The organism is Blautia sp. HCP28S3_G10 (assembly GCF_052065235.1).
In the GTDB taxonomy this organism is placed as follows: domain Bacteria; phylum Bacillota; class Clostridia; order Lachnospirales; family Lachnospiraceae; genus Blautia_A.
This window is the reverse complement of record NZ_JBQHUL010000018.1, coordinates 1-57,671: the sequence shown is the minus strand read 5'-3', so window position 1 is coordinate 57,671 and position 57,671 is coordinate 1. Positions and strand designations below refer to the sequence as shown.

52 protein-coding genes, 3 pseudogenes and 1 other annotated feature (1 of these 56 running past the window's edge) are annotated in these 57,671 nt (G+C 41.1%); of the genes and pseudogenes, 48 read left to right on the top strand and 7 right to left on the bottom strand.

What is annotated here, in order from left to right; translation table 11 throughout:
• A protein-coding gene (locus tag ACTNB8_RS09065; protein WP_441054012.1) for a LysR family transcriptional regulator crosses the window boundary here: on the bottom strand, positions 1-809 show its 5' portion. It extends 61 nt beyond the left edge of the window; the window shows 809 of its 870 coding nt (coding positions 1-809); the start codon lies at positions 807-809; its stop codon lies off the left edge, out of view.
• Between the two features lie 187 nt (positions 810-996).
• Between ACTNB8_RS09065 and ACTNB8_RS09060 the strand changes: the two genes are divergently transcribed.
• The 41 genes from ACTNB8_RS09060 (at position 997) to asrC (ending at position 49,083) form a co-directional block, all read left to right on the top strand.
• Positions 997-4,755, top strand: a complete 3,759-nt coding sequence (locus ACTNB8_RS09060) for a phosphoribosylformylglycinamidine synthase (protein WP_441054010.1) — start codon at positions 997-999, stop codon at positions 4,753-4,755.
• 415 nt (positions 4,756-5,170) lie between these two features.
• Positions 5,171-7,132, top strand: coding sequence for a threonine--tRNA ligase (gene thrS, locus ACTNB8_RS09055; protein WP_441054008.1), 1,962 nt, complete (start codon positions 5,171-5,173; stop codon positions 7,130-7,132).
• Positions 7,133-7,256: 124 nt separating this feature from the next.
• Positions 7,257-8,108 (top strand): sigma-E processing peptidase SpoIIGA, encoded by an 852-nt coding sequence (locus ACTNB8_RS09050; RefSeq protein ID WP_441054006.1) that lies wholly within the window; start codon positions 7,257-7,259, stop codon positions 8,106-8,108.
• A 12-nt stretch (positions 8,109-8,120) separates the two neighbouring features.
• Entirely contained in the window at positions 8,121-8,849 is a 729-nt protein-coding gene (sigE, locus tag ACTNB8_RS09045) for an RNA polymerase sporulation sigma factor SigE (RefSeq protein WP_441054004.1), read from the top strand.
• 73 nt (positions 8,850-8,922) lie between these two features.
• On the top strand, positions 8,923-9,651 hold the full coding sequence (locus ACTNB8_RS09040; RefSeq protein WP_441054002.1) for an N-acetylmuramoyl-L-alanine amidase: 729 nt from the start codon (positions 8,923-8,925) through the stop codon (positions 9,649-9,651).
• A 143-nt stretch (positions 9,652-9,794) separates the two neighbouring features.
• Complete coding sequence (locus tag ACTNB8_RS09035; RefSeq protein ID WP_441054000.1) at positions 9,795-11,783, top strand: hypothetical protein; 1,989 nt, start codon at positions 9,795-9,797, stop codon at positions 11,781-11,783.
• Positions 11,770-14,022 (top strand): DUF2298 domain-containing protein, encoded by a 2,253-nt coding sequence (locus ACTNB8_RS09030; RefSeq protein WP_441053998.1) that lies wholly within the window; start codon positions 11,770-11,772, stop codon positions 14,020-14,022. The genes ACTNB8_RS09035 and ACTNB8_RS09030 overlap by 14 nt, the downstream gene beginning before the upstream one ends.
• Entirely contained in the window at positions 14,019-14,228 is a 210-nt protein-coding gene (locus ACTNB8_RS09025; protein ID WP_441053996.1) for a hypothetical protein, read from the top strand. The genes ACTNB8_RS09030 and ACTNB8_RS09025 overlap by 4 nt, the downstream gene beginning before the upstream one ends.
• Positions 14,229-14,264: 36 nt before the next feature.
• A complete protein-coding gene (locus ACTNB8_RS09020) occupies positions 14,265-14,438 on the top strand; it encodes a hypothetical protein (protein ID WP_441053994.1) in 174 nt (57 codons plus the stop codon).
• A gap of 95 nt (positions 14,439-14,533) precedes the next feature.
• Positions 14,534-15,115, top strand: a complete 582-nt coding sequence (locus ACTNB8_RS09015; RefSeq protein WP_441053992.1) for an HD domain-containing protein — start codon at positions 14,534-14,536, stop codon at positions 15,113-15,115.
• 31 nt (positions 15,116-15,146) lie between these two features.
• On the top strand, positions 15,147-16,196 hold the full coding sequence (locus tag ACTNB8_RS09010; RefSeq protein ID WP_441053990.1) for an L-threonylcarbamoyladenylate synthase: 1,050 nt from the start codon (positions 15,147-15,149) through the stop codon (positions 16,194-16,196).
• Positions 16,197-16,222: 26 nt separating this feature from the next.
• The gene (gene rpiB, locus ACTNB8_RS09005) at positions 16,223-16,684 is read left to right on the top strand and encodes a ribose 5-phosphate isomerase B (protein WP_441053988.1); all 462 of its coding nucleotides are present in this window, start codon (positions 16,223-16,225) and stop codon (positions 16,682-16,684) included.
• A 75-nt stretch (positions 16,685-16,759) separates the two neighbouring features.
• A complete protein-coding gene (locus ACTNB8_RS09000) occupies positions 16,760-17,254 on the top strand; it encodes a deoxycytidylate deaminase (RefSeq protein WP_441053986.1) in 495 nt (164 codons plus the stop codon).
• Between the two features lie 13 nt (positions 17,255-17,267).
• Positions 17,268-19,358 carry an LTA synthase family protein gene (locus tag ACTNB8_RS08995; RefSeq protein WP_441053984.1) on the top strand — a complete coding sequence of 697 codons (2,091 nt, stop codon included), beginning with the start codon at positions 17,268-17,270 and terminating at the stop codon, positions 19,356-19,358.
• An 89-nt stretch (positions 19,359-19,447) separates the two neighbouring features.
• Positions 19,448-19,657 (top strand) — a binding site (T-box leader).
• A 110-nt stretch (positions 19,658-19,767) separates the two neighbouring features.
• The gene (gene proS, locus ACTNB8_RS08990; protein ID WP_441053982.1) at positions 19,768-21,201 is read left to right on the top strand and encodes a proline--tRNA ligase; all 1,434 of its coding nucleotides are present in this window, start codon (positions 19,768-19,770) and stop codon (positions 21,199-21,201) included.
• A 1-nt stretch (position 21,202) separates the two neighbouring features.
• Positions 21,203-22,522 (top strand): CCA tRNA nucleotidyltransferase, encoded by a 1,320-nt coding sequence (locus tag ACTNB8_RS08985; RefSeq protein WP_441053980.1) that lies wholly within the window; start codon positions 21,203-21,205, stop codon positions 22,520-22,522.
• 82 nt (positions 22,523-22,604) lie between these two features.
• Positions 22,605-23,588, top strand: a complete 984-nt coding sequence (locus ACTNB8_RS08980; RefSeq protein ID WP_441053978.1) for a CotS family spore coat protein — start codon at positions 22,605-22,607, stop codon at positions 23,586-23,588.
• A 99-nt stretch (positions 23,589-23,687) separates the two neighbouring features.
• Positions 23,688-25,421 (top strand): phospho-sugar mutase, encoded by a 1,734-nt coding sequence (locus ACTNB8_RS08975; RefSeq protein WP_441053977.1) that lies wholly within the window; start codon positions 23,688-23,690, stop codon positions 25,419-25,421.
• 13 nt (positions 25,422-25,434) lie between these two features.
• On the top strand, positions 25,435-25,842 hold the full coding sequence (locus ACTNB8_RS08970) for a MazG nucleotide pyrophosphohydrolase domain-containing protein (RefSeq protein ID WP_441053975.1): 408 nt from the start codon (positions 25,435-25,437) through the stop codon (positions 25,840-25,842).
• Between the two features lie 119 nt (positions 25,843-25,961).
• Positions 25,962-26,237, top strand: coding sequence for an HU family DNA-binding protein (locus ACTNB8_RS08965; protein WP_441053973.1), 276 nt, complete (start codon positions 25,962-25,964; stop codon positions 26,235-26,237).
• A gap of 93 nt (positions 26,238-26,330) precedes the next feature.
• Positions 26,331-26,570 carry an RNA-binding S4 domain-containing protein gene (locus ACTNB8_RS08960; protein ID WP_296157172.1) on the top strand — a complete coding sequence of 80 codons (240 nt, stop codon included), beginning with the start codon at positions 26,331-26,333 and terminating at the stop codon, positions 26,568-26,570.
• 62 nt (positions 26,571-26,632) lie between these two features.
• The gene (gene yabP, locus ACTNB8_RS08955; protein ID WP_441053971.1) at positions 26,633-26,914 is read left to right on the top strand and encodes a sporulation protein YabP; all 282 of its coding nucleotides are present in this window, start codon (positions 26,633-26,635) and stop codon (positions 26,912-26,914) included.
• A 1-nt stretch (position 26,915) separates the two neighbouring features.
• A complete protein-coding gene (gene yabQ / locus ACTNB8_RS08950; protein WP_441053969.1) occupies positions 26,916-27,332 on the top strand; it encodes a spore cortex biosynthesis protein YabQ in 417 nt (138 codons plus the stop codon).
• Positions 27,304-27,618: an FtsB family cell division protein gene (locus ACTNB8_RS08945; protein WP_441053967.1), complete on the top strand. Its 315-nt coding sequence runs from the start codon at positions 27,304-27,306 to the stop codon at positions 27,616-27,618. Before yabQ ends, ACTNB8_RS08945 begins: the two co-directional genes overlap by 29 nt.
• Positions 27,619-27,726: 108 nt before the next feature.
• Entirely contained in the window at positions 27,727-29,220 is a 1,494-nt protein-coding gene (locus ACTNB8_RS08940; protein ID WP_441053965.1) for a SpoIIE family protein phosphatase, read from the top strand.
• A 37-nt stretch (positions 29,221-29,257) separates the two neighbouring features.
• Positions 29,258-30,670, top strand: coding sequence for a tRNA lysidine(34) synthetase TilS (tilS, locus tag ACTNB8_RS08935; RefSeq protein ID WP_441053963.1), 1,413 nt, complete (start codon positions 29,258-29,260; stop codon positions 30,668-30,670).
• The gene (hpt, locus tag ACTNB8_RS08930) at positions 30,663-31,193 is read left to right on the top strand and encodes a hypoxanthine phosphoribosyltransferase (RefSeq protein WP_441054034.1); all 531 of its coding nucleotides are present in this window, start codon (positions 30,663-30,665) and stop codon (positions 31,191-31,193) included. The genes tilS and hpt overlap by 8 nt, the downstream gene beginning before the upstream one ends.
• A gap of 63 nt (positions 31,194-31,256) precedes the next feature.
• Positions 31,257-33,038 (top strand): ATP-dependent zinc metalloprotease FtsH, encoded by a 1,782-nt coding sequence (gene ftsH / locus ACTNB8_RS08925; protein WP_441054032.1) that lies wholly within the window; start codon positions 31,257-31,259, stop codon positions 33,036-33,038.
• A 347-nt stretch (positions 33,039-33,385) separates the two neighbouring features.
• The gene (locus ACTNB8_RS08920; RefSeq protein ID WP_441053961.1) at positions 33,386-35,503 is read left to right on the top strand and encodes a glycoside hydrolase family 13 protein; all 2,118 of its coding nucleotides are present in this window, start codon (positions 33,386-33,388) and stop codon (positions 35,501-35,503) included.
• A 1-nt stretch (position 35,504) separates the two neighbouring features.
• Complete coding sequence (locus ACTNB8_RS08915; RefSeq protein ID WP_441053959.1) at positions 35,505-36,437, top strand: AEC family transporter; 933 nt, start codon at positions 35,505-35,507, stop codon at positions 36,435-36,437.
• 168 nt (positions 36,438-36,605) lie between these two features.
• Positions 36,606-37,910, top strand: a complete 1,305-nt coding sequence (locus ACTNB8_RS08910) for a glycerophosphodiester phosphodiesterase family protein (protein WP_441053957.1) — start codon at positions 36,606-36,608, stop codon at positions 37,908-37,910.
• Between the two features lie 28 nt (positions 37,911-37,938).
• Positions 37,939-38,460, top strand: a complete 522-nt coding sequence (locus ACTNB8_RS08905; protein ID WP_441053955.1) for a cysteine hydrolase family protein — start codon at positions 37,939-37,941, stop codon at positions 38,458-38,460.
• 410 nt (positions 38,461-38,870) lie between these two features.
• Positions 38,871-39,398 (top strand): flavodoxin family protein, encoded by a 528-nt coding sequence (locus tag ACTNB8_RS08900; protein ID WP_441053953.1) that lies wholly within the window; start codon positions 38,871-38,873, stop codon positions 39,396-39,398.
• Positions 39,399-39,429: 31 nt separating this feature from the next.
• Positions 39,430-40,125, top strand: a complete 696-nt coding sequence (locus ACTNB8_RS08895) for a metallophosphoesterase (RefSeq protein WP_441053951.1) — start codon at positions 39,430-39,432, stop codon at positions 40,123-40,125.
• A gap of 73 nt (positions 40,126-40,198) precedes the next feature.
• On the top strand, positions 40,199-41,224 hold the full coding sequence (locus tag ACTNB8_RS08890; RefSeq protein WP_441053949.1) for a transglutaminase domain-containing protein: 1,026 nt from the start codon (positions 40,199-40,201) through the stop codon (positions 41,222-41,224).
• 406 nt (positions 41,225-41,630) lie between these two features.
• Complete coding sequence (locus ACTNB8_RS08885) at positions 41,631-44,252, top strand: cation-translocating P-type ATPase (protein ID WP_441053947.1); 2,622 nt, start codon at positions 41,631-41,633, stop codon at positions 44,250-44,252.
• Positions 44,252-45,436 (top strand): AI-2E family transporter, encoded by a 1,185-nt coding sequence (locus tag ACTNB8_RS08880; RefSeq protein WP_441053945.1) that lies wholly within the window; start codon positions 44,252-44,254, stop codon positions 45,434-45,436. Before ACTNB8_RS08885 ends, ACTNB8_RS08880 begins: the two co-directional genes overlap by 1 nt.
• A 169-nt stretch (positions 45,437-45,605) precedes the next feature.
• Complete coding sequence (locus ACTNB8_RS08875) at positions 45,606-46,295, top strand: Crp/Fnr family transcriptional regulator (RefSeq protein WP_441053943.1); 690 nt, start codon at positions 45,606-45,608, stop codon at positions 46,293-46,295.
• 20 nt (positions 46,296-46,315) lie between these two features.
• Positions 46,316-47,314, top strand: coding sequence for an anaerobic sulfite reductase subunit AsrA (asrA, locus tag ACTNB8_RS08870; RefSeq protein WP_441053941.1), 999 nt, complete (start codon positions 46,316-46,318; stop codon positions 47,312-47,314).
• 1 nt (position 47,315) lies between these two features.
• Positions 47,316-48,104, top strand: coding sequence for an anaerobic sulfite reductase subunit AsrB (gene asrB, locus ACTNB8_RS08865; RefSeq protein WP_441053940.1), 789 nt, complete (start codon positions 47,316-47,318; stop codon positions 48,102-48,104).
• A gap of 13 nt (positions 48,105-48,117) precedes the next feature.
• A complete protein-coding gene (gene asrC, locus ACTNB8_RS08860; protein WP_441053938.1) occupies positions 48,118-49,083 on the top strand; it encodes a sulfite reductase subunit C in 966 nt (321 codons plus the stop codon).
• 18 nt (positions 49,084-49,101) lie between these two features.
• On the opposite strand, the pseudogene ACTNB8_RS08855 reads toward asrC, so the two are convergent.
• From ACTNB8_RS08855 to ACTNB8_RS08845, 3 genes and pseudogenes are all read right to left on the bottom strand, one after another.
• A pseudogene (locus ACTNB8_RS08855) lies at positions 49,102-49,263 on the bottom strand (hypothetical protein); the annotation flags it as partial.
• The gene (locus tag ACTNB8_RS08850) at positions 49,230-49,364 is read right to left on the bottom strand and encodes a hypothetical protein (protein ID WP_441053936.1); all 135 of its coding nucleotides are present in this window, start codon (positions 49,362-49,364) and stop codon (positions 49,230-49,232) included. The pseudogene ACTNB8_RS08855 and the gene ACTNB8_RS08850, both read right to left, overlap by 34 nt.
• 43 nt (positions 49,365-49,407) lie before the next feature.
• Positions 49,408-49,812, bottom strand: a pseudogene (locus ACTNB8_RS08845) (ATP-binding protein); the annotation flags it as partial.
• Positions 49,813-49,908: 96 nt separating this feature from the next.
• On the opposite strand from ACTNB8_RS08845, the gene ACTNB8_RS08840 reads away from it, so the two are divergent.
• From ACTNB8_RS08840 to ACTNB8_RS08830, 3 genes are read left to right on the top strand one after another with little or no spacing between them, the layout of a single operon-like run.
• The gene (locus ACTNB8_RS08840; protein ID WP_441053934.1) at positions 49,909-50,193 is read left to right on the top strand and encodes a cyclic nucleotide-binding domain-containing protein; all 285 of its coding nucleotides are present in this window, start codon (positions 49,909-49,911) and stop codon (positions 50,191-50,193) included.
• A gap of 8 nt (positions 50,194-50,201) precedes the next feature.
• Entirely contained in the window at positions 50,202-50,600 is a 399-nt protein-coding gene (locus ACTNB8_RS08835; protein ID WP_441053932.1) for a Crp/Fnr family transcriptional regulator, read from the top strand.
• Between the two features lie 41 nt (positions 50,601-50,641).
• Complete coding sequence (locus tag ACTNB8_RS08830) at positions 50,642-51,073, top strand: flavodoxin family protein (protein ID WP_441053930.1); 432 nt, start codon at positions 50,642-50,644, stop codon at positions 51,071-51,073.
• Between the two features lie 244 nt (positions 51,074-51,317).
• Here the strand turns inward: ACTNB8_RS08830 and ACTNB8_RS08825 are convergent, their stop codons facing one another.
• The 3 genes from ACTNB8_RS08825 to ACTNB8_RS08815 form a co-directional block, all read right to left on the bottom strand.
• Entirely contained in the window at positions 51,318-52,544 is a 1,227-nt protein-coding gene (locus tag ACTNB8_RS08825) for a hypothetical protein (RefSeq protein ID WP_441053928.1), read from the bottom strand.
• 88 nt (positions 52,545-52,632) lie between these two features.
• Positions 52,633-53,346 (bottom strand): response regulator transcription factor, encoded by a 714-nt coding sequence (locus ACTNB8_RS08820; protein ID WP_441053926.1) that lies wholly within the window; start codon positions 53,344-53,346, stop codon positions 52,633-52,635.
• Between the two features lie 4 nt (positions 53,347-53,350).
• Complete coding sequence (locus tag ACTNB8_RS08815; protein ID WP_441053924.1) at positions 53,351-54,634, bottom strand: sensor histidine kinase; 1,284 nt, start codon at positions 54,632-54,634, stop codon at positions 53,351-53,353.
• A 395-nt stretch (positions 54,635-55,029) separates the two neighbouring features.
• Between ACTNB8_RS08815 and ACTNB8_RS08810 the strand changes: the two genes are divergently transcribed.
• The 4 genes and pseudogenes from ACTNB8_RS08810 to ACTNB8_RS08795 all read left to right on the top strand — a co-directional run.
• Positions 55,030-55,908: a LysR family transcriptional regulator gene (locus ACTNB8_RS08810; protein ID WP_441053922.1), complete on the top strand. Its 879-nt coding sequence runs from the start codon at positions 55,030-55,032 to the stop codon at positions 55,906-55,908.
• A 125-nt stretch (positions 55,909-56,033) separates the two neighbouring features.
• The gene (locus ACTNB8_RS08805; RefSeq protein WP_441053920.1) at positions 56,034-56,504 is read left to right on the top strand and encodes a flavodoxin; all 471 of its coding nucleotides are present in this window, start codon (positions 56,034-56,036) and stop codon (positions 56,502-56,504) included.
• A 28-nt stretch (positions 56,505-56,532) separates the two neighbouring features.
• Positions 56,533-57,300 (top strand): carboxymuconolactone decarboxylase family protein, encoded by a 768-nt coding sequence (locus tag ACTNB8_RS08800; RefSeq protein WP_441053918.1) that lies wholly within the window; start codon positions 56,533-56,535, stop codon positions 57,298-57,300.
• A 57-nt stretch (positions 57,301-57,357) separates the two neighbouring features.
• Positions 57,358-57,561 (top strand): annotated as a pseudogene (locus tag ACTNB8_RS08795) (alpha/beta hydrolase); the annotation flags it as partial.
• Positions 57,562-57,671 lie beyond the last annotated feature (110 nt).

Below are 57,671 nucleotides of genomic sequence, written 5' to 3'. Positions count from 1 at the left end.
AGAATAAGTCGGCGGGGCGGCAGAGGCGAAGCAAGCTCTATTGGGACAAGGCTGTTGTGAGAGCGCAGCATGTAATCTGGAATGCAGGCAACACCAAGGCCGATACCGGCCAGATCCATAAGGAGATCATTACTGTTCAGTTCAACTTCCGGCAGCAGTTTCAGTCCGTCTGTTGCGAATACATGATGCAGATATTCACTTGTAGTAGATTTGGAAGAAAGCATGAGAAGAGGAAAGTCCAGGAGTTCTTTCAGCTGAAATACTTTCCCGCTTACCGGGAAACTTCCTGGATCAGCAGCAAAAATATCATGAAATTCTTTCAGCGGCTGTACTTTCATATGACTTCCAATTCGGGAATTGGGTGAATTGCAGACTACAAGATCAACCTGTCCTTTTTCAAGAAGTTCCACACAGCCGATGGAAGTGCTGTTGGTGATCTTGATTCTCACATCCGGATATTTCTGGTGGTATTTCTGAAAATATTCAATAAGAAAATAGCGGCAGATCGTGTCACTGGCGCCAATACGGAGCTGACCTTTCAGCATGGTATCGCCGGAAAGGAGAGATTCTCCTTCATTCAACATTTCAAGAGCCGGTTTTACATGCTGAAGAAGAAGCTCGCCTTCAGGTGTGAGAAGAACTTTCTTGGTGCTGCGGATAAAAAGCGTGTGGTTCAGGCGCTTTTCCAGGGCTTTGACAGACTGGCTCACTGCAGACTGAGAAATGAATAATTGTCGTGATGCCTCGGAAAAACTTAAGGTTGTGGCAACGTAATAAAAAACCTTGTACAGTTCAAGACTGATGTCCATAGAAACCTCCTGATTATTAATAAGAGTAATTAATAAAAAATATAAGATATATTAATTTTACTAATGATATTTCCTATGATACTATAAAAACGATAATGAAACAAGTGTTACTGTACAATCCGTTCACAGTTACACAAGTAACAGATAAAAGAATACATTCAAAATACTGGAAAGGAGTTTGTTTTTTATGAGTAACGTAAGACGCGTTTATGTAGAAAAGAAACCAGCCTATGCCGTACAGGCAAAAGAGTTAAAGCATGAGATCAGCAGTTATCTGGGAATCAAAGATGTAACAGGAGTCAGAGTGCTGATTCGCTACGATGTGGAAAATATTTCTGATGAAGTTTTTGAAAAAGCATGCAAAACCGTATTTGCTGAACCGCCAGTAGATGATCTTTATCTGGAGAAATTTGATGCTGCAGAAGGTTTACATATCTTTTCTGTAGAATATCTGCCGGGACAGTTTGATCAGAGAGCTGATTCAGCTGTTCAGTGCGTACAGTTCCTTGACGGGGATGCACAGCCGATCATTCGCTCTGCAACAACTTATGTAATCGAGGGCAAAATCGCAGATGAAGAATTTGAAGCCATCAAACACCACTGCATCAACCCTGTAGATTCCAGAGAAACAGGTCTTGAAAAACCGGAAACACTGGTAACTGTATTCCCGGAACCGGAAGATGTAAAGATCTTTGACGGATTTAAAGATATGGCAGAAGCAGATCTTAAGAATCTTTATGAGTCTCTGAATCTTGCCATGACATTTAAAGATTTTTTGCATATTCAGAAATATTTTAAGAATGAAGAAAAACGTGATCCTTCCATGACAGAAATTCGTGTACTGGATACGTACTGGTCAGATCACTGCCGTCATACTACTTTCTCTACAGAACTTACAGATGTGAAGTTTGATGAGGGTGATTATAAAGAACCAATTGTAAATACATATAAGAAATACCTCGCTGACAGAGAAGTTATTTATAAAGGACGTGACGATAAATTTGTTTGCCTGATGGATCTTGCCCTGATGGCAATGAAGAAGCTGAAAGCTGAAGGCAAACTTGCTGACCAGGAAGAATCCGATGAGATCAATGCCTGCAGTATTGTAGTACCTGTTGATGTAGATGGTAAGGAAGAAGAGTGGCTCATCAACTTTAAGAATGAGACTCATAACCATCCTACAGAAATTGAACCATTTGGTGGTGCAGCTACCTGTCTTGGAGGTGCAATACGTGACCCGCTTTCAGGACGTACTTATGTATATCAGGCAATGCGTGTAACAGGTGCGGCAGATCCGACTGTTTCTGTAAAAGAAACTCTGAAAGGCAAGCTTCCGCAGAAAAAACTGGTAAGAAGTGCTGCTCATGGATACAGTTCCTATGGAAACCAGATTGGTCTTGCTACCGGTTATGTAAAAGAAGTTTATCATCCGGATTATGTTGCCAAACGTATGGAGATCGGAGCTGTTATGGGCGCTGCCCCAAGACGTGCAGTTATCCGTGAAAACTCAGATCCGGGAGATATCATTATTCTTCTTGGAGGACGTACAGGTCGTGACGGTATCGGCGGTGCTACAGGTTCTTCAAAGGTTCACACGGAGGCTTCCATCGAAGTCTGCGGTGCAGAAGTCCAGAAAGGTAATGCACCGACAGAACGTAAGATCCAGCGTATGTTCAGACGTGAGGAAGTCAGCCACATCATTAAGAAATGTAACGATTTTGGTGCAGGCGGTGTATCTGTTGCAATCGGCGAACTGGCAGATGGACTTCGCGTAGATCTTGATAAAGTTCCCAAAAAATATGCAGGTCTTGACGGAACAGAAATTGCTATTTCCGAATCGCAGGAACGTATGGCTGTTGTTGTAGATCCGAAAGATGTGGATACTTTCCTTGGATATGCAAATGAAGAAAATCTGGAAGCTATTCCTGTAGCTGTTGTCACAGAGGAACCACGCCTTGTGCTCAGCTGGAGAGGCAAAGAAATTGTAAATATCTCCAGAGCATTCCTGGATACAAACGGTGCACATCAGGAGACAGCTGTTGAAGTGGAAATTCCGAATAAAGAAGGAAATCTTTTTGAAGAACGTCCTGATGTAACAGATGTAAAGGCAAAATGGATGGAAACACTTGCTGACCTGAATGTATGCTCACAGAAAGGTCTTGTGGAAATGTTCGATGGTTCTATCGGGGCGGGAAGTGTATTCATGCCTTACGGCGGTCAGTATCAGCTGACTGAAACACAGAGCATGGTCGCAAAAGTTCCGGTACAGAACGGAAAAACTGATACAGTGACTATGATGAGTTATGGATTTGATCCGTATCTTTCTTCCTGGAGTCCATATCACGGAGCAGCCTATGCTGTGACAGAATCTGTTGCAAGAATCGTAGCAACAGGTGGTGATTATAAGAAGATTCGATTCACTTTCCAGGAATATTTCCGCCGTATGACAGAAGAACCGAAGAGATGGAGTCAGCCGTTCTCCGCACTTCTCGGTGCATATGCTGCACAGATGGGATTCGGTCTTCCTTCTATTGGTGGTAAAGACAGTATGTCCGGTACTTTCAATGAAATCGATGTACCACCAACACTGGTATCTTTTGCTGTAGACGTGGCAAAAATCCAGGATGTGATCACACCGGAACTGAAAAAAGCCGGAAACAAACTGGTATGGCTTCGAGCACCAAAAGATCAGTACGATCTGCCGGATTATGCAGGAATCATGGAACAGTATGAAAAACTTCACAATGATATCCAGGCCGGAAAAGTTGTTTCTGCATATGCACTGGATCGCCATGGTATTGCAGCAGCAGTTTCCAAGATGGCATTTGGCAATGCTCTTGGGGTAAAGATTGAGCATAACCTGGATCCGGGAGATTTCTTTGCACCAGGATTTGGTGACATCATTATGGAAGTTCCGGCAGATAAAGTGGGTGAGCTTTCTATTACATACACACTGATCGGTGAAGTTACAGATGATGGTGAATTCTCCTACGGAAATACTGTAATTACAGAAGCTGAGGCAGTGGAAGCATGGAAAGGAACTCTGGAAAAAGTATTCAAAACCGTTTCCGGTGAAGAAAACGAAAAGCCGGCTAAAGACGATCTGTATCACGCAGAAAACATCTATGTATGCAAACACAAAGTAGCAAAACCGCGTGTATTTATTCCTGTATTCCCGGGAACAAACTGTGAATATGACAGCACAAAAGCATTTGAACGTGCAGGTGCAGAAGTAGATGTAAAAGTATTTAAAAACCTTACAGCAGAAGATATTCATGATTCTGTGGAACTTTTTGAAAAGGCCATTGATCAGGCTCAGATCATTATGTTCCCAGGTGGATTTTCAGCAGGTGATGAACCGGATGGATCAGCCAAATTCTTTGCAACTGCATTCCAGAACGCAAAGATCAAAGAAGCAGTTATGAAACTGATAGGTGAAAGAGACGGTCTTGCACTTGGTATCTGTAACGGATTCCAGGCTCTTATCAAACTTGGTCTTGTACCATATGGTGAGATCTGCGGACAGAAAGAAGATTCTCCGACACTGACATTTAATACTATTGGACGCCATATTTCCAAGATGGTATATACGAAAGTTGTCAGCAACAAATCTCCATGGCTTCAGAAAGCACAGCTTGGCGGTGTATACTGCAATCCGGCATCTCATGGTGAAGGACGTTTCGTTGCTAATGATGAATGGCTTAAAAAACTTTTCGAAAACGGACAGGTTGCAACCCAGTATGTAACTCCAACCGGAGAATTAAGTGCAGATGAAGAATGGAACGTAAATGGTTCCTACATGAACATCGAAGGTATCACAAGTCCTGACGGACGTATCCTTGGTAAGATGGCACACAGCGAACGTCGCGGTGACGGTGTGGCTGTAAATATTTACGGACAGCAGGATATCCAGATCTTTGAGTCTGGTGTTGAATACTTTAAATAAACCAAACAGGCAGCGGTTGTTGAATTTTCTGACACGGCTAATTGGTCTTACCAATACGAAAAATAGTCATTGACAAAAAAGAAACCTACGGCTATAATGTGAAACAGAATAAATAAAGAAACACGTTGAAGAGAAGAGTAAACTGTGAAATGTTCCAGAGAGAGGCGCATTAGCTGGAAGTGTCTTAGCAGGAAACAGTGGAAGACCATCTCTGAGTGGCCCTAATCCGGTCCGGTGATTCCGTTATCATCTTATAAGAGTGGCTGATTTTTGTTTATTAAAGAACAGAGACAGCAAGCAGGGTGGAACCGCGAGTAATATCGTCCCTTACAGTGCAGAGATGTATTGTAAGGGACTTTTTTTCGTCCCTGTAGAAACTTACTATTTTTTATTCAAACATAAAGGAGTTCAAATTATGATCATCACATTAAAAGACGGATCCAAAAAAGAATATTCTGAAGCAAAATCCGTAATCGACATTGCTTATGACATCAGCGAGGGACTGGCACGTGCAGCGTGTGCCGGAGAAGTAAACGGAGAAGTTGTAGATCTTCGTACTGTACTTGACAAAGACTGCGAGCTGAACATTCTTACAGCAAAAGATGAAAAAGGCCTGGCTGTTCTCCGTCATACAGCATCTCATGTACTTGCCCAGGCAGTGCAGAATCTGTATCCGGAAGCAAAAGTTGCCATCGGACCTTCTATTGATACAGGATTTTATTATGACTTTGCTCACGAATCATTCTCTCGTGAAGACCTTGATGCAATCGAAAAAGAAATGAAGAAGATCATCAAGAAAGGTGCGAAGATCGAGCGCTTTACAAAATCCAGAGAAGATGCAATCGCATACTTCAAAGAGAAAAACGAACCTTATAAAGTAGAACTGATCGAAGATCTTCCGGAAGGAGAAGAAATTTCCTTCTATTCACAGGGAGACTGGACAGATCTCTGTGCCGGACCACACCTGATGAGTGTAAAAGGAGTAAAAGCATTTAAACTTCTTTCTTCTTCCAGTGCTTACTGGAGAGGCAGCGAAAAGAATGCAATGCTGACTCGTATCTACGGAACAGCATATGCTACAAAAGATGAACTGAAAGAACATCTGGAGCAGATGGAAGAAGCCAAGAAACGTGACCATAACAAACTTGGCCGTGAGATGAAAATCTTTACAACTGTAGATGTTATCGGACAGGGTCTTCCTCTGATCATGCCAAACGGTGTTATCATGATGCAGGAACTGCAGAGATGGATCGAAGATGAAGAGACAAAACGTGGTTATGTAAGAACAAAGACACCTCTTATGGCAAAGAGCGATCTGTACAAGATTTCCGGACACTGGGATCATTACAAAGATGGCATGTTTGTTCTGGGTGATGAAGAGACAGAGAAAGAGGTATTTGCGCTTCGTCCTATGACATGTCCGTTCCAGTATTATGTATACAAAGCAGAACAGCACAGTTACCGTGATCTTCCGCTTCGTTATGGTGAAACCTCCACATTGTTCCGTAATGAGGATTCCGGTGAGATGCATGGTCTGACACGAGTTCGTCAGTTTACTATTTCCGAAGGACATCTGATTGTAAGACCTGACCAGATGGTAAAAGAATTTAAAGACTGTATCGCACTTGCACAGTATTGCCTGCAGGTTCTGGGTGTTGAAGAAGATGTAACTTACCATCTTTCCAAATGGGATCCGAACAACAGAGAAAAATATATCGGCGAGCCGGAAGTTTGGAATGAGACAGAAGAACATATCCGTCAGATGCTGGAAGAACTGAATATTCCGTTTACAGAAGATGTAGGAGAGGCAGCTTTCTATGGACCGAAGGTAGATATTAATGCAAAGAACGTTTACGGAAAAGAAGATACAATGATCACAATCCAGTGGGATGCTCTTCTGGCTGAACAGTTTGATATGTATTATATTGATGAAAACGGAGACAAAAAACGTCCTTATATTATTCATCGTACATCTATGGGCTGCTATGAAAGAACTCTTGCATGGCTTATTGAAAAATATGCAGGTATGTTCCCAACATGGCTGTGTCCGGAACAGGTTCGTATCATTCCTATTTCTGAGAAATTCAATGACTATGCTTCCAAAGTAGAGGCACAGCTGAAAGAAGAAGGAATCCGCTGTTCTGTAGACGGCCGTTCCGAAAAAATGGGATACAAGATCCGTGAAGCACGTCTGGAAAGAGTTCCTTACATGCTGGTTGTCGGAGCTAAAGAGGAAGAAGAAGGAAAGGTATCTGTAAGAAGCCGTTATCTTGGAGATGAAGGTATGAAAGACCTTGGCGAGTTCATTGGAGCACTGAAAGAAGAAATCAAAAACAAAACAATCCGCAAGATAGAAGTGCAGGAAGAAAACAAATAATGTCGAAGAATCACGAGAAATTCTGGTAATTCGATACCCGTTTTTGACAAAATCTGCGCCCCCTGTCACCTATAATGAGTTCACTTACCAAAGTGAAGGATTTACAGGTCACAGGGGGCTTTTTATGTATCAGAAAGTATACATAGATATTGTATTTGTCACAAATCTTCTGATGGATTATTTCCTTCTCAGACTTGTGGGTATGCTTCTTAGATGCAGAACGGGCAGACGAAGATGTATGGCAGCGGCAGTAACCGGAGCTCTTTTTTCCTGTTTTGTACTATATATACCGGTTAAACAGGTACCGCTGGCACCCGTACTTCTGCATGGGTTCTGCGCTCTTGGAATGGTACGGATCAGTTATGGGATTCGTCAGGGATCGCTTCTGGCAAAAGCACTTCTTATGCTGTATCTGACTGCATTTCTGTGCGGAGGATTCTGGGAAGCGTTGTCAGAAGGAAAGGAGCTTACCATCGGACTCTTTCTTTTATCCGCCGGCTGTACATATATTGGACTTGGGACGCTTGCACTGATCGGTGATTCTGTGCGGGCATACCGAAAGCAGATATACCCGGTTACACTTAAATATCAGGGAAAGAGCTGTTCAGTCTATGGCTTTTATGATACGGGAAATCTTCTCAGTGATCCCTTAAGTGGAATGCCGGTTTCCGTAGCAGAACCGGAAATCCTTAAAAGTATACTTTCGGAAGAACTGACAGACAGACTGCTGTGTTTCAGAGAAAAACCTGAAGAGCTGAAATGTACAGAGATTGCCGGGCTGAAGCCGCATTTTCTGTCCTGTAAGACAATAGGGCAGGGAGAACAGCTGATGCTGGCAGTCACATTGGAGAATCTTTGTATTCAGACTCCCAGAAAAGTAATCTCTGTATCAGATCCGATACTGGCATTTGCCCTGGAACCTTTTGCTTTGGGAAGTGAGTACAAGGTACTGATTAATTCCAGATTATTGCATTAGGAGGGGCGGATTATGTCAAGATCAGCAGCAGTAGATTATCATACTTTCCCGGTGTTTCAGAGGATTGTTCTTTCAAGATCGAAGGAGCTTTATTATATTGGTGGCAGTGATATTCTTCCGGCGCCACTGGAGCCGAAAAGAGAGGCTTATGTGATCAGCAAGCTGAATACGGATCAGGAGCAGGAGGCCAGATCCATACTGATTGAGCATAATTTAAGACTGGTTGTCTATATAGCCAAGAAATTTGACAATACAGGTGTAGGAGTGGAGGATCTGATCTCAATCGGGACGATCGGACTGATCAAAGCAATCAATACATTTAACCCTGTAAAAAATATAAAGCTTGCAACGTATGCCTCGCGATGTATAGAAAATGAAATTCTCATGTATCTTCGCCGGAACAGCAAGACAAGGATGGAAGTTTCCATAGATGAACCACTGAATGTGGACTGGGATGGAAACGAACTGCTTCTTTCAGATATTCTTGGGACGGATGATGATGTGATATCAAGGAAGCTGGAAGATGAGGCAGAGATATCACTTCTGGGAAAAGCTATCAGTAAACTTACGCCTCGTGAACAGACAATTATCCGCCTGAGATTTGGACTGAATAATGCAGAGGGGGAAGAAAAAACACAGAAAGAAGTGGCAGACCTCCTTGGTATATCGCAGTCTTATATTTCACGCCTTGAAAAGCGGATCATGAAACGTCTGAAAAAAGAAATTGTGAAATATGAATAATATATTTTACAGACTGATAATAGAAGCATAAACAGCATATACATAAAGAGAATATGCTTAAGGGCGTGCCGGCGTGAAAACAAAAAAATATCTTATAGAACTGAGCATGGCCTGTCTGTTGATAATATCCTTTTATTATCTGTCCAGACAGGCAGCATCTGTATCAGCAGTAATGTCTGCAAATGATCATACAGCTTTAGGTTCCCGAAAAAAAATAGCCATAGATGCCGGACATGGGGGAGCAGATCCTGGAATGATAGGCTGTGATGGCATCGAAGAAAAGGGAATCAATCTTCAGATTGCACTTAAATTAAAAACAATTCTGGAAGATACAGGACAGTACAGTATTATTATGACACGAGAGAAGGACGAAGGACTTTATGAAACAGATGCTGTAAACAAAAAGGTTCAGGATATGCAGAAACGGATTGCACTTCTGGCAGAGCAGACTCCTTTACTTACAGTAAGTATCCACCAGAACAGTTACCAGGATCCGGCGGTCTGCGGGCCGCAGGTCTTTTATTATGAGTCATCGCTTCAGGGAAAGCTTCTTGCCGAAAAAATACAGAGCAGCCTGAATGAAAAACTGGAAGTAAAACGCCCGAGGAAAATAAAGGCAAATACCAGCTATTATCTTCTGAAAAGGAGTAAAGGCGTTCTTGTGATCGTTGAATGTGGATTTCTGACAAATCCGGAAGAGGCTGCACTTCTGCAGAAAGAAGAATACCAGGAAAAAATATCAGAGGCTGTTGCAGATGGAATTATGGAATACATAAACAGTTCTCAGGAAAATAAAATATAAATAGTAACTGTTCACAGGTAATATCCCGCGAGGTGTTTTGCCATAAATATGGAAATACTGTGAATTTCCGAGATATACTTTGCCAGCAGCGGTTCCTTTTGGTATACTGAAGGTGAAAAACTGAAGATATGCAGGAGTACATTATGTTAGGAATTATATATCTTATATTGTGTATTTTGATCGGCAGAGAGCTGATCATGATTTTTCTGCCTCCGACAGATTCCGGATGTGGCTGTAATCGCATCTGGATCATATCTGCGGGGGCTTTTGGTGTGGGAGTGCTGGTACTTGGCTGGGGAACGTATATGGTATCCTGGGCATTCAGCGCAGCAGGTGGACAGAATCCGCTTTTTCTGGGAAACCTCATTATAATGGGATTTTCCATGGTACTGCTTATAATGCTGTACTGGAAACGCTATAGGAAAACAGGAAAGATATTTGGAAAAAATGAGGGAAAACTGGTCAGTGACAGTAAACTTCTGAAAAAAGAGATGATCTTTGCCTCCATTCTGACAGCGTTTCTTATATGGATCATGTTTTATGTATTTTATATACATAAAGACATATTATATATGGGATATACGGTATATGGGGATTATGCACCGCATACAGCAATGATGCGGTCATTTTCCATGGGAAATAACTTCCCTACAGAATATCCTCACTTTGGAGGACAGGATGTAAAATACCATTTTATGTTTCAGTTCTTTGTAGGTAATCTGGAATATCTGGGACTCCGCATGGACATTGCGTATAATATTGCAAGCGTTCTCGGACTGGCCGGTTTTCTGATGATCTTATATAATATCGCACGCAGACTGACGGGAAGTATGGGAGCCGGAATGCTGAGTGTTATATTTTTCTTTTTCAGAAGCGCATTTACATTTTTCAGATTTGCATGGGAGCATATTCAGACAGGAGATCTTTTACAGACTCTGAAAGACAATACTTCTTTTATTGGATATACGACCAGTGAAGACTGGGGACTCTGGAATTTTAATGTATATCTGAATCAGAGACACCTGGGGTATGTCCTTCTTCTTGTCGCTCTCGTTGTATGGTTTTATCTGGACTGGATGGAAGCAGGTGCTGATCATCCGGAAAAAGGTCTCCACTGGCTGAAGAACCGGATTTTTACTGTGGAAGCATGGAAAAGCCGTAATCTTGAAAGTGCGCTGATGGCAGGTATGATACTGGGACTTGCAACTTTCTGGAATGGTGCGGCTGTTATCGGGGGACTTCTTATCCTGTTTGGGTTTGCTGTTTTTTCAGATGGAAAGGCTGACTATGCAGTGACTGCGTTTACTGCTGTTTTGTTCTCTGTTCTGCAGGCGAAAATTTTTATCTGGGGAAGTGCTGTTGAAACTACTTTTTACTGGGGATTTCTCTCAGAAGATAAGAGCATGAAAGGTGTGGTGTGGTACCTGCTCCAGATGAGCGGCATCTTTTTCCTGGGAATTATTATTCTCCTGATCGTGCTCAGAAAGAGAACACAGAGAATTGCACTTTTCAGCTTCTTTATTCCGGTGATTTTTGCATTTACCATATCCATGACACCGGATATTACAGTAAACCACAAGTATCTGATGATATCCTATGCATTTATGACTGTCTTCTGGGCATGGGCAGTTGTCAGATTATTTCACAGAATAATTGTCGGAAAAGTTCTGGCAGTGGTTCTTGCATTCTGTCTGACTGTTACAGGTATTTATGATTTTGTAGTCATATTGAAGGATAATGATCCGGGACACAGAGTTACTGTAAATATGGACAGTGCACTGACACGGTGGCTGGCAGATAATCTGACCCATGATGATCTGATACTTACACCGGAGTACAGCGTTAATGAAGTTACAATGTCAGGGGTGATGATGTATATGGGCTGGCCTTATTATGCGTGGTCTGCCGGATATGATACATACAGCCGGGCTGATAAGGCAAAAATCATTTATACAATAACAGATGCGGACGAGATAAAACAGCTTGTAAAGCAGGAAAAAATTACGTATATTTTATATCAGGATGGAATGGAATATGAAGGACTGACGTGCAGGGAAGAAACGATAGCAGATACGTATCCGATGGTATATCAGTCAGAAGACGGGGGAATCAGAATTTATGAAACCAGATAAAGCTAGAAATTATATTATGAAAACAGTTCCGGCAATAGCACTGGTGCTGTTGTCTGCCTATCTGCTGAAAGGAGATGTATGGACATTCTGGACATGGTATCTTCTGGCAGCAGTGCTTGGATTTTTTGCAATGCCGGTAACAGGAAGACTGTTTCGGGGATTTGAAGACAAAGGATGGATGTTTTCCAAAGTTCTTGCTGTAGCAGTAACCGGGTTTATTACGTGGTTTCTTGTATCAGTTAAGTTTTTGCCATTTACAACTGTATCATGCGTCGGAGTCACTGTTGTATGCGTAATACTTGCAGTTATTTTTCATGAAAGTGAACGTAAGAATGGATTTGAAAGTCTTCCTCTGAACAAAATTAATCTTATTTATATGGAAGAACTTCTGTTTTTTGCGTTTTTCCTTATGTGGACTTATTTTGCCGGTTTTCATCCAGCAGCATATGGAACTGAGAAATTTATGGATTATGGTTTCATGGAAGCAATGATGAGGAGTAAAACTCTTCCTGCAACAGACCTCTGGTATTCGGAGGGAAAAATCAACTATTATTATGGCGGTCAGTATTTTGCAGTATTTCTCACGAAACTGTCCGGCACAAAAGTAGAAATGACTTATAATCTGATGCGTACATTTGTGGCAGGACTTGCTTTCAGTCTGCCGTGTTCACTTGTGCGTCAGATGGTTGTTGACAGACTGAAAAAACAGAGAAAAGGATGGAAAAAAGTTCTTCCTGAGATCAGCGGCATACTGGCAGGAATTTCGGTTTCTGTTGCAGGAAACATGCATTATGTTATTTATGCGCAGATTATTCCGTTTATTCAGAAACTTAAAGGTCAGGAAGTGGACAGTTACTGGTTTCCAGATGCTACAAGATATATAGGTTTTAACCCTGTAAATGATGCAGACAAAACAATTCACGAGTTTCCCTGCTATTCTTTTGTGCTGGGCGATCTGCATGCACATGTGGTAAATATTATGTTTGTGCTGCTTCTGCTTGGACTTCTGTATTCCTTTATGAAACGCATGAGAAACAGAAAATATTTATCGGAAATCAGTGAGAAACATACATTCTGGAAAAAACAGCTTCTTCACCCACAGATTATTGCGTTCGCAGCACTGCTTGGAATGTTTCACTGGACAAACTACTGGGATTTTATCATTTATTTTGTTGTTACAGGCGGTGTGGTACTGTTCATGAATATTATCTGTCTGGAAGGCCGCGCGAAGTGGGTGATTCTTGTAACAGCTGCACAGGCAGTGGAAGTACTTGCAATTGCCACTGTCATTATAATGCCGTTTACTCTGCAGTTTGAGACAATGGTACAGGGTGTGGGGATTGCTCAGCATCATTCCCTTCCTCATCAGCTTCTTGTTCTTTGGGGGCTTCCGGCGATACTTACCGTAATTTATGTGGTTGCCCTTCTTGTGGAGAAACTTAAGGTTTCAGAGAACAGGTCTCTTTACAGATTATTTATTTCCGTTGATCTGCCGGATCTTTTTTCAGTGATCATGGGACTCTGTGCCATTGGTCTTGTGGCTATCCCGGAACTCGTTTATGTACGTGATATCTATGAAAATGGGAATGCGCGTGCAAATACAATGTTCAAGCTTACATATCAGGCGTACATCATGTTTGGAATGACTATGATATATGTGATCTTTCGACTGCTTGTGGTCTGCAGAAAGAAAATACTGAAAGTGGCAGCGGTGATCGGACTTGCGCTGTTTGTGTGGACCTGTGGCTATTTTGGTAACAGTGTTGATGCCTGGTTTGGAAAAGTCTGGAATCCGTCAGAGTATAAGGGACTGAATGCAACAGCTTTTCTGGAAACAGATTTTATTGAAGATGTGAAGGGAATCCAATGGCTGAAAGATAATATCAAAGACTCTCCTGTAGTTCTTGAGGCAAATGGCGACAGTTATACAAATTATGAAAGAGTATCTGCCATGACAGGACTTCCGACAATACTGGGCTGGTATGTACATGAATGGCTCTGGAGAAACGATGTGGCAGATCTTAATGCCAAATCACAGGAAGTTGAGAACATATATACTTCCACAGATCAGGCAGAAGTACAGAAACTGCTGGAAGAATATGATGTTTCTTATGTCTTTATTGGTTCCTGTGAAAGGGAAAAATATGGAGAAAACCTGAACAGTAATCTTTTGAAATCCCTTGGCGAAGTTGTATTCCAGGATCCTGATTATGATACTTGTATTGTAAAGATAAAATGATGGATGAATATCAGAAAAAAATAAACGAATTGAATAAGGAGCCGGATGAAAAAAAATTATGGAACTGTATCGTGGCTTTTCAGGGGTATCCTTTTGAGACTGTTTCAGGACTTCCGTTCAGTTACACGTTGAAAAGAGGAAGGAACGGAGAACTGACAAAAGAACTCTGGGTGGACAGGCGTGAAAACAGCAAAAGCCTTGCATAGAGTTCTGTACGTCTGGCATTTCAGAATGTGCTGAAAATGAGACAGAAGCAGGGAAATGGAAAAGCAGTACTGATCAGCAGGCCGAAGGCACTCGGTGATATCAGAGGAGTTTCATATATCTGCCCACTGTTCAGCCATTTTGGACTGATCAGTATTGAACCTTCCTTAAAAAAGAAAAAAAGTTCTTCCGGTGATACAACAGTTGTATAATCGTAAGAAATACACTATAATAACGAAGAAACAGAAATGTCTCATGTTACTGTGAACTATATAAGCATTTCTAAGAATGGTCAGGAGGGCATGTCATGAGCAGATTAAACAATCTTTATAAAAAAATGGTTGAGTTTTACAGAGGCGATCCTGCCAGAATTCAGCACTTTGTAAAAGTACACAGTTTTGCAAAGCTGATCGGGGAAGAAGAACATATTGATGAGAAAACACTTTATATTCTGGAAGCCGCAGCTTATGTTCATGATATCGGCATACGAATTTCCATGGAAAAATACGGAAAACAGAACGGAATGTTACAGGAACAGGAAGGACCGGCTGAAGCCGAAAAGATGATGAAACAGCTGGGATTTGATCCTGATGTGATTGAGAGAGTTTCTTATCTTGTGGGACATCATCACACATATACAGATATAAAGGGAATCGATTATCAGATTCTTGTGGAAGCTGATTTTCTTGTGAATTATTTCGAGGATAATATGTCTGCTGAGACTGTAAAAAAGAGTGTGGACAAGATATTCAGAACAGAAACCGGCCGGCATATTGCAGAAGAAATGTTTTTCCCGCGTACATTTGAAATGTCTGAGACCTGGGCACAGGATAATATTCAGGAACTGGATGATTTCATAGAATCCCAGGGAATCTATATCCGGCAGTAAAAAAGAGACAGTATGAGAGGAAGCAGAGAAAATGAGAGCTGAAGTTGTGGCTATGGATGCAGAGCATCTGGATATGGAAGCCATCAGAAAAGCAGGAGATATTTTGAAGTCAGGAGGCCTTGTGGCTTTTCCTACTGAAACCGTATATGGCCTTGGCGGGAATGCACTCGACCCGGAGGCTTCACGAAAGATATATGCAGCCAAGGGAAGACCGTCAGACAATCCGCTGATCGTTCATATCGCAGATATTGACAAACTGGATGAGATTACATCCGGTGTACCTGAAAAAGCGAGAATTTTGGCCGAAAAATACTGGCCGGGTCCTCTGACCATGATACTTAACAAAGCAGATATTGTACCGAAAGAAACTACCGGAGGACTTGAGAGCGTGGCGGTCCGTTTTCCGAGCGACAGGATCGCACAGGAATTGATCCGGGCAGGAGGAGGCTTTGTGGCGGCTCCCAGTGCCAATACTTCGGGACGTCCTAGTCCGACAATGTCAGAACATGTAGAAGAGGATTTGGGCGATGCAATAGATATGATCATAGACGGGGGTCAGGTAGGAATCGGTCTGGAATCTACAATTGTAGATTTTACGGAGGAAATCCCGGTAGTTTTAAGACCTGGATATATTTCACTGGAAATGCTTCAGGAAACACTTGGTGAAGTCAGAATGGATAAAGGCCTTCTGATCACTGACAGCAAAGTCAGACCGAAGGCACCTGGAATGAAATACAGACATTATGCACCAAGAGCAGATCTGTCAATTGTCGAGGGATCGGAAGAAGATGTGATCGCAATGATTAACCGTCTGACTGAGGAAGCCGAGGCAAAAGGCGAAAAAGTAGGAATCATTGCTACTGATGAAACAGAGAGTCTGTATGTGGGCGGCGATGTGCGCAGTATCGGAAGCAGAGAGGAAGAAGAGACGATTGCACATCATCTGTATGAAGTACTGAGAGATTTTGACAGCGATGATGTAAATGTGATTTATTCGGAGGCATTTTATACTCCAAGAATGGGGCAGGCTATTATGAACCGTCTTCTTAAGGCGGCGGGGCATAAAATCATAAAAGCATAAAGCATGAAAACACAGGAGGAATCAAAATGATAGCATTAGGATGTGACCATGGCGGTTATGAACTGAAACAGGAGGTTATCAAATATCTTGAAGAACACAATCTGGAATATCAGGATTTCGGATGTGACAGCACAGAATCTACGGATTATCCAATTTATGCAAAAAGAGTTGCAATTGCTGTTCAGAATGGTGACTGTGAAATAGGTATTCTGATCTGTGGAACCGGTATCGGAGTATCTATCACTGCAAACAAATTCCAGGGAATCCGCGCAGCACTTTGTTCAGACTGCTTCAGTGCCGAAGCAACACGTCTTCATAATAATGCCAATATTCTGGCAATGGGAGCAAGAGTAGTAGGTCCCGGACTTGCACTGAAAATTGTAGATACTTTCCTGAATACACCGTTTTCGGAGGAAGAACGACATATCAGAAGAATCAAACAGATCGAAGAAGATACTGACATTGCAGATGCAAAGCCGGAAATCTGATCTGTAAATTACATTTGATCATTCAATGGCAGCCCGGGAAACAGGCTGCCATTAACAAAAGAGAGGGGAATTCTGATGGAAACACATAATCAGAAAAGAAGTGACTATATTTCATGGGATGAATATTTTATGGGAGTTGCCATGCTTTCCGGAATGCGCTCCAAAGATCCGAATTCTCAGGTGGGGGCATGTATTGTAAGTCAGGATAACAAAATTCTGTCTATGGGGTATAATGGATTTCCCATCGGATGTTCAGATGATGAATTTCCATGGGTACGTGAAGGCAACCCACTGGATACAAAGTATCTGTATGTGACGCACAGTGAACTGAATGCCATTCTGAATTACAGGGGAGGAAGTCTGGAGGGAGCAAAATTATATGTTTCGCTTTTCCCATGTAATGAATGTGCAAAAGCGATCATACAGTCCGGAATAAAAACTGTTGTATATGACAGTGACAAATACGAACATACACCATCTGTGATTGCCTCCAAGCGCATGTTGGATGCAGCTGGTGTTCGTTATTATAAATATAAAAGAACAGGAAGAGAAATTAGACTGAAAGTCTGAAAGAGAGGTAGTTTTGGAAAAACAGGATAAAGAAATAAACCGGCCCGGAAAAATCCTCAGGATGTCCGGGCTGGCTATTGGTATAATAATACTTCTGGGGATTGATTTTCTTGTGGTTCGGTCCGCGGAAAAACCGTCAGCAGTGTTTGAGGAAATCGGCAGGATGAAGATGCTCCTACTGTTTATATGTAATCTTATTTTTCTTGCAAGTCTTATTTTCGGAGAAAAAATCTGCAGACTTATTGCGAAGACACGTATATTCAGAGTTATGGAATGGCTCCTGCTCATTCTCACACCGGGTGTTCTGCTTCTGGCAGTACAGATGATCGTAAGCTTCGGGCTTCATAAAACACCGGCAACAGCATCTCTGGCAGGTCTTCTGGAACGTGTGTTGTGGTTTGAACCTGCATATATAATCAAGAACTTAATGTTTTACGGAATTGTGCTTCTGATAATGATCATTATGATCAGAAAGATAAATATCGCCTGTTTTCTGTACAGCTATATCATAGTGATCCTTGCACTAATAAACTTTTATGTGACACAGTTCCGCGGCCAGCCGTTCATGCTTCTGGATATTCTTGGAATGGGGACGGCAGCAGATGTTGTGGGAGGATACAAATTTCAGGTTCCGGTTTATATGGGAATGGTTATCCTCGGTGTCATGACTTTTGCAGATATACAACTGAAATTTCAGAGACTGGAGCTGGGAAAGAAGAGCAGGAAAAATCTCATAGCACGCTGGGCAGGGATTGCTGTTATTGCAGCTGTTCTGGCATTTGCCGTTCCGGTGTGGTGGAAATCTGAAAATGTTCTTCTCTGGAATATCAACAAAGAATATGCAAAAAAAGGTTACCTTTACATGCTGGCAGGCGAGGGAAAATATTTCAGTGTGGAGAAGCCGGAAAATTATTCAACAGAAGCTGTTGATGAGATTACAGAGCAGGCAGAAGAAGAGTATGAACAGAAAGAAAAGACTGACACGAGTACAGTACAGCCGACAAATATCATTATGATCATGAATGAAAGTCTGGCTGATTTTGAAAATGTCGGAGAAATAAAGACAGGCAGTGAGATCCTTCCATTTATCAGAGGTCTGAACCAGAATGTAAAACACGGACAGATTCATGTCCATACATTTGGCGGAGGTACCGCACGTTCAGAATATGAAGCACTTACAGGAAACAGTATGGCATTTCTTCCGGCAGGAAGCGTTCCATATCAGCTTTATGTTCGTGATCCTGAATATGGAATTGCAGATATCCTGAAAGCTCAGGGATATGAGACAATAGCTATGCATCCGAACAGGGCAGATAACTGGAACCGCGCAAAAGTATATCCAAGTATGGGATTTGACCAGTTTATTTCAAAAGAAAACTGGGGCGATCTTTACCGTGACAAAATCCGCCTGTTTGAGTCAGATAAATCAACTTATGATAAGATCATCAGTCTGTATGAAGAAAAAGATGCGGACCAGAAACTGTTCACATTCTGTGTGACAATGCAGAATCACGGCGGATTCGGCATTGATACAAGGGCAGGATATGAACCGACTGTAAAACTGAATTACGATACAGAATATCCTATGGCAGAGACATATCTTTCTCTTGCACGTGAATCAGATTCTGCATTCCAGGGACTTCTGGAATATTTTGAAAAAGTAAAAGAGCCCACAATGATCGTTATGTTCGGAGATCACTGGCCGACTCTTGAAGATTCTTTTTATTCACAGCTCCTCGGGAAAGACAAACAGAATCTTGACCTGGTTGAAAGCCAGATTCTGTATACAACTCCTTATGTAATCTGGACAAACTATCCGTCAGATACGGTGGAAGAAGATATCAGTTCCAATTATCTTGGAAGTTATGTTATGGAACAGGCGGGAGTGGAACTTCCACAGTATCATCAATTTCTTCTGAATCTGAAAGATGAACTTCCGGTGATCGGAGTTGACGCAGTAGAAGATAAGAATGGAAACTGGTATTCTATGGAAAATCTGCCAGAGAAATATCAGAAATTGATGAACGAGTACAGTATTCTTCAGTATAACGGTCAGTTTGAGAAAAAACAGATAAAAGAAAGTGCATTTCAGGTTACAGAATAACAAAGGTTTTGAAATTTACACCCTTGACACAGGTGATTATTTCGCATAATATAAGTATTGATATGTTGCCAGGAATGGCAGTGGATATGTTTACGGCGATGAAGAGAATAGTACATGAGGAACAATCTCAGAGAGAGATCCATATGGTGAGAGGGTCTTGTGCGGGAATCATGGAACCGGCCTCGGAGCTCCATGCAAATGAAGTATGGCGTGTTATCCTGCGTTAAAGGAGTCAGAGAGAGCATTGTAATTAATAGTGCTAACTAGGGTGGTACCGCCGAAGTCCTTCGGTCCCTTTCCGGGATCTGAGGACCTTTTTTAATTTTGTCGGATATTACTCCGTAATGTTCCGATAAATATACTATGAAGTTTTCACCCGGGTGAATAAATTGTAAAAAGGAGAAAGAAAATGGCAAAGAAATTAGTAGAAGCGATTACATCCATGGATGAAGATTTTGCACAGTGGTATACAGACGTTGTTAAAAAAGCAGAACTCTGCGGATATACCAGTGTAAAAGGCTGTATGGCAATCAAACCGGCAGGTTATGCAATCTGGGAAAACATCCAGAAAGAACTTGACCGCAGATTCAAAGAAACCGGTGTACAGAACGTATATATGCCAATGTTTATTCCGGAATCCCTTCTTCAGAAAGAAAAAGATCATGTAGAAGGTTTTGCACCGGAAGTTGCATGGGTAACACATGGCGGACTGAATGAACTTCAGGAACGTCTCTGTGTACGTCCTACATCTGAGACTCTTTTCTGCGATTTTTATCAGAAAGATATCCAGTCTCACAGAGATCTTCCGAAAGTATACAATCAGTGGTGTTCTGTGGTTCGCTGGGAAAAAACAACCCGTCCGTTCCTCCGTTCCAGAGAGTTTTTGTGGCAGGAAGGACATACTGCTCATGCTACAGCAGAAGAAGCAGAAGCAAGAACAATCCAGATGCTGAACCTGTATGCTGATTTCTGTGAAGAAGTTCTGGCAATCCCTGTGGTCAAAGGACAGAAAACAGAAAAAGAAAAATTTGCCGGCGCAGTAGCTACTTATACAATCGAATCCCTGATGCATGACGGAAAAGCACTTCAGTCCGGTACAAGCCATAACTTTGGTGACGGATTTGCAAAAGCATTCGGAATCCAGTATACAGATAAAGACAATACTCTGAAATATGTACATCAGACTTCCTGGGGAATGACCACACGTATGATCGGTGCACTGATCATGGTTCATGGTGACAACAGCGGTCTTGTCCTTCCACCGAGAATTGCACCTGTACAGGCCGTTATTATTCCAATTCAGCAGAGAAAAGAAGGCGTCCTTGAAAAAGCAGATGAGCTTTTTGAAACTCTTAAAGCTGCAGATATCCGTGTGAAAGTTGATGATACAGACAGAAGTCCGGGATATAAATTTGCAGAACAGGAAATGCGTGGAATTCCGGTTCGTATTGAATGCGGTCCGAAAGATATCGAAAACGGTCAGGCTGTTATCTGCCGTCGTGATACAAGAGAAAAATACGTAGTTAAATTTGAAGAACTGGCCGAAAAAGTTCAGGAAGTTCTGGATACAATGCAGAAAGAAATGCTGGAGCGTGCACGCGCACATCGTGATGCCCATACTTATGTAGCAACCAATTACGAAGAGTTCAAAGATACCATCAATAACAAACCTGGATTTGTCAAAGCTATGTGGTGTGGAGATCAGGCATGCGAAGACAAGATCAAAGAAGATGTACAGGCAACTTCCAGATGTATGCCGTTTGAACAGGAACATTTAAGTGATGTCTGCGTATGTTGTGGAAAACCGGCGAAAAAGATGGTTTACTGGGGAAGAGCATATTAATATGAGTCTGACGATTCCTTCCAATGCGGAAAAAATACTTCAAACTTTAGAGGAAAATGGCTATGAGGCATATGTAGTTGGCGGATGCGTCCGTGATTCTATTCTCGGACGTACGCCGGATGACTGGGATATCACTACATCGGCATCTCCGGAACAGGTAAAGAAACTGTTTACACGTACGGTAGACACCGGATTACAGCATGGAACCGTGACAGTCCTTATGGACAGAGAAGGGTACGAAGTTACGACTTACCGTGTAGACGGAGACTATGAAGACGGCCGTCACCCGAAACAGGTGACATTTACTTCAAGTCTGGAAGAAGATCTTAAACGAAGGGATTTTACCATTAATGCCATGGCATATCACCCGGAGAGAGGTCTTGTGGATCTTTTTCACGGTATGGAGGATATGCGGCATAAAGTCATACGCTGTGTAGGCGATCCTATGGAGCGGTTTCAGGAAGATGCACTGAGAATCCTGAGGGCTGTACGTTTTTCCGCACAGCTGGGATTTGTGATCGATGAAAAGACCAGACAGGGAATTACAGCGCTGGCACCGAATCTGAAGAATGTAAGTGCTGAACGAATCCAGACAGAGATGGTAAAACTTCTTGTTTCTCCGCATCCTGATTATTTCAGAATCGCTTATGAGACAGGAATCACAAAAGAGTTTCTGCCAGAATTTGACACCTGTATGGAAACGGAGCAGAATACACCGCACCATTGCTATACTGTAGGAGAACATATTCTTCACAGTCTTGTGCTGGTACGTCCGGACAAAGTTTTGCGTATCACCATGCTTTTGCATGATATTGCGAAACCAGTGATGAGAAAAACTGACGAAAATGGGCGGGATCATTTCAAAATGCACGCACCGGAGGGCGAGAAAATGGCCAAAAATATTCTTCGTCGTCTGAAATTTGATAATGACACCATAAGCAAAGTGTCCAGACTGATAAAGTATCATGACGATCGTCCGATGCCGGAAATGCGTTCGGTGAGAAAAGCAGTCAACCGGATCGGAGAGGAACTTTTTCCTTTGTATCTGGAAGTACAGAAAGCAGATATGCTTGCACAGAGTGATTACAGAAGAGAAGAAAAAACTGCCAGGCTGGAAGGTGTGACAGAATGTTACAACAGGATACTGGAACAGAAACAGTGTGTTTCTATGAAAACTCTTGCCGTATCAGGAAAAGACCTGATTGATGCAGGAATCAGGCCGGGACCTGAAATGGGCAGAATTCTGGGAGAAATGCTGGAACATGTGCTTGAAGTTCCGGAAGACAATACAAAAGAAAGATTGATGAAATTAATAAAATAAAAATACAGGAGATCCTCCTCTGCATTTATTACCGGAATCGGACATAAGATAGAAGGTACAAAATGCAGAGGGGGATTTTTATTTGTATGATTACGGACTCAGTACGCTGGAACAGTATGGATTGACAGCAGATACTTACGGACGCACAAGAGGTGGACTTGTATGCAGGACGGAAAAAGGAGGCGTGATAATAAAAGAGTTTAAAGGCTCAGAGAAAAAACTGGAATATCAGCAGGAACTTCTGGAAAAACTTGCGGAAAAAGGGCACAAAGTAGATGTTTTCCTGAGAAACAGAGAAGGAGAACTGGTAACAAAGGATAGAGACAATATTCCATATACAATACAGAAATGGTTTGACGGAAGAGAATGTGATGCCCGCTCAGAGGAAGATGTACTGAGAAGTGCCGGCAAACTTGCGGAAATCCATCAGGCTATGACGCTGGAAAAAGAATGTGGATATCAGGGGTCGGAACTTGAAAAAGCATATATACGCCATACGCAGGAAATGCGTAAAATCCAAAAATTTATCCGTAAGAAACATCCGTCCTGTGAATTCGAGACAATTTATCTGAACAGAGTGGAAGATTATCTGAAAAGCGCAGAGACAGCTCTTGAGATGCTTAAAAGCTCTGCATTTAAAGAACTTCGAAAAGAAGCCGTTGAAAAATATACAGTCTGTCATGGTGAATATAATCACCATAATGTGGTTATTTTCAAAGATGATATGGCAGTGACTAATTTCAACAGATGGAATCTGGACATCCAGGCAGGGGATCTTTATCATTTCATGAGAAAAATTCTTGAAAAGCATAACTGGGACTGTGTGCTTGGAGAAGAAATGCTCAGGGCCTATCATGCAAAAAAGAAAATATCCAGAGAAGAATGGGAATATCTGAGAATTCGTTTTATGTATCCTGACAAATTCTGGAAGCTTGCGGACTATTATTATACTCACAGTAAAGTCTGGATCTCATCAAAAAATACGGAAAAACTAAGAAATCTGATCAGCCAGAAAAAACTCTGGGATAATTTTGCAGAGAAGTGCTTTGAAAGATACCCGTTCTGATAAAGCCTCTTTATTTTTGAACATAAAAGGTGTATAATAAACAATCATAATCGGTGTGGATCCGCACCGGAAAATTAATGTACAGGGAGGTATTTCAGTATGGATTACAAAGATGTTTATGAGCAGTGGCTCGCAAACCCATACTTTGATGAAGCTACCAAAGAAGAATTAAAGAACATTGCATCAGATGAAAATGAAATCAAAGAACGTTTTTATATGGATCTGGAATTTGGTACAGCAGGTCTTCGTGGTATTATCGGAGCAGGTACAAACCGGATGAACATTTATGTTGTCAGAAGAGCAACCCAGGGACTGGCAAATTATATCGCAAAAGTTGACAAGAAATCACAGGGTGTTGCAATTGCCTATGATTCCCGTCATATGTCTCCTGAATTTGCACAGGAAGCAGCTCTCTGCCTGGCAGCAAACGGCATCAAGGCATATATCTTTGAATCTCTGAGACCGACACCTGAACTTTCCTTTGCAGTACGTCATCTCGGCTGTGCGGCAGGTATCAATGTGACAGCGAGCCATAACCCGCCGGAATACAACGGATACAAAGTTTACTGGGAAGACGGTGCACAGATCACACCACCTCATGATACAGGTATTATGGGAGAGGTTAAAGCAATCTCCGACTGGAATACTGTGAAGACCATGGACAAGGCTGAAGCAGAAAAAGCAGGTCTTTTCCAGGTGATCGGTAAAGAAGTAGATGATGCTTATATCGCAGAACTGAAGAAACAGGTACTCCATATGGATGCCATCAAAGCAGAAGGAAAGAATCTCAAGATCGTATATTCACCGCTTCATGGAACCGGTAATATTCCTGCAAGAAGAATCCTTAAAGAACTTGGATTTGAGAATGTATATGTTGTCAAGGAACAGGAACTTCCTGATGGAGACTTCCCGACAGTTAGTTATCCGAACCCTGAAGCTGCAGAAGCCTTTGAACTCGGTCTAAAACTTGCAAAAGAAGTAGATGCAGACCTTGTACTGGCAACAGACCCTGATGCAGACCGCCTTGGAGTTCGTGTAAAGGACAAAAACGGTGAGTATCATGATCTCACAGGAAATATGTCAGGCTGCCTTCTTGCAAACTATGAGATCAGCCAGAAAAAAGCCGTAAACGGAAGCCTTCCGGAAGATGGTGCACTGATCAAGACAATCGTTACAACAAATCTTGCAGATGCAATCGCAAAGGGCTACGGCGTAAAACTTATCGAAGTTCTTACAGGATTTAAATTTATCGGACAGCAGATCCTCGGATTTGAAAAAAGCGGAAAGGGATCCTATCTTTTCGGATTTGAAGAAAGTTATGGTTGCCTGATCGGTACATATGCAAGAGACAAGGATGCTATCGTGGCAACTATGGCACTCTGTGAGGCAGCTGCATATTATAAGACTCAGGGCAAGACATTATGGGATGCAATGATCGAAATGTATGAGCAGTTCGGTTACTACAAGGACGCAATCCAGTCTGTTACAATGAAGGGTATCGAAGGACTGCAGAAAATCCAGGAAATCATGAATTCTCTGCGCGAAAATCCTCCGAAAGAGTTTGCAGGACATGCGGTAACAGCAGTAAGAGATTACAAGGCAGATACAATTAAAGACCTTGCAACAGGTGAAGTAAAACCAACAGGTCTTCCGAATTCCAACGTTCTCTACTATGAACTGACAGATGATGCATGGGTATGTGTCCGTCCGTCCGGAACAGAACCAAAAGTTAAATTCTATTATGGTGTCAAGGGAACTTCTCTGGAAGATGCAGATGAAAAATCCGAGATCATGGGTAAAGCTGTCCTTGCGATGGTTGATGCAATGAAATAAATCAGGCCGGATTATGCAGGAATTTGATGAATTTGTAGAAACAGTCAGAGAAATTCGTAAAAATTGTCCATGGGACAGCATACAGACACATGAAAGCCTGAAACAGTACCTTATGGAAGAGTCCGGTGAGGTTCTTGAAGGAATCGACCGGATGAAGCGGGGGGAAGGAAGCGATAATCTCTGTGAAGAGCTTGGTGATGTACTTTTTCAGATAGTGCTTCACAGCGTCATTGCAGAAGAGGAAGGCTGCTTTAACTTAGAAGATGTTATTTCAGGTGTTACCTCAAAGATGAAATTTCGCCATCCTAAAATCTTTTCACCGGAGGATAAAGAAGCAGCAACATTATCCTGGGAAGAACTGAAGCGTTATGAAAAAAGCAGAAAACTTCAAGAATCCAATGTGTCGAAAACAAGGCATTAATAAGGTGGAAAAGCCTTGACAATTTGACATAAAAGGTATATAAATATTTAATAGCGTGCATATGCCGGGAAGCATAACGCAATAAATTAGAATGAGAGTATTTTAGAGGAGGAAACACCATGAATAAAACAGAATTAGTAGCAGCTATGGCGAAAGAAACAAACCTTTCCAAGAAAGACGTTGAGGCAGTTTTAAAATCTTTCACCGATGTTGTAGCATCCGAATTAAAAAAAGGTGAAAAAATCCAGTTAGTCGGTTTTGGTACATTTGAGGTTAGCGAAAGAGCAGCAAGAGAAGGAAGAAATCCTCAGACTGGAGAAACAATGACAATTGCAGCTTCCAAGGCTCCTAAATTCAAAGCTGGTAAAGCTCTGAAAGATATGGTAAACGAATAATCTGTGAATGTTTAAAGAAAATCTGGAGGAACCTGAGTGTTCCTCCTTTTTTTAATCTGAAACAGATTATTAAGCAGTCAGATGGAGGAAATTATGCGCCTGGATAAATTTTTAAAAGTGTCCCGCCTGATCAAAAGAAGAACAGTGGCAAACGAAGCCTGTGATGCAGGACGTGTCCTGGTCAACGATAAACCTGCGAAGGCTTCCGCTTCAGTTAAGGCAGGAGATAAAATCGAAATTCAGTTTGGCAGTAAAGCAGTAAAAGTTGAAGTACTTGATGTAAAAGAAACTGTCCGTAAAGAAGAAGCGGAGAATCTTTTCCGTTATCTTTAAATGTCTATTTAACCGGTCTCTCACATAAATTATCAGTAAATGATAAAGTGGGGGACCGGTTTTTGGATGAAAAAAAATCTTCCGGACAGCACAGCGTGCTGGTCAATGATCGCAGAAACGGTACAGTAACAGGGGTAAAAGAAGTAGATTCATTTAACGAAAATGAAATTCAGATGCTTACAGAATGTGGCAGACTTCTTATAAAAGGCGAGAATCTTCACGTAAAGGAATTACATTTGGAAAAAGGAGAGGCACAGATCGAAGGAAAAATCAACAGTCTTACTTATGCCACGAATGGCAGGCTGCAGGACCGAAAATCTCTGGTAAAAAGGATGTTTCAGTAAAATGAGTGGATATATGAGAATAGAGGCTCTGCTTTTTGTGAGAGCAGTGGCTGCCGGGATTATGCTGGTACTGATATATCACATGCTGAAGGCACTTCGAAACTGTATGGGAATGCGGCCGGTACTCGTTTCGACCAGTGATATATTTTTTTGGATTGTTGTGGGAATTCTGCTTTTTGCGGCAGCATATCACTATAATTATGGGAAAATCCGTGGATATATGTTGCTTGGAGTGGCTGTGGGAGTGCTTTTTGTGAAATTTTTTTTAAATTTGGCAAAAAGGTTGCTATTTCGCTGTAAAAGATGTAAAATTTCATCATATAAACTAACGGAAGACTGCGCTGGTGCTGATAATAATCGAATTCCGTGGGTAAAGAGGAGCAAGCGGATTGAAAAGGGCAAAAAAAAGGAAAAATAACAAGAGAATAGCGAACAACTATCTGGGTATGGGTGCAATAGCTGTTGTGGTACTGATCCTTTTAGGCGGCCTGACTGTTCAGAGTAAAAATCTTGAAGCACGAATCGCAGTGTACGATGCGAAAGCAGCGGCACTTGAAGAGTCTATCGAAAATGAAAAAGACAGGACACAGAAGATAGACGAACAGAAAGAATATATGCAGACTGATGAATATGTAGCAGAAGTTGCACGAGATAAGCTCGGACTTGTCAAAGATAATGAAATTGTTTTTGAAGAAGAAAAATAACACATTTTTTGGTGAAATATTTTTTTGAATTTTCGCCTGTGTTTGACAGATATTTTAAAACCTTTCCTCTATAATATTTCTGAATGAAATATGAGGGGGAGGGAGAATATGCAGGAATGGATAATTGCCATGCTCGCGATCAGCATTACACTGATCATTCGGGACATGGCAAAAACTATTTTGATGGGGAGAACATCAAAAAAAGAGGAAACAATTCCTCCGGATGAGAGCCATCCTCAGAAAGAAAAAGTTGAACGTTATGCAGAATCATTCAGAAAACTGGCAGACACTTTTTATGGAATGCCATATAGAAAAGATTATCTGAGCAGCGGTCAAGTGGAAAAAGTGCTGCAGGGGACGAATGACCGCATGTGCAGCAACTGCTATCACAGGGAGATATGCTGGGGAGAACAGGCCGGTTCTCTGTATCAGGGAGGTGCGGCGATGGTTCGTGCACTTGAGGAAGGAAAGCCGGAAGAAGTAGAAAAAATCCGAAAAAAATGGGCAGAGGTTTGCGGAAAATCTGTTCAGTATCTGGAAAATCTGAAAGAACGGTTTCAGCAGGAAAAACAGAATCTGGTATGGGGTAACCGGATGATTGAAAATCGTCTTGCTGTTGCACAGCAGCTGACAGAAATGGCCAGGATAATGGAAATGGTAGCCGAAGACCTTTATGACATTACGGCTGCAGAACCAGAGTTTCAGGAAGAAATACGCAAAAGTCTGAAAAGAAAGCATATTGTTGTCAGACAGGTCTGGGTGATGGACCGGACCGAAGGGAGAAGACAGATTTTTCTTACCATGCGTGCCAGAAGCGGACAGTGCGTATCTGTGACAGAAGTTTCGCAGATTCTGTCGGAAATCTGCGAATGTGCAATGACATCGTCATCAGGAAGCCGCTGTATCGTAAATGGCGAATTCCACACCGTTCATTTTGTGGAAGATGTCAGCTATCAGATGTTGTACGGAGTTGCCAGGATAACGAGAGAAGAGGAGAAGGTTTCGGGAGATAACTTTATCTGCAGACAGGAAGATGAGGGAAAATTTGTCATGTGCCTTTCCGACGGAATGGGATCCGGGATGGATGCCTGCCGCGAGAGTGAGATCGTGGTAGAACTTCTGGAACAGTTTCTGGAATCAGGTTTTTCCCAGGAAACAGCAGCCAGAATGGTCAATTCCGCACTTGTTCTGAAGGGCAGGGATGGGATGTTTTCTACGGTGGATATCTGTGCAGTTGATCTTTATACAGGAATCTGCAATTTCCTGAAAGCAGGAGCAGCAGCAACTTTTATACGCAGAGATCACTGGGTGGAAGCTATTTCTTCAGAAAGCCTGGCAGCAGGTCTTATGCAGCAGATTGAATTCGATACAACTTCAAGAAAACTTTATCATGGAGACTATCTGATTATGATGACAGATGGAGTACTGGATGCACTTCCTGTAAACAGAGAGGAAGACACCATGAAAGAAATCATTATGGATATACAGGAAGAATCACCAAGAGAAGTGAGCAGGGGAATTCTGGAGAGAGTACTGGCATACAGTGATTACAGAGCACGGGATGATATGACTGTACTTGTGGCAAATGTATTGAAGAAATAAGAAGTGGATTATACAGTGACAGGAACGGAGGTTACAGGTGCAGGATACAACCATAGAAAAAGTAAGAAAATATATAAGTCAGACGGAAATGATAAATAAAGGCAGTCTGGTACTTGCCGGTGTGTCCGGAGGGCCAGATTCAGTAACCATGCTGGATATTCTTGAGCGTCTGAAAAAAGAAATGGGATTTGATCTGAAAGTTATCCATGTGAATCATGGGATACGTGGACAGGAAGCGCTGAGAGATCAGAAAACAGTAGAAAAGTTGTGTGAAGAAAAAAAGATTTCCTGCAGTGTATACAGTTATAATGTACCGGAACTATCTGTTCGATGGAAAATGGGACATGAAGAAGCCGGACGAAAAGTAAGAAGGGAAGCGTTTGAAAAAGAACGGCTGAATGCCGGAAAGCAGTATAACACTGTACTTGTGGCACTTGCGCATAACAAAAACGATCTGGCAGAAACCATGCTTCATCATCTGGCAAGAGGAACCGGAATCCGCGGTCTTGCAGCTGTAAAACCTGTAAACGGAATCTGGATTCGTCCGGTTCTCTGTTTAGAACGAAAAGAAATTGACAATTATATAAAAGAGCAGAAACTTCCACATGTAGTGGACAGCAGTAATCTGGAAGATGAATATACAAGAAACCGTATCCGCAGGCATATTTTACCCCTTATGGAAAGAGAAATAAACGAAAAAACCGTAGAACATATGGCAGAAACTGCGATTCTGCTGGAACAGGCAGAGACTTATATAGAAAAACAGGCTCATGAAACTGTACAGATGTTAACAGAGGAGATCGAAAACGGAATTCTGATCCGTGACGGATTTCAGGATCAGGAACTGATCATGCAGAGCTATGGAATACGTGAGATTCTTGAAAAGATCAGCACACACAGAAAAGATATCACATCTGTGCATATAAATTCCGTGAGGTCGCTTTTTGAATGTCAGACCGGCAAAAAGACAGATCTTCCCTACAACATGAGAGCGCAACGGACGTACAGTGGAGTCGCTGTGCTGGTAAATGATACAGAGAAAAAAGAACAGAAAAACGTTGAAGAATTTACACTGAATGTGGACAGGATGGTTGAATGGCCCACCGGAACTTTTACATTGAGAAAATTTCCCTTTTCAGGTGAGAAGATTTTGGAAAAAAAGTATACGAAATGGCTGGATTGTGATAAAATAAAATGCGCATTGACTGTACGAACCAGACGAAACGGAGATTATATGGTTGTCAATCAGAAAGGCAACCACAAAAAGATCACACGATGCATGATCGATGATAAGATCCCGGCAGAAAAAAGAGACAAGATCCCTCTTGTGACTGCAGGGGAAGAAGTTCTCTGGATTGTCGGCGGCAGGCTCAGCGAAAGCTACAAAATTACTTCCTGTACAAGGAATGTATTAGAAATAAAATACCAAGGAGGAAGTTATGATGAGTGAAAAAATCAAAGTGTTGCTCAGCGAAGAAGAAGTAGAGGCAAGAATCAGGGAGGTTGCAGCAAGAATCAGCAGAGATTATGCAGGAAAAGAAATTCATCTGATCTGTGTGCTGAAGGGCGGTGTGTTCTTTACCTGTGAACTTGCAAAGAGGATTACAGTTCCTGTATCTCTTGATTTCATGTCTGTATCCAGCTATGGAGATGACACAAAATCAAGTGGTGTTGTAAGGATTGTCAAAGATTTGGATCAGCCATTGATCGGTAAGGACGTTCTGATCGTTGAGGATATCATTGATTCAGGAAGAACATTAAGCTATCTGATCGAGATCTTAAAAGGCCGTAATCCAAACAGTATTCATCTCTGCACACTTCTGGACAAACCGGAAAGAAGAGTCAAAGATGTAAAGGTAGATTACTGCTGCTTTAATATCCCGGACGAGTTTGTTGTGGGATATGGTCTGGACTATGCCCAGAAATACAGAAACCTTCCGTTCATCGGAGTGGTTGAGTTAGACGAGGATTGAAAGGAGATTCATTAAGTGAGTAAACAGCCAAGCAGAATTGGCCTGTATCTGGTACTTATCGTGATGCTGGTTGCGGGATATTTTTATCTGAATAACCAGGTTTCTGCTCAGAGCGATTATACGATGGAAGCGTTGGAACAGGCAGCAAAGGATGGCAAAATAACGTCAGCCAGAATTTATCAGAACCGTGAAGTACCAACAGGTTCCGTAACAGCAGATATTCAGGGTGAGGGCCAGAAAAGAGTATATGTTACAGATGTCAACGAGGCTCAGGATACTCTTCAGAAATATGATATTCAGCCGGAAGTCCAGAATGTACCGCAGGAAAGTGTTTTTATGACAACACTTCTTCCAGTGATTCTGACAGGTGTGCTTGTGATTTTCCTGTTTGTGATGATGAACAGGCAGATGGCAGGTGGCGGAGGAAACTCCAAAATGATGAATTTTGGAAAAAGCCGTGCACGTATGATGCTTCCGGACGGCAAAAAAATAACTTTTCAGAATGTAGCAGGACTTAAAGAAGAAAAAGAAGACCTTGTAGAAGTAGTAGACTTCCTTAAAGCACCTCAGAAATATACAAATGTAGGTGCAAGAATACCGAAGGGGGTTCTTCTTGTAGGCCCTCCGGGAACAGGAAAAACTCTTCTTGCAAAGGCAGTTGCCGGTGAGGCAGGAGTACCGTTCTTCTCTATTTCCGGCTCTGATTTCGTGGAAATGTTTGTAGGTGTTGGAGCTTCCAGGGTCAGAGACCTTTTTGAGGAAGGCAAGAAACATGCACCATGTATTATTTTTATTGATGAGATTGATGCAGTTGCCAGACAGCGTGGAACCGGCATGGGCGGCGGTCATGATGAAAGAGAACAGACACTGAACCAGCTTCTGGTCGAGATGGATGGTTTTGGCGTTAATGAGGGAATCATCGTAATGGCTGCTACAAACCGTGTGGATATCCTTGATCCGGCTATCCTTCGTCCGGGACGTTTTGATCGTAAAGTAGCAGTTGGAAGACCGGATATTAAAGGGCGTGAGGAAATTCTCCGCGTACATGCAAAAGACAAACCGTTGGGAGAAGATGTAGATCTTGCTCAGATTGCCCAGACAACAGCAGGATTTACAGGAGCGGATCTTGAAAATCTTCTGAATGAATCTGCAATTATGGCAGCAAAAGAAAGCAGGAGTTATATCACACAGTCTGATATCAAACATGCATTCATTAAAGTCGGTATCGGTGCAGAGAAGCGAAGCAAGGTCATTTCAGAAAAAGAGAAAAAAATCACTGCTTATCATGAAGCAGGACATGCGATTCTTTTCCATGTACTTCCGGATATGGATCCTGTTTATACAATTTCCATTATTCCGACAGGAATAGGAGCTGCCGGTTATACAATGCCGCTTCCGGAAAATGATGACATTTTTAACACAAAAGGCAAGATGCTTCAGGATATTACAACACTTCTGGGTGGACGTGTCGCAGAGGAACTTATCTTTGGAGATATTACTACAGGTGCATCGAACGATATCAAACGTGCAACTTCCACAGCAAGATCGATGGTAATGCAGTATGGTATGTCTGATAAACTCGGTCTGATTGCCTATGGCGATGACAGTGACGAGGTATTTATCGGAAGAGATCTGGCACATACCAGAGGATACAGTGAAGAAGTAGCAAAAGAAATTGACCAGGAAATTCATCAGATCATTGATGAGTGCCATGAGAAAGCAAAAGAAATTATTTCTCAGCATATGGACGTACTTCATAAGTGTGCAGCCCTCCTTTTAGAGAAGGAAAAGGTGCAGAGAGATGAGTTTGAGGCACTTTTTACAGGGGAAAACGAAACAGTATAAAAATAGCATATACAATATAAACAAAAAACAATAATGAATTTTGTGAACTTTGTGCACACTTATTCGTTGACTCATGCTATTATATATATCGTAAAAACCCCCCAATACATTATATAGTTTTTGCTACACCCCATAAGAAGAAATACCTTCTCCAAAAAAAGACAGCTTATCCCGCTGTCTTTTTTTCTATGAAAAAATATGTGTGGTGACAGTAAAACAAATGACGAAATGTATTGGCTTTTTTTGTGGTTTTTGATGTTGTATATTGAGTAATTATGGACTAGAATAATTACCGTGAACAATAAAAAAGAATATGCATATGCTTAAGAATAGAGAGGAATTTATATATGGAATTTGAAAATGAGGATATCACCAGAAAAATGCAGTATATCCTGAATATGAGACCTGTTCTCAATGAGGGAGCACTGTTCAGCGATGGGACAAAATATTACAGAAATCCGACAGAGCCTGAGGCAGGTCAGATGGTGATGATCAGTTTTCGAACCCAGAAAAATAATGTAGATGCGGTATATCTTGTTTCCGGAGAACAGAAACAGAAAATGAAAATATACAAAACTGTAAAAGGCTTTGATTATTATGAAACAAAGATACAGATGCCAGACACAGTGTACCGATATCATTTTGAAATCATATATGGAAGTGTAACCTGTTTTTATGCTTCACATGGTGTCTGTAGTGAAATACAGGAAAGAGATGAATTCGAGATATATCCTGGCTATAATACGCCAGACTGGGCAAAAGGTGCTGTTATGTACCAGATTTTTGTGGATCGCTTTTATAATGGTGATACACAGAATGATGTACAGACAGATGAATATTCCTATATAGGAGAACATGTGGAAAGAGTACTTAACTGGTCAAAAACACCTGCAGTTATGGGAGTCCGGGAGTTTTACGGCGGAGATATCCAGGGCATCATTGATAAACTTGACTATCTGCAGGGACTGGGGGTCGAGGTACTTTATCTGAATCCGATTTTTGTATCCCCAAGTAATCATAAATATGACTGTCAGGATTATGATTATGTAGACCCTCATTATGGAAAAATTGTTGAAGATGGGGAGGGACTTCTGGCTCCTGGTGATAAAGACAATTCACATGCCACAAAATATATCAAAAGAGTAACAGACAAAAAGAATCTTGAGGCAAGCAATGAGCTTTTGGCACATCTTGTAGATGAAATTCACAAACGTGGAATGAAAATTATCCTTGATGGAGTATTTAACCACTGCGGTTCTTTTAACAAGTGGATGGACAGAGAAAGAATCTATGAAGGACAGGAAGGTTATGCACCGGGTGCTTATATTTCGGCGGACAGTCCGTATAGAAGCTTTTTTAAATTCAATGATGAGTGGGCATGGCCGTACAACATTTCCTATGATGGATGGTGGACGCACGATACACTGCCGAAACTGAATTATGAAGAATCTCAGAAATTATATGATTATGTACTGGAAGTTGCCAGAAAATGGGTTTCACCACCGTTCAATGTAGACGGATGGAGACTGGATGTGGCAGCTGATCTGGGACACAGCAATGAGTTTAATCATAAATTCTGGAAAGATTTCCGCAAAGCTGTAAAAAGTGCAAATCCGGAGGCACTGATCCTTGCAGAGCATTATGGAAACCCGGAAGGTTGGCTTCAGGGAGATGAATGGGATTCTGTAATGAACTATGATGCATTTATGGAACCTGTCACCTGGTTTCTGACCGGAATGGAAAAACACAGTGACGAATATAGAGAAGACCTTTATGGAAACAGCGATGCGTTTATCGGGGCAATGAAAAATCATATGCGTTCTCTTCATATGTCAGCCCTTCATACTGCCATGAATGAACTTTCCAATCATGATCATTCACGTTTCCTTACAAGAACAAACCGCAGGGTGGGAAGAGTTTCTTATGCAGGTGCAGAAGCTGCTTCAGAAAATATAAATACAGCGATCATGAGGGAAGCCATTGGTATCCAGATGACCTGGCCGGGTGCACCTACTGTATATTATGGCGATGAAGCCGGAGTATGTGGTTTTACAGATCCTGACAACAGAAGAACATATCCGTGGGGACATGAGGACAGAGACCTTCTTGAATTTTACAGAAAGATGATAAAGATTCATAAAGAATACAAAATCCTGAGGAGTGGTTCTCTGAAATTTCTATGGAATGATTATCAGGGACTGGCTTATGCAAGATTTTCTCACATTGAACAGATGATCGTAGCTATAAACAACAGAGAAGAAGGGAGAGAAGTAATGCTGGAAGTATGGCCCTGCGGTGTCAGCAGACTGGAGAAAACTCTGCTGACAAGAGTGATACAGTCAGGCCAGGACGGATACACAGATGCACCGGAACAGATTGAAGCGTCAGCCGGATCTGTAAAAATTTATCTTCCGGCGAGAAGTGTGACATTACTTCACCATAAAGATCAGAGAGGACAAAACTAAAATGCAGATCAGTTTATTGTTAATGGAGGAAATTGCAAAACTTTTTGCAATAATGATCATGGGTTATGTGGTAGTTAAAGCCGGACTGATGAAAGCATCTGAAAGCAAAAGCGTATCCGTAATTCTTGTATATCTTGTTATTCCATGTACGATCATCAATGCGTTTCAGGTTGAATATACCCCGGAAATACAAAAAGGACTGATCCTTGCATGTGCGGCAGCTGTTGCAGTTCATATCCTGTTTCTGGCCGTTACAGCGATGCTGAAGGGCATTTTGAAACTTGATATCATTGAACGGGCTACAGTAATCTATCCAAATGCGGGAATTCTGGTTATACCTCTTGTTCAGAAACTTCTGGGACAGGAATATGTGATCTATTCCAGTGCTTTTATTACGGTCCAGCTGATTCTTCTGTGGACGCACTGCAAAAACATGCTCTGTGAAGAAGAAAAACCGGACTGGAAAAAAATTCTTCTGAATATAAATATTATATCCATAATAATCGGAGTGGTTCTTTTTGCATGCAGAATACAGCTGCCGGCAGGTGTTCAGGATGTCCTGGATATGATGAACAACATGATTGGTCCGTTAGGCATGCTTCTTGCAGGAATGGTAATTGCTGAAGTGCCGCTTAAGACTGTATTTACAAGAAAAAGAAATTATCTGTCAACGGTTCTCAGACTTTTTGTATATCCGATCCTGACACTTGTCCTGTTGAAGGTAATATACAGTTTCAGTGCAATGACTGATGCCAGGCAGATTCTGCTGACAGTGTATCTGGCGTCTGTGACACCTGCCTGTGCGACTGTTACATCAATGGCCCAGCTGTATGATAAAGACGCTGCTTATTCCAGTACACTCTACGTGCTGACAACACTGCTGTCGATCGTGACGATGCCTGTAATGGTATTTCTATATGAGAATCTTCTGTAAAAATGCAGGTGAAGATTTATAAAATCGGATTTCACATTAAAAATGTGGAGTCCGTTTTTTATAATTCAGAGGATTTTTTTACGATATTAAGTATTGCGGAAATGTTAAAAACATTTTAAAATAGTGTTTATATAAGAGTGGGAAATTTTGGAGGAGTAAAAGAAAGAGATGAAATCAAAAAAGAAAGTATTCTGGCTTGCATTGATGATACTTTTGATACTTTCGACCGGTATTACTGTACAGGCTGCTACCAGAAACATGTACATTGGTCAGACCTACAAACTGAAAGTCAGCGGAGCCCGTAAATGGGTCAGCAAAAACAAAAAAATAGCGCAGGTGAAACAGAACGGAATCGTTATCCCGAAACGTGCCGGAAAAACTTTCATCAAAGTATATAAGAAAAAAGGCTATCAGAAAATCTGGATAAATGTCAAGAAGCCATACATCAATAAGAAAAAAATAACTCTGAATCCAGGACAGACATATAAACTGAAACTCAATGGAACAAAAGTTGTCTTGTGGAAAACCTCGCGGAAATCAGTGGCGACAGTCACGAAAAACGGTGTAGTCAGGGCAAAAAAAGCAGGTACAGTAACGATTACCTGCAGAGGCCGTAACAAAAAAACATATAAATGTACAGTTAATGTAAAGAAAAAAACTGTAGCACCGACACCGACACCAAGTCCAAGTCCGACACCTGTACCACAGGTAACTTCGGATCCGGCATATAATGGCAAAAGACCGGTTCTGATATCACACCGGGGATATCGCAAGATTGCACCGGAGAATACACTGGCGGCATTCCGCACTGCAGCAGAATACGGATACAAAGCAGTGGAATGTGATATACATTTTACAAAAGACAATGTACCAGTGATTATTCATAATGCAACAACTGAACAGACATCCAATGGTCATGGGAAAATAAAATTATATACATATGAAGAAGCACGGCAGCTGGATTTTGGTTCATGGAAAAGTCCGATGTACACCGGTGAAAAGATTCCTTCTTTTGAGGAATTTCTTATTCTGTGCAGACAGTACGGACTTCATCCTTATGTGGAACTGAAAAACTGCTATGGAATGAACAGAGAAAACATTGCAAAGATGTATGACATTGCCTGCAGTGTGAATATGGAGGATGAGATTTCCTGGTTTTCTTTCGGATACGCATTTATGGAGATGGTGAGAGATGTAGATCCGACAGCAGATGTCGGATACATCACCAGTTCGCATATAAGTGAAGCTATACTTCAGCGGATGCGTAATCTGCAGACTCCGGAAAACACAGTCACGCTTTATTGCTATTCTTCCAGCATCAGCCCTGAGCTACTGGAAGTATGCAAGAGAGACAAGATAGAGATGGTTGCACGTGCAGTGTCCACAGAGGCTGTTTACCAGTCACTGGATCCATATTACAAAGGCGCACTTACAGACAGCGTGCTGAACAAAGAAATCAGTATCATTAAATAAATAACAAAAAGACGGAAGGAGCAAAATCATGCAGGATATTTTAGTAGTTGTTGATATGCAGAATGATTTCATTGACGGTGCACTTGGAACGAAGGAAGCAGTTGCAATTGTTCCGAAGGTAGAAGAAAAAATCCGAAACTTCGACGGAATTGTTCTTTTTACAAGAGATACTCATGAATCATGGTATCTGGAAACACAGGAAGGTAAGAAACTTCCGGTACCTCACTGTATCAGAAATACAGAAGGCTGGGAGATCAGAAGTGAACTGGACAAATTCAGAAAAACAAAGCCGATTGACAAAGATACATTTGGTTCAACAGATCTGGCAGGTGAACTGGTGGCGATGAATGAAGATAATGAAATAAGCAGTATTACCTTTGTGGGATTATGTACAGATATCTGTGTAATTTCCAATGCGCTTCTTGTGAAGGCTTCCCTTCCGGAAGTTTCGATCATCGTTGATGCATCATGCTGTGCAGGAGTGACCCCGGAAAGCCACGAAAATGCACTGAAGGCCATGGAAGCCTGCCAGGTGGAGATTGTAAGATAAATTTCATATGGGATTTATGACTTTCTCATAAAAATAACAGAAAAGCTTTGCTTCGAATAACTGATGGATTGGTTATGGAGTGGGGCTTTTTTATAGCAGGAGTTTTATATCCCACATTTAATTGCGATTATTGCATTAGTGATTTTTATGCCAATATCTGATCAGTTCTGTAGTGAAAAAGGCTGTTGGAATTATTCGTATAGGAAAAAGAATAGTACACCATCCTATTCAGCTCATACATATATCGGAATAGAAAATCTTTTTATTAATTGCTTTGGATAGCAATCAACCAACGATATATTCGGCAGGATGAAAATGGGCTGCTGTTATTTATGGAAATGTGCGGAGGCAGATTATCTGAAATTCGAGTCTGTAAAATTTTATAAAAGCAAGAAGAAAGAGGGAAAATTATGAAAATCATAGTAATTAATGGAAGTGCGAGAAAAGGAAATACATTAACAGCAATTAATGCTTTTGTGAAAGGTGCAGGAGAGAAAAATGAGATTGAAATTATTGCACCGGACAAGCTGAATATTTCTCCATGTATGGGGTGTGGAGTCTGTCAGTGTCACAAAGGCTGTGTGGCCAAAGATGACACCAATCCAACGATTGATAAGATTGCGGCAGCAGATATGATTCTTTTTGCAACGCCGGTTTATTGGTGGGGAATGACAGGACAGTTGAAACTTGTAATTGATAAATGCTATTGCCGTGGAATGCAGATGAAAGGCAAAAAGGTCGGCTTTATTGTTGTTGGAGGTGCATCGACAGACAATATTCAGTATGAGCTGATCGGAAAACAGTTTGAATGTATGGCAGAATATTTATCCTGGGATATTTTGTTCAGTAAATCATATTCCGCTAATGGGAAAGATGAATTGGCAGAAAATGCAGATGTAATGGAAGAACTGGAAACACTGGGAAAGAATGTGAAGTAAGAACGCAAATAACGCAACTGAGGTGAATGCAATGTCATTATGGGCGATGGGAGATTTTCATCTGGCATTTACAGTGGATAAGCCGATGGAGATTTTTGATCCTATATGGAAAAATCATGAACAGAAAATCCAGAAGTATGTAAGAAAAGCTGTGAAGGATACGGATACAATCATCATCACCGGAGATCACAGCTGGGGCAGGGATCTTGAAGAATGTGAAGAAGATCTCAGGTTTATAATAGAGCTTCCGGGGCGCAAGATTCTTTTGCGGGGAAATCATGATATGTTCTGGGATGTAAAGAAAACAGAAAAATTGAATGACCATTTTAATGGACAGCTGGAGTTCCTTCAAAATAATTACTATAATTATGAAAATTATGCACTTGTAGGGACAAAGGGGTATTGTTATGAGGGAAAGGATTCGGTTGAGCATTTTCTGAAAATTCGTGACCGTGAACTGGAGAGACTTAAGCTTTCTTTTGAAAAAGCAAAAGCGGCTGGATACGATAAATTTATTATGTTTCTTCATTATCCTCCAACGACAATCGGAGAGCAGGAAAGCCCTTTTACACAGATGGCAGAAGCGTATGGCGCTGAACAGGTGATTTATTCACACTGCCATGGAAAAGAACGGTATGATGACAGCTTTAAAGGTGAAGTAAATGGTATCATATACAGGCTGGTTTCAGCGGATTATCTGAGATTCAGACCTGTAAAAATATTATAACTAAAGAAGAAAGAAGCGGTAAACAGTCAATGACTGGAAATCAGCCGTAGATATACAAAACCTGGAGATAAAGATGGAACAATATTATTATAATCATATGAGCAAGGTACAGCAGACTGTTTATCACAATATTCTTTCAGGAGTGAAAAATCTCTCAGATGAATTTCAGATTCCGGCGGTTTCCGGAGAGGAACTCTATAATATCTTTTTTCAGATGAGGCTGGACCATCCAGAAGTATTCTGGGTAACCAGTTATAAATATCGTTATTACAAAGATTCCCCCAATCTGATTTTTGTACCGGAATATCTTTTTGACAAAAATAAAATCCGTGAACATCAGAAGGCCATGGCAGCGAGGACAGAGAAACTTGTCCGTCCGGTACAGAAGCTGTCTGAGTGGGAAAAAGAAAAATATGTTCATGATTTTATCTGCGAAAATGTTCGCTATGACAAACTGAAAAAAGCTTATTCACATGAAATTATCGGTCCTCTCGGACAGGGAGTTGGTGTTTGTGAGGGAATTGCCAAGGCTGTAAAAGTTCTTCTGGATGCATTGGGAGTGTGGTGTATCATTGCCATTTGTGACAATAATCCTGACAAAGGGATTAAATACAGGCATACGTGGAATATTGTGAAAATAAATGGTACATATTATCATCTTGATGCGACATTTGATAACAGCCTTGGAAAAGGCTGCGAAAATACCGAGATCCGGTATGATTATTTTAATCTGGATGATCAGCAGGTTTTTCGTGATCATGAACCGCTTATAGCACCTGCACCTCACTGCACAGACCATGAGCATTTTTATTATAAAGAAAAGAAGCTTTCTTTTACAAAAAAGGAAGACGTTTATAAGCGGTCTTTGCAGGCTGCAAAGAAGGGAAAAACACTGGTTTTCCACTGGAGAGGCGGTTATCTTACAAAAGAAATCCTGGGGGAATTGCTGGAATTAATCCGTAAAGCTGGTATGGAAAAAGGTAAGACAGCGATGGTTAGTATAAACTGGCCGCAGGCAGTCCTCCATGTTCAGTATGCGGAGGCGGCAGTTCAGGAGCAGATTATTCTTGAAGAAGCAAATGAGGGAGAAATGAAATAAAAACTGCAAAAAAAATATATCTCCTGAACGGTTATCAAGCATTGGACGACAACTCGGCAATTAATGTTTACAATTGTGCAACCTGTTCTTTCGAATATTTTGTGGCTTTTGATAAGATAAAATCCAAATAATAATAGGTTTGATTTATAAGGCGTAGGAACTGCTTGACAGTAATATTGATCTGATATATGATTATACATAATAAAGGGGAGTAACCTACGCTTTTTAAATCTGCGTTTGTGGTATCGTCAGTACGGTGGAAACATCCGGTGTCACAAGAAAATGGTGAGACTTTTATTGCATTTTTGTTATGCAATAAGGGTTTCTTTTTTTATACATTTTTATAAAAAAGATCTTTCATTGCATAAAAAACAACAGATATTTATGAAACGAGGAGGCATAAGTGATGAAAGAAATCTATCAAGAGACAGTAGAAGAAGTATTTAGGCGAGTGAAGGGCAGCATATCAGGTCTTACGAGCGAACAGGTGAAATCTTCCAGAGAAAAGTGTGGATGGAATGAACTCGCAGAGGGAAATAAGAAAAGTATCCTGCAGATTTTCCTGGAACAGTATAGGGATTTCTTAGTTCTGATTTTAATTGCATCAGCAGTTATATCAGGTATTCTGGGCGATGCTGAAAGTGCGGCTGTTATTGTAATTGTTATTACGATCAATGCAATTTTGGGAACAGTACAAACGGTAAAAGCGGAACAATCTTTACAAAGTTTAAAGAAGCTTTCTGGCCCGGAGGCAAAGGTACTGCGTGATGGAGCAGTTGTTCAGATTCCAGCCAGGGAACTGGTTATTGGAGATGTGATACTGCTTGAAGCAGGTGACATGATTCCAGCGGATGGAAGATTGATTGAAAATGCAAGTCTCAAGGTTGATGAGAGTGCACTTACCGGAGAGAGCCTGGCAGTTGAGAAGAGCATGGAGACTATACCAACGGAAGTCCCCCTTGGCGATCGGAAAAATATGCTGTTTTCAGGCAGCTTTGTGACATATGGTCGTGGCAGAGCAGTTGTGACTGACATAGGAATGCAGACGGAAGTTGGAAAGATTGCAGGACTTCTAAAATCAACGTCGGAAAAACAGACACCACTTCAGGCAAGTCTGGAAGTCTTTGGAAAGAAGCTTTCTATTTTGATTCTGATTTTCTGTGGATTCTTATTTGCAATCAATGTATTCCGGGGTGAAAAAATCAGCAGTGCATTTATGTTTGCAGTAGCACTTGCAGTCGCTGCAATTCCGGAAGCATTAAGCTCTATCGTGACAATTGTTCTTTCATTTGGAACTCAGAAAATGGCGAAAGAGCACGCAATCATTCGTAAACTTCAGGCAGTAGAAGGGCTTGGAAGTGTTTCTGTTATCTGTTCAGATAAGACAGGAACGCTTACACAAAATAAAATGACAGTTGAAGATTACTATATAGATGGAAAAAGGATTCCAGCAGCGGCAATTGACATAACAGATCCAGCACACAGATGTCTTTTAGAATACAGTATTTTATGTAATGACTCGACAAATGAAAATGGAGTAGAAATCGGAGATCCAACAGAAACAGCATTGATCAATCTGGGAAGCAGATATGGCGTAGAGGCTGCAGGAGTAAGAAAACAATATCCGAGGATAGGAGAACTTCCGTTTGACAGTGATCGAAAAATGATGTCAACGCGTCATCTGATAGATGGTGAAGATCGAATTATAGTAAAAGGTGCAGTTGACAATCTTCTGGAACGGACAGAACGAATCTGGACAAAAGATGGGGTTCGAGATATTACAGCTGAAGATAAAGATAGAATCCAATGTCAAAATCAGGAGTTTTCAATGGAAGGTCTGAGAGTATTGGCGTTTACTTATCGTGAAATTCCAGAGAATCACACATTAACTATAGAAGATGAGAATCACCTGGTATTTCTTGGCTTGATTGCAATGATGGATCCGCCGAGAGAAGAATCAAAAACTGCAGTTACAGAATGTATAAAAGCAGGAATCAGGCCGGTTATGATCACAGGAGATCATAAAATCACAGCAGCAGCAATTGCTAAGAGAGTTGGCATATTGCATGATTTATCTGAGGCCTGTGAGGGTGCAGATATAGAAAAAATGAGTGATGAAGAATTAAGAGAGTTTGTTCCAAATATTTCTGTATATGCGAGAGTGTCACCGGAACATAAAATCCGTATTGTCCGGGCATGGCAGGAAAAAGGAAAAATAGTGGCTATGACTGGAGATGGCGTCAATGACGCTCCAGCCTTGAAGCAGGCAGATATTGGAGTTGCAATGGGAATTACCGGAACAGAAGTTGCAAAAGATGCGGCAGCGATGGTGCTTACAGATGATAATTTTGCAACGATAGTAAAAGCAGTAGAAAATGGCCGAAATTTATATCAGAACATTAAGAATGCCATACAGTTTCTTTTATCAGGAAATTTTGGTGCAATCTTAGCAGTTCTTTGTGCATCAATTGCAGGATTACCAGTTCCATTTGCTCCTGTACATTTGTTGTTTATTAATCTTTTGACAGATAGTCTTCCGGCAATTGCATTAGGAATGGAACCACATAGAAGTGAAGTGATGAACGAGAAGCCAAGATCTGCAGATGAATCGATATTGACAAAAGATTTTCTTAGTAAGATCGGACTGGAAGGGTTTGTGATCGGAGCTATGACAATGATCGGTTTCTTGACAGGCTATCATCATGATGGCGTATTACTCGGAAGTACATATGCTTTCGGAACTCTTTGTCTGGCTCGTTTGTTTCATGGATTTAACTGCAAATCAGATCATCCGGTTATTTTTACAAAAGTATTCTTTAATAATAAATGGTTGCAGGGAGCATTTGTACTTGGTGCAGTATTAATTACAGCAGTACTGACAATTCCGGGATTACATCGGGTATTTAAGGTGGAAACTCTGAATTTGATACAGCTTGGAGGTGTATATTTGTATGCGTTTGTCAGTCTCTTGATTATACAATTGCTTAAATATATACGTATGAAATTTAGAAAAAATGGGGAGAGATAGTGAATTTTAGTAAAATATCTATAAAAAAAGTTCGAGAGCTTATTGTGTTTACAGCGCTGCTTGTAGTTGCCTTGTGGAAATTTGATGTAGTGATTGAAGCACTAAAGGAAATATGGAAAATCATATTTCCTTTTGCACTTGGTGGCGCAATTGCATTTGTGATCAATGTGCCAATGAGCTTCTTGGAAAAGATAATTCTTGGAAAGATAAAAGAAAACAATAAATGGGCTAAAAAATTAGCAAGACCGGTAAGTTTGTTTCTTACAATTATATTACTGGTCGGTGTGATTGGACTGGTTATGTTTGGAGTAATTCCACAACTAACACAGACAACCGGAAGTCTGATGACAAGAATTGCTGACTTTATCCCACAGATGCAAAACTGGATTCGTGAGTTTTCACATGATAATCAGGAAATTATGAAATTGGTAAATCAACTTCAGTTTGATCCTGATCAGGCAATCAAATGGGGGATAAGTATTCTTGGGAATGGGGCTGGAAATATGATGAACACAACGATGTCAGCATTAGGTTCCATTGCCAGTGGATTAGCGACCTTTTTTATTGCATTTTCTTTTGCGTGCTATATTCTTTTTCAGAAAGAAAGATTATATATACAGGTAAGAAAAGTGGTATTTGCTTTTATCCCAAGACAAAAAGCAGATGCATTTTTGAAAATATGTTCTCTTACATATAGAACATTTGCAAATTTTATTACCGGACAGTGCCTTGAAGCAGTGATCCTTGGTACCATGTTTGTCATTACCTTAGGGGTTTTAAAAATTCCATATGCACTATTGATTGGAATTTTGATTGCATTTACGGCATTGATTCCTATCTTTGGAGCTTTTATTGGATGTGCAGTGGGTAGTTTTTTGATCTTCATGGTAAGTCCAAAACAAGCAGTTTTATTTATTATTATATTCTTACTCTTACAGCAGATTGAAGGTAATCTGATCTACCCGCATGTTGTTGGCGGATCTGTTGGCCTTCCGTCGATTTGGGTGCTGGCGGCAGTGACAATCGGTGGAAATCTTATGGGAATAGTAGGTATGCTCATTTTTATTCCGACTGTATCGGTGTTTTATACTATTTTTCGCGAATATGTCTATTTGCGTCTGAAAAAACAGAATATAAAACGAGTAACGCGGACAGAAGTGGAAGAATATGATAAGAGGATGTAATTGAGTGATGAAACTGGCAGAATTAAGACGTAGGGAAACTTACGTCTTTTTTTTATGTGACATACGTCACGGAAAATGATAAACTTTTTAATTATAATACAAAAGGAAAGCAAGACAGAAGCAGTTTATTATCAATGACTGTAAAAGTTATGCCAGCGAGGTTGATAAAATGGGACAGATAACGATCAGAGAACTGGAGAATATGGATTTTTTTAAAGAAATACCAAAGGATATTCTGCAGAATCTGCTTAATGAAAGTAAGGTTGTTTCATATAAGAAAAAGGAAGTGATTTTTCATTCACGTAGCAGAACGAAAACAGTATATTTCGTGTATTCTGGGGAAGTGATGCTTTACAATCTGACCAAGCACGGAAATAGAAAGGTGATTTTTATCCTGGGAAAAGGACGGCTTTTAAATCAGAGTATTGTAAGCAAAAAGCCAAATGCACTTTTTTGTGAGGCTGCCTGTCCAGTGAAGGTAATAGAAATTGCAGAAGAACAATTCCTTCAGCTTATGGAGCAGAGCCATGCTTTAACAAGAGCTGTTCTGAGAGAATATGAAAGAAATCTCTGGCGAATGGGTCACCAGTTAAAAAATACGACCGGAAACATGCAGATGGAGCGAAAAATAGCTGCAAAATTATGGAAGCTAGGTCGTGATTTTGGTGTGGATACGGAAGACGGGGTGATGATAGATATTGATCTTACTATTACCCTGATGGCGGACTTAGTTGGTGCACCAAGGGAGAATGTGTCTCGTGCCTGTAAAGTTCTTACGGATAGAGGTCTGATCCGTTATGGCAATAAGCGGTTTATATTGACAGATTCTGATGGTCTTGCAGAATTTTATAAAATGTGATTATGAGAAAGGGGTATCTGATGGGAAAACGACTCAACAGTGATGAGATGCAGACGATTTTTGAAATTTTGCAGAAATCCTATGATGTGTATGGACCGAAAATTTATCAGGGAACAGGATGCTTTTCAGATACAGATATAGTTCGTTATGGTCTGCTGAACAGCTGGGAAGAACTTGTCTGGGATCAGAAGTCGGATTACAGTTTCAAGGAAGTGCTGTTTCCAGTCTCAGAGACGATTCTTTATTTTACAGAGGATGAAATGAAAACAGCAGATGGAGTGGCACGACAGAGATTGATTTTTTTGAAAAGCTGTGATTTTCATGCTTTGAAACGTCTGGATGAGATGTATCTGAAAAACGGTGCAGAGGATTATTATTACAGAAGAATGCGGGAAAATACAGTTTTTGCTGTGATGGGGTGTAAGGAATCCGGTAAAAATTGTTTTTGTGTAAGTATGGGTACAAATCGTTGTGAAGAATATGATATGTATATTTTTCAGGATGAAAAGGGCTGCTATATGGAACTAAGATGCAGAGAACTGGAAGTATTATTATGGAATTATGGACAGAATGCACAGGAGAAACTGAATTTTGTGGAAAAGAATGAGATTCATGTAGAGATTCCGGAGAATCTTCCAGATACAATTCATCAGGATTCTATGTGGCAGGAATATGGCAGCCGCTGTATTGGTTGTGGCCGCTGCAATTTTGTCTGTCCGACATGTACTTGTTTTACTATGCAGGATATTTTTTATAAAGATAATCCAAAGGCAGGAGAGCGGCGCCGCGTATGGGCTTCCTGTCAGGTGGAGGGATATTCTGACATTGCAGGAGGACACAGCTTCCGTCAGAGTCAGGGTGAAAGAATGCGCTTTAAGGTATTACATAAAGTTGCAGATTATAAGAAAAGATTTGGATATCATATGTGTGTCGGCTGTGGACGTTGTGAAAATGTCTGTCCGGAATATATTTCCTATGTTGCATGCCTTCAGAAACTGAAAGAAAAGGAGGGAAAATAAGATGACAAATGAATATATTCCTTTCTTATCTAAGATAAAAGAAATCGTGAAACATACAGAGACAGAATATACATTTCGTATGACATATGTGGGTGAAGTAAGACCAGGACAGTTTTTTGAAGTTTCTATTCCAAAATATGGTGAGGCACCTATTTCGGTCAGTGGTATAGGAGAAGATTATGTTGATCTGACGATACGTAAGGTTGGTAAGGTGACCGGAGAGATTTTTGAATTAAATGAGGGAAGCAGCTTTTTTATGCGTGGTCCTTATGGGAACGGGTTTAAAAAGGAGAATTATCAGGGAAAAGAGCTGATCGTGGTAGCTGGTGGAACAGGAGTATCTCCTGTGAGAGGTGTGATCAGTTACTTCGGTGAGCATCCGGATGAGGTAAAAAAATTACATACAATACTTGGATTTAAATCTCCGGAAGATATTTTATTCCGTGACGATCTGAGGAGATGGGAACAGCAGATGAATCTGGTCCTGACGGTGGACTCATCCGATGACCCTTTCTATAGAACGGGGCTAGTTACAAAATATATTCCGGAACTTGAATTGGATAACATTCATGAAACTGCAGCTATTGTTGTCGGACCGCCGATTATGATGAAATTTGCAGTGGCAGAGCTTTTAAAACTGGGAATGAAGGAAGAACAAATTTGGATATCACAGGAAAGAAAAATGTGCTGTGGACTTGGTAAATGTGGGCATTGCCGAATGAATGACACATATATTTGTCTGGATGGGCCGGTATTCTGTTATTCAGAAGGTAAAAAACTGTTTGATTAGGGAGGAAAATATAATGGATATCAATATAAAGAAACTGAAGAAAAATGCCTTCCGTGTATCAAAAGTCCGTGGGCTTACGGCTTCCAGAGTGCGTGTTCCGGGAGGCTGCTGTAATGCGGATGTCATGCAGCAGGTAGTAGATATTGCCAGAAAATATGGAAATGGCCAGATTCATGTTACCACCCGTCAGGGATTTGAAATTGAAGGAATCCATATGGAAGATATGGATAAAGTTAATGAGATGCTTCAACCGATCATTGATAATCTTCAGATCAATCAAAATGAAGCAGGTACCGGGTATCCGGCATCAGGAACCAGAAATGTCTGTGCATGTATCGGAAACAGAGTCTGTCCTTTTGGAAATTATAATACAGCAGCCTTTGCAAAGAGAATTGAAAAGGCTATATTTCCTAATGATCTTCATTTTAAAATTGCACTTACAGGTTGTGCCAATGATTGTATCAAAGCAAGGATGCATGATTTTGGAATTATTGGTATGACAGAGCCACAATATGACCCTAACCGCTGCGTTTCCTGTGGTGCATGTGTAAAAGGCTGTGATAAGCTTTCGGTGGATGCATTAAAGATGGAAAACTATCGAATCGTGCGCAATGAGGAAAAATGTGTGGGATGTGGAGTTTGTGTAACAAAATGTCCGACCAGAGCATGGACCAGAAGTGCAAAAAAATACTATCGTCTGACACTTATGGGACGAACAGGAAAGAAAAATCCACGTCTGGGAGAAGATTTTCTGATCTGGGCAGATGAAGACACCATCATCAAAGTTATCCTGAATACCTATAAATTTGTGAAAGAATATATTGATCCAAATGCGCCTGGCGGTAAGGAACATGTGGGGTATATTATAGACCGAGTGGGTTTTGCAGAATATAAAAAATGGGCATTGGATGGTGTAGAGCTTCCACCTGAAACAATCGTGAAAGACAATATTTACTGGAGCGGTATATATTACAGATAATAAAAAAGACAATTATAATCATAAAGCCGATGCAGGATTTTGGAATCCGGTATCGGCTTTGTTGATTCTATAAAGATCTTTAGGAGACAGAAACGCCGGAAGTGAAGGACCAAGACGGATGTTTTTAATACCAAGATGCAGAAGCGTTAACAGGATGCAGACTGCTTTCTGTTCGTACCAGAGAGCGTTCCATAGGTTTCTGTATTTGCCTTGTCAAGAAGTGCCATACACTTCAGGTTGATTTCCCCTACTTTCAGTACTGTAGGAAGCAGAGCCTCCATACTTTCTTCATAGCCAATCTTAAATAATGCCTCGCAGAAGAAACTCTAATTTTGGACAACCAATTAAAGTCATCTTATTCCGAATAAAATCCTGATGGAAACTGGCATATGCGTAAGCAGTACAATCGGCTGCGATTAAAAGCTTAGCGTCGTTAAAATATGGTGCATTTGCAGGTGCCAGTTTAATCTGTACCGGCCAGTTCTGAAGTGCTTTTTTCTGTGCTTCTTGCACGGCTTTTTCATCATAGTCAGGGGATTCTCTTTCTTCAAAAGAAATGGTGCCTGTGGGACATTCTGGGAGACAATCGCCTAGTCCGTCACAGAAATGTTCTCTTACCAGTTCGGCTTTTCCGTTAATGATATCAATAGCACCTTCGTGACAGGCACTTGCACAGGCACCACAGCCGTTACATTTGTCTTTATCAATCCTGATAATCTTTCTTATCATTTATCCTCCGTCAATAGTATTTAACGTTTGTTTCTGCTAAAATCATAGTATGATAAATACAACTTGTATGTTTGATTTCCAACAGGAGGAATGTTTTTGGAAAAATATTTACCTATTCTAAGAAACAATCCATTTTTTAAAGGTCTTAGTGATAACGAGATATTATCCATATTGCGTTGTGTAAATGCAACAGTAATTTCTAAAGAACGAGATTCTTATATTTTCAGAGCAGGAGATTCTACAGAGGTAATGGGACTTGTGGTATCAGGCTGTGTTCTTGTTATTCAGGAAGATCTCTGGGGACATCGAAATATTCTGGCGAAATGTCATGCCGGAGATTTTTTTGAGAACCATATGCAGCAAGCCCGGGGGCTGTCCTGAATATCAGTGTGGTAGCAGATGAGGATTGTGAGATTATTTTTTTAAATGTTCAGAGGCTTCTGGTTACTTGTCAAACTGCATGTGAGCATCATCAGAAGCTGATGCGTAACCTGGTCAGTGTCCTGGCAAATAAGATACTGATCCTGAACGATAAGATTACACATGTTGGAAAAAGAACGACAAGGGATAAACTATTGTCATACCTGTCGGCAGAATCCATCAGACATTCATCGTTATCCTTTGATATTCCGTTTGACCGGCAGCAGCTGGCAGATTATCTGTGTATTGACCGTGCAGCAATGTCTACAGAGATATCAAAGTTACAAAAAGAAGGTTTTATAAAAACAAATCGAAATCATTTTGAGTTGTTTGCCTGTAATGAAACAGATTTACAAGCTGACAAATGATGGTATAATTCTATTGTTGAGCTGATAGAAAGGGTATAGATATGAGAAAAGCAATCGTGTATGCATCGGTACATCATGGAAATACAGAAAAAATAGTAAAGAGAATAGCAGAAGAGTGTCAGGTGGAGTTGATTGATGTAGTAAAACAGTCAGATGCAGATCTGAGCAGTTATGATATGATCGGGTTTGCATCAGGAATCTATTTTTCAAAGTATCATCAGTCAATATTGAAATTTGCGGAAAAGAATTTACCAGATGACAAAAAGGTATTCCTGATCTGTACTTATGGCGGAAGTGAGAATTATAAATCCATAGAGCAGATTTTGGATAAAAAACGTGCCAGCGTAGTGGGAAAATTTGGATGCAAAGGATATGATACATTTGGTCCGTTCAGACTAATCGGGGGCATTGCAAAAGGACATCCAGATGATGAAGATATCCAAAATGCAGTGAAATTTGTAAAAGAATTATAAGAATATAAGAAGAAATAGAAATATAGGCAGGATCATGACAAAACTGTTACCATACGGGATCAGCACCGAAGAGAGCAGGAATACAAAAGAACGCAGAATGTGATTTTAAAATACAAAAAAGCTGCAGAACAATGAAGACTCAAGTTCTGTAGCTTCTTTTGTGTAAATATGATGTGTCTTTTGCGGTTGAGATACAGCTATAGATTTTCCGGTCTGCAAAATAACGGTAGAGGGGACCGGGAAATCAGGTATGGCTTCCTTCGGTCAGGGAACAGCCATCCATCATGCGGATTCCGTTTATGGTATCCAGATAGGTGTCATACATTTCTTTCCATTCGTCAGAGGCATCTTCAGAGTACTGGCTGATGGTGGACAGAAGATCATACTTTTTGCCATCGACTGTTTCGATGCGGCCGAGATAGCCTTGCCATACACTGTCCAGAGGCTGGTCTTTACCATCGTAATATCTGGCTTCCAGGGTCAGCACAGGGACATCCTCATTGTAATAAGTCAGTTTATATCCACCATTTTCGGTTTCGGTCGTTTCATAACGGCAGAGATATTTCCAACGCTCTGGAGTAAGAACCTGGAAGTAATCCGTCATGGCCATATCCACATACTCTGCGTAAACAAATTCTATGGATTTGATCAGTTCTGTAGCTGCCTTTTCAGCGACCTTATCATAGGTGTCTGACGGAGTCAGGATAAAAAGTCCAAATGTATAATCGTCAGTCTGGCATACGAGCGCATCTACATTTTTTTCTTCTTCGTTGACTGCGGTTAAATATTGATATTTCGTAGCAGGATAAGATTCAAAGGTAAGATCCTTTTGAGTGATGATCTCACCCTTTACCGGATAGTATTCTGCCAGAAAACCCTTCAGGGAAGAATCCTCCAGAGAAGAATTAGCTACTTTTAAAACAAAGGCAGTACTTTTTCCCTCATTTACGGAACGCTGCTCGAAATAACCTTCTTTTTCGGGCATGGATTCTCTGATCATATCATCAGCAGTGAACCCAACCCGCATATGAAGCTCGCCACGCTTTTCTGATTCAGAGGATTCTTCTGGAGAATCCTCGGAGGAGGAATCAGCTTCTGGTTCGGAATATTCCTGAAGATTACCGTAGTCATCAATATAATATTTATCTCTGGAGCCAATATAAGTGGTTCCGGTAGCATCCTCTAGCCACACACTGCCATCCTCATAATAATAATGAGGTTCAAAATAACCGTCCTGCTCGGTCCAGCCGGCATCGTTGCTTTCCATCAGTTCACCGGAATCAGGATCAGGGGCATAATTACCTTCGCCGATATATTCATCCTCGGAACCATTGCGGTACCAGTAATCTCCGTTTTCATCCTGCCAGATATACTGACCATCATCGGTTGGAGGGTCAGAAGCGAGGACTGGGACTGCAGATATGGAAAGAGCAATCGAGCCTGTTAAAAGAACTAAGAATTTTTTATGCATAGGCACCTCCTGATAAAAAGAACCTGTCTGTTAAGTATATTATAACAGACAGATTCTGATATTCAGAAATGTGAAGAAAAAGAGACATTTACCGGCAGGTAAAAAGATATCCCTTACCATAAATCGAGACAATGTCATATTCATCGGTATTCTCGGCGCCGATCTTGACCCGTAAGTTAAAGATATGCCGTCGTACCGTGCTGGTATCTGTTCCCGCACAGCTGCCCCATACTGCTTCATAGAGTTCCTTTGCAGAAAAAACCTTCTCCTGGTTTTCGGCAAGGAGACGCAGCAGGGAGAATTCGGTACGGGTAAGACCTGTGTCGGCATTATTGAGATATGCATGGCCGTCCGAAAGATCCAGCCGCAGGCTTCCGATTGTGATCTGGCGGGAAGCCTGAAATTTTTCTTTTATTTTTTCTTCTATTCGTTTCTGGCGTTCCAGAAGCATCTGGATCACGGCTAGAAATTCGTCAAAATTATAAGGTTTGGTGAGATAATAGTCGCCTCCTTGCTGAAGCCCTTCTACCTTATCGCGGATATCGCTTTTTCCTGTGAGAAAAAGAACAGGGTTCATGGTTTTTTCGCGGAAGTGGCGGCAGATATCCAGGCCGTTTCCGTCCGGAAGCATAATGTCCAGGATGAGAAGATCCGGCAGCTGTTCTTCAAGCTGATGATAGACTTCGGAGACTGTCTGCGCAGTGCGGACTTCGTAGCCACGGCGCCGCAGCATCCGGCAGTTGGTATTCAGCACCTGTTCTTCATCCTCAACCATAAGGATAAGCGATTTCTTTTCATTCATATATTTATGACTCCTCCTCCGGAAGTGAGAAGAACACCTGAGTTCCCTCACCTTCTTGGCTTTTCAGCCATATTTTGCCGCCGTGGGCAGTGATGATCTGATGACAGACATAGAGGCCTATGCCGTGCCGCCAGTAATCTTTATCTGCAGAAACATAACCCTTGAGCGCGTTTTTTCGCATTTCTTCTGACATGCCGGTTCCGGTGTCAGAAACGCAGATGGTTTGCCAGCCCGGTTCGCCTGTAAGGGAAATGGTGATGGTTCCGTTTTGAGTGTGACGATCTGCATTGGAGATCAGATTGGTGATAACCTGGATCAGCCGTTCCGGGTCTGCAGAGATTTCCGGGAGGTCAGATTGTATCGTAAGGACCAGCTGGTTATTCCCGGAACTTGGATGACTGCTGAAATCTTTTTTTACAGAATGTAAAAGTACTCCCAGATCTGATGGTACAAGAGAAAGGGCCAGCCGTCCTTGCTCAATGGAAACGGTATCCATCAAATCCAGCACGATCCGGTCGATCCGCATTACCGACTGTTCAATGGTACGGAGATTTTCCTGCATAAGAGAGAAATCCAGAGGTTCTTCCTCAAGGAGCTCGGATGTGTCGCGGGCGTGGAGGGAGATGGAACTCAGAGGATTTTTAATCTCGTGGGCAACGGTGGTCAGAAAGGTAGACTTGGCATTGTCAAGGGAGCGCAACCGCAGGTTCTGTTCCTCCAGAAGGAGCTGCTGCTGGTTGTATTCCTTCAGATGAAAATAGAGAACAATGCCGCAGACAGTACTTACAGAGACAAATGCCAGAAGAATATCTGCCAGCCGGTCTGCTTCCGTGGCAAAAGGAGTTACAAAGTGCGGAAAATGGTATGCGACCAGACACAGTCCTATATATAGGACAATCTCCAGCAGAGAAACGATCAGAGCCCGTCTTTTTTCCAGCATCAGCACGGTAAAAATAATGGCAAACACGAAGAAGGCCGGCATACCGCCATGATATCCGCCGCTGGTAAAAAACATCATCGGAAAAACAATCAGAAAAATTATGACAATAGTGATCAGATAACATCGCTGATATTTCCCACTGTAATAGGAATAAAGAAAAAGTCCTCCTGAGACTGCGACCAGCACAAGGTTGATCAGGACATTTCCCCAGGAACCGGTTCCTAGACTGAGAAGGGCCATGATCAGGCTGATCACAGTGCCTCCTAAAGCCAGGATATTAAACAGCCGGACACGAAAATCAAGGGTGAGACTGAATAATGAGTGAAAAAAATGATGTATTTCCTGCATTGTAAAATCCTCCGGTAAAAAGAAAACAATGGGAAAGCTTCTGAAGTTACAGAAAAATTTACACTGTCTATTATACACTGAAAAATCACTCAAGAAAATAACCCACGGGATTTTATGCAGATTATGGGCTTGCGGACCTTCTACCAGAGAAATACCAGAAGAACATATAAAACATATCCGTCACCATTCTTTAGATACTCCATCAATCTCTTTTATGTAAGGACTGAAAATGAAAGGCATATAACCAGAAGACATATTGAAAGATTATGATATCTTACAAGAGTAATGATGCTATATTATGCCAACTTGTAAGAGAAGAAAAAATCAATATAGATGATATCTGGGATGTAATATGATAGAATGGTTACAAGAAAAATTTGTAGGAATATAAAGATATGGAATTAAGATTATTACGCTATTTTTTAACAGTAGCAAAAGAACAGAGCTTTACAAAAGCAGCAGAACAATTGCATATTACCCAGCCAACGCTATCCAGACAAATGGCGGCATTTGAAGAGGAACTGGGAATAACATTATTTATTCGAAACGGGAAGAAAATTTCGCTTACTGAAGAGGGGATTTTATTAAAAAGGCGTGCCTTGGAGATTCTTAATCTTGAGGAAAGGACGCTTGAGGAACTGAAAGGAAAAGAAGAGGTTGTAGAGAGCACGATAACCATTGGATGCGGTGAATTTGCAGCAGTGGAGACATTGGCGAAGATATGTAAAACATATAAAGAAAAATATCCGCTGGTTCAGATTGTATTGCATACTGCAACAGCAGATGCAGTGTATGAGATGATGAACAAAGGACTTGTAGATATCGCATTATTCATGGAGCCGGTGGACACCGAAGGGCTGGATTATATCCGGATCACAGATTGCGATCACTGGTGTGTCGGAATGCGGCCGGATGATCCGCTGGCAGAAAAAGAGTTTATAAAAAAAGAAGATCTTATTGGAAAACCATTGATCCTGCCGGAAAGAGTAAATGTTCAAAGTGAACTTGCCAATTGGTTTGGAAAAGACTTTTCGAAACTGCAGATTGCTTTTACAAGTAATCTTGGAACGAATGCCGGAGTTATGGCAGCAAACGGACTGGGCTATCCGGTATCCATCGAAGGTGCTGCAAAGTATTGGCGAGAGGATATTCTTGTACAGCGAAGAATTTCTCCTGAAATCACGACCAGTACGGTGATTGCCTGGCGACGGAATATCCCATATTCTTTGGCAGTCCGTAAAATGATTGAGGAGATTAATGCTTTTCAGGCATAAAACAAAATTCAATATAAGCATTAGACATAATGAAGCGATAGAGCTTAAAATAGATGTGTAAGATGAATGTAAATCTTATACATTTATTTTTTGTGAAAAATACGTATAGAAAGGGGCTTTTTATTATGAGTAAAAAATTAGTGGCATTTTTCAGTGCAAGCGGAACTACAAAAAAAGTAGCACAGATGATCGCAGAGGAAGCAAAAGCGGATTTATTTGAGATTGAGCCAAAAGTTCCATATACAAAGGCTGATCTTGACTGGATGAATAAAAAATCCCGCAGCAGTGTGGAAATGAGTGATAAGAAATACAGACCGGAGATTATGAAGAAAAAGATGGATATGAGTTCTTATGACGAGATCCTTCTGGGATTCCCAATCTGGTGGTATGTAGCTCCGACAATTGTCAATACATTTTTGGAAGCCTATGATTTCAGTGGCAAAAAGATTGTGCTCTTTGCAACATCCGGTGGAAGTGGATTTGGGAACACTGTGAAAGAATTGCAGTCATCTGCATCAGACGCAGTTATTACAGAAGGCAGACTGTTAAATTGTGGAACGAAACAGGAAATCAGTGAGTGGGTAAAATCTTTATAAATAATAGTGCTATGGAGGTATACAGAAAATGGGAAAAATAATACAGACAGCAGGAAGAAATGCACTTGGTGAATTCGCACCGGAGTTTGCACATTTTAACGATGATGTCCTTTTCGGTGAAAACTGGAATAACCAGGACATCGACGTAAAAACAAAAAGTATCATCACAGTGGTTGCTCTGATGGCTTCCGGAATTACAGATTCTTCTTTAAAATATCATCTTCAAAATGCAAAAAATCATGGTGTAACACAAAAAGAGATTGCCGCAGTAATCACACATGTCGCATTTTATGCAGGATGGCCAAAAGCATGGGCTGTTTTCAATCTTGCAAAGGAAGTGTGGGAGACAGGCGAAGGAGATTTGCCATACGAAGAGGAAGCGATGCGGGCGCATGCAAAAGAGATGGTATTTCCAATTGGTGCACCAAACGATGGCTTTGCACAGTATTTTTCGGGCAGGAGTTTTCTTGCACCGATTTCTACTTCTCAGGTTGGAATTTTCAATGTGACATTCGAACCAGGATGCAGAAATAACTGGCATATCCATCATGCAAAAAGTGGAGGCGGACAGATCCTGGTATGTGTTGCCGGAAGAGGATATTATCAGGAAGAAGGGAAAGATGCTGTAGAAATGAAGCCAGGCGACTGCATCAATATTCTGGCAGAAGTGAAACACTGGCATGGCGCAGCACCGGATGAATGGTTTTCACATCTGGCAATAGAAGTTCCGGGCGAAAATAGTTCCAATGAATGGCTTGAACCGGTAAGTGATGAAGAATATAGAAAACTAAAATAGGAAGATTGCCGAGGCATTCTTGAATTATAAGACAATTTGCATATGGAGGTTATATTTATGTTGAAAACAGAAGAATTAAAACTAGTATCTGAATGGGATAAAACTTTTCCAAAAAGTGAAAAAGTAGATCATGAGAAAGTGACATTTGTAAATCGTTATGGAATCACACTTGTTGCAGATTTGTATAAGCCGAAAAATGCATTTGGGAAATATCCAGCGATTGCTGTAAGTGGACCATTTGGTGCAGTCAAAGAACAGTGTATAATGAACCCATAAATTAAGACAAAAAAATCATTGTTTCTAAGTTGGATTTCCCGTATGATTTTTATAACGAAAGGAGTCCAACTATGGCAAGACAACAACATTCACCA

Bases quoted from the DNA above. Each gene is read 5' to 3' on its own strand.
- ACTNB8_RS09030 (WP_441053998.1), top strand. From the start codon at position 11,770: ATGAAACCAGATAAAGCTAGAAATTATATTATGAAAACAGTTCCGGCA.
- ACTNB8_RS08800 (WP_441053918.1), top strand. From the start codon at position 56,533: ATGGGAAAAATAATACAGACAGCAGGAAGAAATGCACTTGGTGAATTC.
- asrC (WP_441053938.1), top strand. From the start codon at position 48,118: ATGGATATCAATATAAAGAAACTGAAGAAAAATGCCTTCCGTGTATCA.
- ACTNB8_RS08850 (WP_441053936.1), bottom strand. From the start codon at position 49,364: ATGGAGGCTCTGCTTCCTACAGTACTGAAAGTAGGGGAAATCAACCTG.
- asrA (WP_441053941.1), top strand. From the start codon at position 46,316: ATGGGAAAACGACTCAACAGTGATGAGATGCAGACGATTTTTGAAATT.
- ACTNB8_RS08965 (WP_441053973.1), top strand. From the start codon at position 25,962: ATGAATAAAACAGAATTAGTAGCAGCTATGGCGAAAGAAACAAACCTT.
- ACTNB8_RS09020 (WP_441053994.1), top strand. From the start codon at position 14,265: ATGAGACAGAAGCAGGGAAATGGAAAAGCAGTACTGATCAGCAGGCCG.
- ACTNB8_RS08970 (WP_441053975.1), top strand. From the start codon at position 25,435: ATGCAGGAATTTGATGAATTTGTAGAAACAGTCAGAGAAATTCGTAAA.
- ACTNB8_RS08810 (WP_441053922.1), top strand. From the start codon at position 55,030: ATGGAATTAAGATTATTACGCTATTTTTTAACAGTAGCAAAAGAACAG.
- yabQ (WP_441053969.1), top strand. From the start codon at position 26,916: ATGAGTGGATATATGAGAATAGAGGCTCTGCTTTTTGTGAGAGCAGTG.
- ACTNB8_RS08940 (WP_441053965.1), top strand. From the start codon at position 27,727: ATGCAGGAATGGATAATTGCCATGCTCGCGATCAGCATTACACTGATC.
- ACTNB8_RS08805 (WP_441053920.1), top strand. From the start codon at position 56,034: ATGAGTAAAAAATTAGTGGCATTTTTCAGTGCAAGCGGAACTACAAAA.
- ACTNB8_RS08900 (WP_441053953.1), top strand. From the start codon at position 38,871: ATGAAAATCATAGTAATTAATGGAAGTGCGAGAAAAGGAAATACATTA.
- asrB (WP_441053940.1), top strand. From the start codon at position 47,316: ATGACAAATGAATATATTCCTTTCTTATCTAAGATAAAAGAAATCGTG.
- ACTNB8_RS09015 (WP_441053992.1), top strand. From the start codon at position 14,534: ATGAGCAGATTAAACAATCTTTATAAAAAAATGGTTGAGTTTTACAGA.
- thrS (WP_441054008.1), top strand. From the start codon at position 5,171: ATGATCATCACATTAAAAGACGGATCCAAAAAAGAATATTCTGAAGCA.
- ACTNB8_RS08895 (WP_441053951.1), top strand. From the start codon at position 39,430: ATGTCATTATGGGCGATGGGAGATTTTCATCTGGCATTTACAGTGGAT.
- ACTNB8_RS09050 (WP_441054006.1), top strand. From the start codon at position 7,257: ATGTATCAGAAAGTATACATAGATATTGTATTTGTCACAAATCTTCTG.
- ACTNB8_RS08960 (WP_296157172.1), top strand. From the start codon at position 26,331: ATGCGCCTGGATAAATTTTTAAAAGTGTCCCGCCTGATCAAAAGAAGA.
- ACTNB8_RS08875 (WP_441053943.1), top strand. From the start codon at position 45,606: ATGGGACAGATAACGATCAGAGAACTGGAGAATATGGATTTTTTTAAA.
- hpt (WP_441054034.1), top strand. From the start codon at position 30,663: ATGAGTGAAAAAATCAAAGTGTTGCTCAGCGAAGAAGAAGTAGAGGCA.
- ftsH (WP_441054032.1), top strand. From the start codon at position 31,257: ATGCTGGTTGCGGGATATTTTTATCTGAATAACCAGGTTTCTGCTCAG.
- proS (WP_441053982.1), top strand. From the start codon at position 19,768: ATGGCAAAGAAATTAGTAGAAGCGATTACATCCATGGATGAAGATTTT.
- ACTNB8_RS08815 (WP_441053924.1), bottom strand. From the start codon at position 54,634: ATGCAGGAAATACATCATTTTTTTCACTCATTATTCAGTCTCACCCTT.
- ACTNB8_RS09035 (WP_441054000.1), top strand. From the start codon at position 9,795: ATGTTAGGAATTATATATCTTATATTGTGTATTTTGATCGGCAGAGAG.
- ACTNB8_RS08825 (WP_441053928.1), bottom strand. From the start codon at position 52,544: ATGCATAAAAAATTCTTAGTTCTTTTAACAGGCTCGATTGCTCTTTCC.
- rpiB (WP_441053988.1), top strand. From the start codon at position 16,223: ATGATAGCATTAGGATGTGACCATGGCGGTTATGAACTGAAACAGGAG.
- ACTNB8_RS08820 (WP_441053926.1), bottom strand. From the start codon at position 53,346: ATGAATGAAAAGAAATCGCTTATCCTTATGGTTGAGGATGAAGAACAG.
- ACTNB8_RS08910 (WP_441053957.1), top strand. From the start codon at position 36,606: ATGAAATCAAAAAAGAAAGTATTCTGGCTTGCATTGATGATACTTTTG.
- ACTNB8_RS08975 (WP_441053977.1), top strand. From the start codon at position 23,688: ATGGATTACAAAGATGTTTATGAGCAGTGGCTCGCAAACCCATACTTT.
- ACTNB8_RS08985 (WP_441053980.1), top strand. From the start codon at position 21,203: ATGAGTCTGACGATTCCTTCCAATGCGGAAAAAATACTTCAAACTTTA.
- ACTNB8_RS08830 (WP_441053930.1), top strand. From the start codon at position 50,642: ATGAGAAAAGCAATCGTGTATGCATCGGTACATCATGGAAATACAGAA.
- ACTNB8_RS08915 (WP_441053959.1), top strand. From the start codon at position 35,505: ATGCAGATCAGTTTATTGTTAATGGAGGAAATTGCAAAACTTTTTGCA.
- ACTNB8_RS09010 (WP_441053990.1), top strand. From the start codon at position 15,147: ATGAGAGCTGAAGTTGTGGCTATGGATGCAGAGCATCTGGATATGGAA.
- ACTNB8_RS08885 (WP_441053947.1), top strand. From the start codon at position 41,631: ATGAAAGAAATCTATCAAGAGACAGTAGAAGAAGTATTTAGGCGAGTG.
- ACTNB8_RS09025 (WP_441053996.1), top strand. From the start codon at position 14,019: ATGATGGATGAATATCAGAAAAAAATAAACGAATTGAATAAGGAGCCG.
- ACTNB8_RS08890 (WP_441053949.1), top strand. From the start codon at position 40,199: ATGGAACAATATTATTATAATCATATGAGCAAGGTACAGCAGACTGTT.
- ACTNB8_RS09060 (WP_441054010.1), top strand. From the start codon at position 997: ATGAGTAACGTAAGACGCGTTTATGTAGAAAAGAAACCAGCCTATGCC.
- ACTNB8_RS09000 (WP_441053986.1), top strand. From the start codon at position 16,760: ATGGAAACACATAATCAGAAAAGAAGTGACTATATTTCATGGGATGAA.
- sigE (WP_441054004.1), top strand. From the start codon at position 8,121: ATGTCAAGATCAGCAGCAGTAGATTATCATACTTTCCCGGTGTTTCAG.
- ACTNB8_RS08920 (WP_441053961.1), top strand. From the start codon at position 33,386: ATGGAATTTGAAAATGAGGATATCACCAGAAAAATGCAGTATATCCTG.
- ACTNB8_RS08905 (WP_441053955.1), top strand. From the start codon at position 37,939: ATGCAGGATATTTTAGTAGTTGTTGATATGCAGAATGATTTCATTGAC.